At 68.2% G+C, this 55,395-nt stretch carries 57 protein-coding genes and 2 tRNA genes (2 of these 59 running past the window's edge); 26 read left to right on the forward strand and 33 right to left on the reverse strand.

Annotation, left to right across the window (positions count from 1 at the left end; translation table 11 throughout):
- The 4 genes from lepA to rpoE form a co-directional block, all read right to left on the reverse strand.
- Nucleotides 1–762, reverse strand: the 5' portion of a protein-coding gene (gene lepA / locus M9902_RS02050) for a translation elongation factor 4 (protein WP_297221015.1). Its footprint begins 1,032 nt before the window's first position; only the first 762 of its 1,794 coding nucleotides appear in the window; the start codon lies at nt 760–762; its stop codon lies beyond the left edge, outside the window.
- Between the two features lie 160 nt (nt 763–922).
- Nucleotides 923–2,515, reverse strand: a complete 1,593-nt coding sequence (locus M9902_RS02055) for a Do family serine endopeptidase (RefSeq protein WP_297220833.1) — start codon at nt 2,513–2,515, stop codon at nt 923–925.
- Between the two features lie 86 nt (nt 2,516–2,601).
- Nucleotides 2,602–3,519, reverse strand: coding sequence for a sigma-E factor negative regulatory protein (locus M9902_RS02060; protein WP_297220835.1), 918 nt, complete (start codon nt 3,517–3,519; stop codon nt 2,602–2,604).
- Complete coding sequence (rpoE, locus tag M9902_RS02065) at nt 3,516–4,133, reverse strand: RNA polymerase sigma factor RpoE (RefSeq protein ID WP_297171077.1); 618 nt, start codon at nt 4,131–4,133, stop codon at nt 3,516–3,518. Before rpoE ends, M9902_RS02060 begins: the two co-directional genes overlap by 4 nt.
- 172 nt (nt 4,134–4,305) lie before the next feature.
- Between rpoE and M9902_RS02070 the strand changes: the two genes are divergently transcribed.
- Together M9902_RS02070 and M9902_RS02075 are read left to right on the forward strand one after the other, a co-directional pair.
- Entirely contained in the window at nt 4,306–6,381 is a 2,076-nt protein-coding gene (locus tag M9902_RS02070; RefSeq protein ID WP_297171079.1) for a 3-hydroxyacyl-CoA dehydrogenase NAD-binding domain-containing protein, read from the forward strand.
- A 95-nt stretch (nt 6,382–6,476) separates the two neighbouring features.
- On the forward strand, nt 6,477–7,709 hold the full coding sequence (locus M9902_RS02075; protein ID WP_297171081.1) for a GGDEF domain-containing protein: 1,233 nt from the start codon (nt 6,477–6,479) through the stop codon (nt 7,707–7,709).
- A 16-nt stretch (nt 7,710–7,725) separates the two neighbouring features.
- On the opposite strand, the gene M9902_RS02080 is transcribed toward M9902_RS02075, so the two are convergent.
- The 14 genes from M9902_RS02080 to M9902_RS02145 form a co-directional block, all read right to left on the reverse strand.
- Nucleotides 7,726–8,085: a PilZ domain-containing protein gene (locus tag M9902_RS02080; RefSeq protein WP_297171083.1), complete on the reverse strand. Its 360-nt coding sequence runs from the start codon at nt 8,083–8,085 to the stop codon at nt 7,726–7,728.
- 10 nt (nt 8,086–8,095) lie between these two features.
- Nucleotides 8,096–9,115, reverse strand: coding sequence for a DNA polymerase III subunit delta' (locus M9902_RS02085; protein WP_297220839.1), 1,020 nt, complete (start codon nt 9,113–9,115; stop codon nt 8,096–8,098).
- Entirely contained in the window at nt 9,112–9,771 is a 660-nt protein-coding gene (gene tmk, locus M9902_RS02090) for a dTMP kinase (RefSeq protein WP_297220841.1), read from the reverse strand. The genes M9902_RS02085 and tmk overlap by 4 nt, the downstream gene beginning before the upstream one ends.
- A complete protein-coding gene (gene mltG, locus M9902_RS02095) occupies nt 9,768–10,820 on the reverse strand; it encodes an endolytic transglycosylase MltG (RefSeq protein ID WP_297220843.1) in 1,053 nt (350 codons plus the stop codon). Before mltG ends, tmk begins: the two co-directional genes overlap by 4 nt.
- The gene (gene pabC, locus M9902_RS02100; protein ID WP_297220845.1) at nt 10,817–11,635 is read right to left on the reverse strand and encodes an aminodeoxychorismate lyase; all 819 of its coding nucleotides are present in this window, start codon (nt 11,633–11,635) and stop codon (nt 10,817–10,819) included. Before pabC ends, mltG begins: the two co-directional genes overlap by 4 nt.
- Nucleotides 11,636–11,774: 139 nt before the next feature.
- Entirely contained in the window at nt 11,775–13,130 is a 1,356-nt protein-coding gene (locus tag M9902_RS02105; protein WP_297220847.1) for an aminodeoxychorismate synthase component I, read from the reverse strand.
- A gap of 367 nt (nt 13,131–13,497) precedes the next feature.
- Nucleotides 13,498–14,736, reverse strand: a complete 1,239-nt coding sequence (fabF, locus tag M9902_RS02110; RefSeq protein ID WP_297220849.1) for a beta-ketoacyl-ACP synthase II — start codon at nt 14,734–14,736, stop codon at nt 13,498–13,500.
- A gap of 166 nt (nt 14,737–14,902) precedes the next feature.
- Complete coding sequence (acpP, locus tag M9902_RS02115; RefSeq protein WP_297171098.1) at nt 14,903–15,142, reverse strand: acyl carrier protein; 240 nt, start codon at nt 15,140–15,142, stop codon at nt 14,903–14,905.
- A gap of 97 nt (nt 15,143–15,239) precedes the next feature.
- Nucleotides 15,240–15,983: a 3-oxoacyl-ACP reductase FabG gene (fabG, locus tag M9902_RS02120; protein WP_297171100.1), complete on the reverse strand. Its 744-nt coding sequence runs from the start codon at nt 15,981–15,983 to the stop codon at nt 15,240–15,242.
- A gap of 17 nt (nt 15,984–16,000) precedes the next feature.
- On the reverse strand, nt 16,001–16,942 hold the full coding sequence (gene fabD, locus M9902_RS02125; RefSeq protein WP_297221017.1) for an ACP S-malonyltransferase: 942 nt from the start codon (nt 16,940–16,942) through the stop codon (nt 16,001–16,003).
- 148 nt (nt 16,943–17,090) lie between these two features.
- The gene (locus M9902_RS02130) at nt 17,091–17,816 is read right to left on the reverse strand and encodes a serine/threonine protein phosphatase (RefSeq protein WP_297171102.1); all 726 of its coding nucleotides are present in this window, start codon (nt 17,814–17,816) and stop codon (nt 17,091–17,093) included.
- 48 nt (nt 17,817–17,864) lie between these two features.
- Complete coding sequence (locus M9902_RS02135) at nt 17,865–18,854, reverse strand: beta-ketoacyl-ACP synthase III (protein WP_297171104.1); 990 nt, start codon at nt 18,852–18,854, stop codon at nt 17,865–17,867.
- 182 nt (nt 18,855–19,036) lie between these two features.
- Entirely contained in the window at nt 19,037–19,231 is a 195-nt protein-coding gene (gene rpmF / locus M9902_RS02140) for a 50S ribosomal protein L32 (protein WP_297171107.1), read from the reverse strand.
- A 134-nt stretch (nt 19,232–19,365) separates the two neighbouring features.
- On the reverse strand, nt 19,366–19,884 hold the full coding sequence (locus M9902_RS02145) for a YceD family protein (RefSeq protein ID WP_297220853.1): 519 nt from the start codon (nt 19,882–19,884) through the stop codon (nt 19,366–19,368).
- Between the two features lie 109 nt (nt 19,885–19,993).
- Here M9902_RS02145 and M9902_RS02150 point away from each other — a divergent pair, with 109 nt between their 5' ends.
- Both M9902_RS02150 and M9902_RS02155 read left to right on the forward strand, forming a co-directional pair.
- Nucleotides 19,994–20,356 (forward strand): hypothetical protein, encoded by a 363-nt coding sequence (locus M9902_RS02150; RefSeq protein WP_297220855.1) that lies wholly within the window; start codon nt 19,994–19,996, stop codon nt 20,354–20,356.
- 18 nt (nt 20,357–20,374) lie between these two features.
- Nucleotides 20,375–20,959: a nucleoside triphosphate pyrophosphatase gene (locus M9902_RS02155; protein ID WP_297220857.1), complete on the forward strand. Its 585-nt coding sequence runs from the start codon at nt 20,375–20,377 to the stop codon at nt 20,957–20,959.
- Between the two features lie 23 nt (nt 20,960–20,982).
- On the opposite strand, the gene M9902_RS02160 is transcribed toward M9902_RS02155, so the two are convergent.
- Complete coding sequence (locus M9902_RS02160; RefSeq protein ID WP_297220859.1) at nt 20,983–22,512, reverse strand: glycosyltransferase family 39 protein; 1,530 nt, start codon at nt 22,510–22,512, stop codon at nt 20,983–20,985.
- 42 nt (nt 22,513–22,554) lie between these two features.
- Between M9902_RS02160 and M9902_RS02165 the strand changes: the two genes are divergently transcribed.
- The 3 genes from M9902_RS02165 to M9902_RS02175 all read left to right on the forward strand — a co-directional run bounded on the left by M9902_RS02165 (nt 22,555) and on the right by M9902_RS02175 (nt 26,551).
- The gene (locus tag M9902_RS02165) at nt 22,555–23,505 is read left to right on the forward strand and encodes a MoxR family ATPase (RefSeq protein WP_297220861.1); all 951 of its coding nucleotides are present in this window, start codon (nt 22,555–22,557) and stop codon (nt 23,503–23,505) included.
- A gap of 132 nt (nt 23,506–23,637) precedes the next feature.
- On the forward strand, nt 23,638–24,597 hold the full coding sequence (locus M9902_RS02170; protein WP_297220867.1) for a DUF58 domain-containing protein: 960 nt from the start codon (nt 23,638–23,640) through the stop codon (nt 24,595–24,597).
- Nucleotides 24,590–26,551, forward strand: a complete 1,962-nt coding sequence (locus M9902_RS02175) for a DUF3488 and transglutaminase-like domain-containing protein (RefSeq protein WP_297220870.1) — start codon at nt 24,590–24,592, stop codon at nt 26,549–26,551. Before M9902_RS02170 ends, M9902_RS02175 begins: the two co-directional genes overlap by 8 nt.
- 34 nt (nt 26,552–26,585) lie before the next feature.
- Here M9902_RS02175 and M9902_RS02180 read toward each other — a convergent pair whose 3' ends face one another.
- The 4 genes from M9902_RS02180 to dnaX form a co-directional block, all read right to left on the reverse strand.
- Nucleotides 26,586–26,951, reverse strand: coding sequence for a histidine triad nucleotide-binding protein (locus tag M9902_RS02180; protein ID WP_297221019.1), 366 nt, complete (start codon nt 26,949–26,951; stop codon nt 26,586–26,588).
- A gap of 92 nt (nt 26,952–27,043) precedes the next feature.
- The gene (gene recR / locus M9902_RS02185) at nt 27,044–27,646 is read right to left on the reverse strand and encodes a recombination mediator RecR (RefSeq protein WP_297174746.1); all 603 of its coding nucleotides are present in this window, start codon (nt 27,644–27,646) and stop codon (nt 27,044–27,046) included.
- A 139-nt stretch (nt 27,647–27,785) separates the two neighbouring features.
- Complete coding sequence (locus tag M9902_RS02190) at nt 27,786–28,106, reverse strand: YbaB/EbfC family nucleoid-associated protein (RefSeq protein WP_297174743.1); 321 nt, start codon at nt 28,104–28,106, stop codon at nt 27,786–27,788.
- Nucleotides 28,107–28,122: 16 nt separating this feature from the next.
- Complete coding sequence (gene dnaX, locus M9902_RS02195; protein WP_297220872.1) at nt 28,123–29,853, reverse strand: DNA polymerase III subunit gamma/tau; 1,731 nt, start codon at nt 29,851–29,853, stop codon at nt 28,123–28,125.
- Between the two features lie 105 nt (nt 29,854–29,958).
- Here dnaX and M9902_RS02200 point away from each other — a divergent pair.
- From M9902_RS02200 to M9902_RS02230, 7 genes are all read left to right on the forward strand, one after another.
- Nucleotides 29,959–30,043, forward strand: a tRNA-Leu gene (locus M9902_RS02200).
- 166 nt (nt 30,044–30,209) lie between these two features.
- On the forward strand, nt 30,210–31,445 hold the full coding sequence (locus M9902_RS02205; RefSeq protein WP_297220874.1) for an integrase arm-type DNA-binding domain-containing protein: 1,236 nt from the start codon (nt 30,210–30,212) through the stop codon (nt 31,443–31,445).
- Nucleotides 31,446–31,470: 25 nt separating this feature from the next.
- Nucleotides 31,471–32,127 carry a hypothetical protein gene (locus tag M9902_RS02210; RefSeq protein WP_297220876.1) on the forward strand — a complete coding sequence of 219 codons (657 nt, stop codon included), beginning with the start codon at nt 31,471–31,473 and terminating at the stop codon, nt 32,125–32,127.
- A gap of 122 nt (nt 32,128–32,249) precedes the next feature.
- The gene (locus M9902_RS02215; protein ID WP_297220879.1) at nt 32,250–32,489 is read left to right on the forward strand and encodes a helix-turn-helix domain-containing protein; all 240 of its coding nucleotides are present in this window, start codon (nt 32,250–32,252) and stop codon (nt 32,487–32,489) included.
- A 1-nt stretch (nt 32,490) separates the two neighbouring features.
- Entirely contained in the window at nt 32,491–32,640 is a 150-nt protein-coding gene (locus M9902_RS02220) for a hypothetical protein (RefSeq protein WP_297220881.1), read from the forward strand.
- Nucleotides 32,637–34,661: an AAA family ATPase gene (locus tag M9902_RS02225; protein WP_297220884.1), complete on the forward strand. Its 2,025-nt coding sequence runs from the start codon at nt 32,637–32,639 to the stop codon at nt 34,659–34,661. The genes M9902_RS02220 and M9902_RS02225 overlap by 4 nt, the downstream gene beginning before the upstream one ends.
- Before the next feature lie 401 nt (nt 34,662–35,062).
- On the forward strand, nt 35,063–35,641 hold the full coding sequence (locus M9902_RS02230; RefSeq protein WP_297220886.1) for an HGGxSTG domain-containing protein: 579 nt from the start codon (nt 35,063–35,065) through the stop codon (nt 35,639–35,641).
- Between the two features lie 304 nt (nt 35,642–35,945).
- On the opposite strand, the gene M9902_RS02235 is transcribed toward M9902_RS02230, so the two are convergent.
- From M9902_RS02235 to M9902_RS02260, 6 genes are all read right to left on the reverse strand, one after another.
- Nucleotides 35,946–36,428, reverse strand: coding sequence for a DnrO protein (locus M9902_RS02235; RefSeq protein ID WP_297175419.1), 483 nt, complete (start codon nt 36,426–36,428; stop codon nt 35,946–35,948).
- A 112-nt stretch (nt 36,429–36,540) separates the two neighbouring features.
- Nucleotides 36,541–37,986 carry an FAD-binding protein gene (locus M9902_RS02240; protein WP_297220889.1) on the reverse strand — a complete coding sequence of 482 codons (1,446 nt, stop codon included), beginning with the start codon at nt 37,984–37,986 and terminating at the stop codon, nt 36,541–36,543.
- Complete coding sequence (nadA, locus tag M9902_RS02245) at nt 37,983–39,011, reverse strand: quinolinate synthase NadA (protein WP_297175018.1); 1,029 nt, start codon at nt 39,009–39,011, stop codon at nt 37,983–37,985. Before nadA ends, M9902_RS02240 begins: the two co-directional genes overlap by 4 nt.
- A gap of 333 nt (nt 39,012–39,344) precedes the next feature.
- Entirely contained in the window at nt 39,345–40,592 is a 1,248-nt protein-coding gene (locus M9902_RS02250) for a hypothetical protein (RefSeq protein WP_297220892.1), read from the reverse strand.
- On the reverse strand, nt 40,589–40,837 hold the full coding sequence (locus tag M9902_RS02255; protein ID WP_297220894.1) for a DUF2249 domain-containing protein: 249 nt from the start codon (nt 40,835–40,837) through the stop codon (nt 40,589–40,591). The genes M9902_RS02250 and M9902_RS02255 overlap by 4 nt, the downstream gene beginning before the upstream one ends.
- Nucleotides 40,838–40,880: 43 nt before the next feature.
- Complete coding sequence (locus tag M9902_RS02260) at nt 40,881–41,651, reverse strand: cyclic nucleotide-binding domain-containing protein (RefSeq protein WP_297175026.1); 771 nt, start codon at nt 41,649–41,651, stop codon at nt 40,881–40,883.
- 175 nt (nt 41,652–41,826) lie between these two features.
- On the opposite strand from M9902_RS02260, the gene ccoN reads away from it, so the two are divergent.
- From ccoN to M9902_RS02320, 12 genes are all read left to right on the forward strand, one after another.
- Complete coding sequence (ccoN, locus tag M9902_RS02265) at nt 41,827–43,266, forward strand: cytochrome-c oxidase, cbb3-type subunit I (RefSeq protein WP_297220896.1); 1,440 nt, start codon at nt 41,827–41,829, stop codon at nt 43,264–43,266.
- Nucleotides 43,267–43,276: 10 nt separating this feature from the next.
- The gene (ccoO, locus tag M9902_RS02270; RefSeq protein ID WP_297175033.1) at nt 43,277–43,891 is read left to right on the forward strand and encodes a cytochrome-c oxidase, cbb3-type subunit II; all 615 of its coding nucleotides are present in this window, start codon (nt 43,277–43,279) and stop codon (nt 43,889–43,891) included.
- 3 nt (nt 43,892–43,894) lie between these two features.
- On the forward strand, nt 43,895–44,071 hold the full coding sequence (locus tag M9902_RS02275) for a cbb3-type cytochrome c oxidase subunit 3 (protein ID WP_297220898.1): 177 nt from the start codon (nt 43,895–43,897) through the stop codon (nt 44,069–44,071).
- On the forward strand, nt 44,068–45,006 hold the full coding sequence (gene ccoP, locus M9902_RS02280) for a cytochrome-c oxidase, cbb3-type subunit III (RefSeq protein WP_297220900.1): 939 nt from the start codon (nt 44,068–44,070) through the stop codon (nt 45,004–45,006). The genes M9902_RS02275 and ccoP overlap by 4 nt, the downstream gene beginning before the upstream one ends.
- Nucleotides 45,003–45,299, forward strand: coding sequence for a hypothetical protein (locus M9902_RS02285; protein WP_297175041.1), 297 nt, complete (start codon nt 45,003–45,005; stop codon nt 45,297–45,299). Before ccoP ends, M9902_RS02285 begins: the two co-directional genes overlap by 4 nt.
- A 7-nt stretch (nt 45,300–45,306) precedes the next feature.
- Nucleotides 45,307–46,860 (forward strand): 4Fe-4S dicluster domain-containing protein, encoded by a 1,554-nt coding sequence (locus M9902_RS02290; protein ID WP_297220902.1) that lies wholly within the window; start codon nt 45,307–45,309, stop codon nt 46,858–46,860.
- A gap of 11 nt (nt 46,861–46,871) precedes the next feature.
- Nucleotides 46,872–47,384, forward strand: coding sequence for a FixH family protein (locus M9902_RS02295; RefSeq protein WP_297220904.1), 513 nt, complete (start codon nt 46,872–46,874; stop codon nt 47,382–47,384).
- Nucleotides 47,385–47,388: 4 nt separating this feature from the next.
- Entirely contained in the window at nt 47,389–49,761 is a 2,373-nt protein-coding gene (locus M9902_RS02300; protein ID WP_297220906.1) for a heavy metal translocating P-type ATPase, read from the forward strand.
- A 10-nt stretch (nt 49,762–49,771) separates the two neighbouring features.
- The gene (gene ccoS / locus M9902_RS02305) at nt 49,772–49,978 is read left to right on the forward strand and encodes a cbb3-type cytochrome oxidase assembly protein CcoS (protein WP_297175053.1); all 207 of its coding nucleotides are present in this window, start codon (nt 49,772–49,774) and stop codon (nt 49,976–49,978) included.
- The gene (locus M9902_RS02310) at nt 49,968–50,690 is read left to right on the forward strand and encodes a sulfite exporter TauE/SafE family protein (protein ID WP_297175057.1); all 723 of its coding nucleotides are present in this window, start codon (nt 49,968–49,970) and stop codon (nt 50,688–50,690) included. The genes ccoS and M9902_RS02310 overlap by 11 nt, the downstream gene beginning before the upstream one ends.
- Before the next feature lie 132 nt (nt 50,691–50,822).
- Nucleotides 50,823–51,521 carry an ATP-binding protein gene (locus tag M9902_RS02315; RefSeq protein WP_297175060.1) on the forward strand — a complete coding sequence of 233 codons (699 nt, stop codon included), beginning with the start codon at nt 50,823–50,825 and terminating at the stop codon, nt 51,519–51,521.
- Nucleotides 51,522–51,553: 32 nt separating this feature from the next.
- Nucleotides 51,554–52,210, forward strand: a complete 657-nt coding sequence (locus tag M9902_RS02320; RefSeq protein WP_297220909.1) for a response regulator transcription factor — start codon at nt 51,554–51,556, stop codon at nt 52,208–52,210.
- Between the two features lie 110 nt (nt 52,211–52,320).
- Here M9902_RS02320 and M9902_RS02325 read toward each other — a convergent pair.
- From M9902_RS02325 to pheT, 4 genes are all read right to left on the reverse strand, one after another.
- Nucleotides 52,321–52,397: transfer RNA gene (locus M9902_RS02325), tRNA-Pro, on the reverse strand.
- Nucleotides 52,398–52,477: 80 nt separating this feature from the next.
- Complete coding sequence (locus M9902_RS02330) at nt 52,478–52,834, reverse strand: MerR family transcriptional regulator (protein ID WP_297175066.1); 357 nt, start codon at nt 52,832–52,834, stop codon at nt 52,478–52,480.
- Nucleotides 52,827–53,129, reverse strand: a complete 303-nt coding sequence (locus M9902_RS02335) for an integration host factor subunit alpha (RefSeq protein WP_297220911.1) — start codon at nt 53,127–53,129, stop codon at nt 52,827–52,829. The genes M9902_RS02330 and M9902_RS02335 overlap by 8 nt, the downstream gene beginning before the upstream one ends.
- 21 nt (nt 53,130–53,150) lie before the next feature.
- On the reverse strand, nt 53,151–55,395 hold the 3' portion of the coding sequence (pheT, locus tag M9902_RS02340; RefSeq protein WP_297220914.1) for a phenylalanine--tRNA ligase subunit beta. Its footprint extends 125 nt past the window's final position; only the last 2,245 of its 2,370 coding nucleotides appear in the window; the start codon falls outside the window, past its right edge; its stop codon occupies nt 53,151–53,153.

The raw sequence follows: 55,395 nt of genomic DNA on the forward strand, positions 1-55,395 counted from the left end.
TTCGCCGGCTTTGAGCGCCGGCATCACCTTGCGCTTGGGCGTGAACACGCCCACCGCATCCACCTGGTGGGTGCGGCCGGTGCTCATCACCAGCATCTTGGCACCGGGCTTGAGCTCGCCTTGCATCACCCGCACCAGCGACACCACGCCGAGGTAGTTGTCGAACCAGGAATCGATGATCAGCGCCTGCAGCTTGTCGGTGTCGCGCGGCGCAGGCGGCGGGATGCGCTGGACGATGGCTTCCAGCACTTCCTCCACGTTGAGACCGGTCTTGGCGGAAATGGCGACTGCATCACTGGCATCGATGCCGATCACGGCCTCGATTTCTTCCTTCACCTTGTCGATGTCGGCGGTGGGCAGGTCAATCTTGTTGAGCACCGGCACCACTTCCAGCCCCTGCTCCACCGCGGTGTAGCAATTGGCGACCGATTGCGCTTCCACGCCCTGGGCGGCATCCACCACCAGCAGCGCGCCTTCGCAGGCGGCCAGCGAACGGCTGACCTCGTAGCTGAAGTCGACGTGGCCGGGGGTGTCGATGAAGTTCAGGTAGTAGGTCACGCCGTCGCGCGCGGTGTACGGCAAGGAGACCGACTGCGCCTTGATGGTGATGCCGCGCTCGCGCTCGATCGGGTTGTTGTCGAGCACCTGCGATTCCATCTCGCGCGCGGTCAGGCCACCACAGATCTGGATGATGCGGTCGGCCAGGGTCGACTTGCCGTGGTCGACGTGGGCGATGATGGAGAAGTTGCGGATGAACCGCATCGGGTCGTGCTGCATGGCGGCGTTTCGATGCGGCCGTGGATGCGGCAGCCTGTGCGGAGTCAAGCCGGCGATTATCGCACAGCGGCGCAATCCGACTGCATGGCGGGGGCCGCCCCCCGACAGCCCGGCCCCACCGGTCGCGCCGCCGCGCACAATCGAATCAGCCCTGCTCCTGATCCACCGCCAGGTACTGGCTGGCACCGTTGCGCTGGACCAGCAGCATCACCGGCTTGGCGCTGGAGGCGTTGCGCAGCTGTTCGTCCAGCGCACGCGGGCTGCCGACATCGGTGCGCCCGACCGCCAGGATCACGTCGCCCGGCCGCAGGCCGGCGGCGCGCGCCGAACGGCCTTCGACGCCGGCCACCAGCACACCCTCGCCCGGCTGCAGGCCCAGCCGACTGCGCTGGGCGGTGTCCAACTCCCGGCTGAGGATGCCAAAGCGGTTGCCCGGCGCGGCCGCAGGCGCGGAACGGTTGGAGGGCGCATCGCGATCACCCGCGGCCGCCGTCTCGCCGCCCAGCGCCCCGAGGGTGGCCGTGAGCGTCATCGGTTTGCCTTCGCGCACGACTTCCAGCGAAACCCGCGCACCCGGCGCCATCGCGCCGATGATCGGCGGCAGGTCGCTGGCGTCATAGACCGGCTGGCCGTTGACGCTGCGCACCACGTCCTGGCGCTGGACGCCGGCGCGGGCGGCGGCGCTGTCCGGCTCGACGCCAGCCACCAGCGCGCCCGCCGGGTTGTCGCCCAGGCCCAGCGCCCGGGCGGCATCGCGGCTGATCGGCTGGATCTGGATCCCGAGCTGGCCGCGCACCACCCGCCCGGTGGCCTTGAGCTGGTTGACCGCGTTCATCGCCGTGTCGATCGGAATGGCAAAGCTCACGCCCATGTAGCCGCCGGAATTGCTGAAGATCTGCGAATTGATGCCGACCACCTGGCCACGGGTATCCAGCAGCGGGCCGCCGGAATTGCCGCGGTTGATCGCCACGTCGGTCTGGATGAAAGGCACGTAGCGCTGGTCGGAATACGGATTGGCACGCCCGACCGCGCTGACGATGCCGGCCGTCACCGAATGGTCGAAGCCGAACGGCGAGCCGATCGCCACCACCCACTGCCCGGGCTTGAGCCCGGATGACTGCCCGATCCGCACGGTCGGCAGATCCTTGGCGTCCACCTTGAGCAGGGCGATGTCGGACTGCTCGTCGCTGCCCACGATCCGCGCGGTGAGCTCGCGGCGATCGGCAAGGCGGATGCGCACGCTGTCGGCGCCATCGATGACGTGGCGATTGGTCAGCACGTACCCGTCGCTGGAAATGATGAAGCCGGTGCCCAGCGAGGTGCCGCGCGGGCGCTCGCTCGGCTGGCCGGGCTCCATGCCGGGGCCGAAGAAACGGCGGAAGATTTCCGGCACGCCTTCCATTCCCTCATCGCCACCGTCCTCCCCCTCGATGCGCTGGCCGTTGGGGGAACTGCGCTGGCCCGGCTGCTGCTGGCGGGTGCGTTCGGCGCGCGGCGCGCCGCCCACCTCGGCCTGCACGCTCACCACCGCCGGGCCGACCTGCGCGACCAGCGCGGTGAAGTCCGGCAATCCGGGAACCAGCTGCGGCGGCGGCGTTGCCGTTGGTGCGTTGGCCACGGCCGCCGGCGGGGTTTGCGCATTGGCGCTGGTCTGGCCGCTGCAGGCGCCGATGCCGGCGACGGCCAGCGCCACCGCAAGGGCCAGGGGACGCAGCGCGGATTGGGTGTGCTCACGCATGGGGGATGACTCCTCGGGATTGCGGGATCTGGGAATTGCGGAGATCGCGACGAGGGCAGGCGCCCAAGGCGACGAAGTGGGATGCTTCAAGGCTGGACGCCGGCCGGAACCACCGTCTTGGCCTTGTCCTCGGCGGCGGAGTCGGATTGATCCTGCGGTTGGACCGACGGCTCCGCGGCGGGCTCTGTCACCTTCAGCAACCTGGGCGGCTGGGCAAACGTGGACGAAGCGCGGAAGCTGTCGGCATCGGCGCTACGCGCCGGCAACTCGCCCAGACCCACGGTCAGGCCGGCAGTGCCGTACTGGGGAAGCACCGAGCGCGGCCAAGGTCGCGCGGAAATCTCGGCAGCCGGCGGTGCGGCAACGGCGAACTCCATTGCCACAGCCCGGTTCGCACGCGCAGGCGCGATTGCTTCCAATCCGGCGCCTTCACCCTGCGTCTTGCGTCGGTTGGCGCGGGTTGCGGAAGTGGCGGCGGCAAGACTGGCCGCGGCTTCAAAAGCCGCCGGCGGCAGGGTGTCGGATGAGGATGGCTGCTGCGGCGCGGGGGCGCCGGCCGGATGCGCGGGCACGGCAGGCTCCGCGTCGCGAACGGCGACGGCGGGCGCGGAATGCGGTGCACCGGATTCACCGGTGGGCAGGCCGAGGATCGCCAGCGTCGCCAGCGCCGCTGCCAATGCGGCACCGCCGCCCCAGCGCCGGCGCTGCGAGGCGCGCGCCGATGCCCGCGCCGCCGCATCCAATGGGGCATCTTCCTGGATCGCGATCGCCACCCGACTGGCGAAATCCGCCGGCAGGCAACGCCCCGGCGCGATTCCGCGCATGGCATCGGCTGCGGTGCGCCAGCGCCCCCAGCAGCCGGCCAGCGCCGCATCGTGTTGCAGGCGACGCAACAGGAAGCGGGTCTGGTCTTCCGGCAAGGCCCCATCCATCAGCGCGGACAGTTGTTCGCGGCTGCACAGTTGGGTGAGATCATTGCAATGGCGGTCGGTATCGTGATTCATGCGCGGGAACGCTTGGGCAGTTCGTCGTGGTCCAGCAGGGGCCGCATGCGGGCGTCGATCGCGTCGCGTGCGCGGAAGATGCGCGAGCGCACCGTTCCGATCGGGCAGTCCATGCGCTGCGCGATCTCTTCGTAGCTCAATCCCTCGACTTCACGAAGGGTGATCGCATCACGCAGGTCCTGCGGCAACTCTTCGACCGCGGCCAGCACGGTTTGTTCCAGCTGCTGACGCATCAGTTCGCGCTCGGGGGTGTCGTTGTCGCGCAGGCGCAGGCCGGATTCGAACTGTTCGGCATCCTCCAGCTCGATCGCATCGGTCGGCGGCCGCCGGCTGCTGGCCGCCAGATGGTTCTTGGCCGTATTCACTGCAATCCGGTGCAGCCAGGTCGAAAACAGCGCATCACCGCGGAAGCCACCGATCGCACGGTAGGCGCGGATGAAGGTGTCCTGGGTGACATCCTGCACTTCGGCCCAGTCGCGCACGTAGCGCGAGATCAGCGCCGCCACCCGATTCTGGTACTTGCGCACGAGCAGATCGAACGCGGCCGAGTCGCCGCGCTGCACGCGCGCCACCAGATCCTGATCCAGCGCTTGCGACACCCGATCCTCCGCCATTGCCCGCGGCCCCCGTTGGGCCCGGCTGCACACCGGACCTGTGACACATCCTTGCGGCCAAAGTTCCATCGACCGCGCCTGGCCTGAATGCCTGACCTGAATGAATCAGGGCAATTATTCAGTTTCCAAGCGGCTACGATAACTCCAACCCCATTGCCGTGGATGAAGTGGAATGGTTGATTCGTCGAAAGATCGCTTCGCTGGCCTGCGCCTGCGCCACTGGCGCGCCCAACTGCGCGACGACGGCGCACTGGTACTGAATTTCGACCGCGCCGATGCCGCCGTCAATGCGTTCTCGCAGGACGCCCTGATCGAACTGGACACCGCGTTGGAACGCATCGTCATCGACCCGCCCAAGGCACTGGTGATCGCCTCGGGCAAGGCCAGCGGCTTCATTGCCGGTGCCGACCTGAAAGAGTTCCAGGAATTCGACCGCAAGGGCACGGTCAACGACGCGATTGCGCGCGGCCAGACCACCTTCCAGAAACTGGCCAGCCTGCCCTGCCCCACGGTGGCGGCCATCCACGGCTTCTGCATGGGCGGTGGCACTGAAATCTCGCTGGCCTGTCGCTACCGCGTGGCCAGCAGCGATGCCTCTACCCGGATTGGCTTGCCGGAAGTGCAGCTGGGCATCTTCCCCGGCTGGGGCGGCAGTTCGCGCCTGCCGCATCTGGTCGGCGCGCCGGCGGCGATGGACATGATGCTGACCGGCCGCGCGCTGTCGGCCAAGGCTGCGCGCGGGATCGGGCTGGTGGACAAGGTGGCCGAACCGGCCGCGCTGATCGACACGGCGGCGGCGCTGGCATTGAAGGGAACCAGGCGCCCGTTCAAGCAGCGCATGCTGGCCTGGAGCACGAATACCTTCGCCGCCCGCAAACTGCTGGCCCCGCAGATGGTCAAGCAGGTCGCGCGCAAGGTGCCCAAGGCGTTCTATCCGGCGCCGTATGCGCTGATTGCGACATGGCAGCGCAGCGGCGGCAAGCCGATCCGCGCGCGGCTGGCGGCCGAACGCAAGGCGGTGGTGAAACTGGCCGGCAGCAGCACCGCCCGCAACCTGATCCGCATCTTCTTCCTGACCGAGCGCATGAAAGCGCTGGGCAAGGGCGATGCGGGCATCCGCCATGTGCACGTGATCGGTGCCGGGGTGATGGGCGGCGACATCGCCGCCTACGCCGCCTACAAAGGCTTCGACGTCACCCTGCAGGACCGCGAACAGCGCTTCATCGACCCCGCCATGACGCGCGCGCAGGCCTTGTTCGAGAAGAAGGTCAAAGACCCGGCCAAGCGCCCGGAGGTCGCGGCGCGGCTGAAGTCCGATTTGAACGGCGACGGCGTGCCGAACGCTGATCTGGTGATCGAGGCGATCATCGAAAACCCCGACGCCAAGCGCGCGCTGTATCAATCAGTCGAACCACGCATGAAAACCGATGCGCTGTTGACCACCAATACTTCCTCCATTCCGCTGGATGAACTGCGCGGCCATATCGCGCGGCCGGCGCAGTTCGCCGGCCTGCACTACTTCAACCCGGTGGCGCAGATGCCCTTGGTCGAGATCATCCACCACGACGGCATGGATGCCGAAACCGAACGCCGGCTGGCCGCGTTCTGCAAGACGCTGGGCAAGTTCCCGGTGCCAGTGGCGGGCACACCCGGGTTCCTGGTTAATCGCGTGCTGTTCCCGTACATGCTGGAAGCGGCCACCGCGTATGCGGAAGGCGTCCCCGGCGCGGCCATCGACAAGGCGGCGGTGAAATTCGGCATGCCGATGGGGCCGATCGAGCTGATCGACACCGTGGGCCTGGACGTGGCCGCTGGCGTCAGCAAGGAGCTGGCGCCCTTCCTTGGGCTTGAAGTGCCGGCGGCGCTGGCGACGGTGGAGGCCGGCAAGCGCGGCAAGAAAGACGGCCAAGGCATCTACGCCTGGGAAAACGGCAAGCCGAAGAAGCCCGAGCTCCCGGCCGGCTATGTTGCGCCGGATGACTTGGAAGACCGCCTGATCCTGCCCCTGCTCAATGAAGCCGTGGCCTGCCTGCACGACGGCGTGGTCAGCGATGCCGATCTGCTGGATGCCGGGGTGATTTTCGGGACCGGTTTTGCGCCGTTCCGCGGCGGCCCGATCCAGCACATTCGCGCGGTCGGTGCCGATGCGCTGCTGGCGCGGCTGGCGGCATTGCAGGCGAAGTACGGCGAACGGTTTGCACCACGCGCAGGATGGGACAACCCAGCCTTGCGCGAGCCGGTGGCCTGACGCGAGCCTTCCGCTCCAGCTTGGCCAACAGGCCGACCGGCTGCATCCATGCGCACCAGATGCAGCCGATACCGGAGTCACGGTAACCTCGCCGCATGTCGGCGCAACTCGTCATCCCGATCGAACTGATCGACGCCTTCGGCGCCGGCGTGTACGTGCTGACCTTGGCCAACCAGGCCGAGCTGTGGTGGCACAGGCGCCGGCGGCGTACGCATTTCTGGCTCGCGATGTCGGCCCTCGGTGCGCTGCTGGTCAACCTGACCGGCGCCCATATCCGCACGCTTGCGCACGCGCCATCGCCGCAATTGGTCGCATGCAACATGCTTGGCATCGCCATCGCGCTGGTCGGGCTCTACCGGCTTGCGGAGGCGGTTGGTGGCAGGCGCCCCGGTCGGATTGTGCAAGGCCTGCAATGGGCCTTGCTGCTGCCGATTGCCCTGCAACTGGTCACCGGGAATCCGCTGACCATTCCGGTGCTGTCGGTGGCCACCGCACTGTTCCTGCTCGCGGCCTTGTGGCGTTCCATCCTCAACGTACTCTCCGGCGACCGCGAATCGCGCAGCCTTGCCTTCGGGCTGACCCTGTTGTTCGTGACCTTGCTGTACGACGTAATCTCGGAACTGCACATCCTTCCGCATCAGGAAGGCTTCCCCGTGTTCGGCTTCACGATCCTGTACATCGCCGCAGCACGAGCGCTCAGCCTGCGCTACGAACGTGACTACCGCGAGTTGGTGAACCTGCGCGGCGAACTGGAATCCCGCGTGCAGCAGCGCACATTGGAACTGCAGGAAGCCAACCACCGCCTCGACCTGCTCTCGCGCACCGACGCCCTGACCGGGCTTGCCAATCGGCGCAGCTTCCAGGAAGCGGCCGCCGCACACCTGCAGCAGCAGGGCGCGTGCTTGCTGATGATCGACATCGATCATTTCAAGCGGATCAACGACAGCTACGGACACGATACTGGCGATACCGCCCTGCGCCTCGTCTCCACGACGCTCGCCGACTCGATGCAGGCCGGCGAACTGTTGGCGCGATGGGGCGGCGAGGAGTTCATCGCCTTGCTCGATGCCAGCCCCGATGTGGTGGCCCGCGTGGAACGGATGCGCCTTGCGGTGGCAGCAACCGCCATTGAGGCCGGCACGGCCCGCATCGGCTTGAGCGCCTCGTTCGGAGTCGCCATGACCTTGCAGAACGAAGCGCTGGAAGCCGCCATCGCCCGTGCGGACGATGCCCTGTACCGGTCCAAGCACGAAGGCCGCGACCGCATCTCGGTGGCCCCGGATCGCGATCGGGCTGGTCAGGGCAACGCTGACTTGAGGCAACGTTGATTAGCGCAGCCTTGCCTCACATCGTCTGGGTTGGCTGATCCGCATTGAGGGTGCCGGCCAGGGTGGTTTCGATCTTGCCGCGCACGGTCTCGCCGTCCGGGGTGTCTGCGAACTGCACGCCGATGCCGGCGGCGCGGTTGCCCTGGGAGCCGGTCGGGGTCACCCAGACCACCTTGCCGGCCACCGGCAGGCGCTCCGGGGATTCCGGCAGGGTCAGCAGCAGGAACACCTCGTCGCCAAGGAAATACCGGCGGTTGGTCGGCACGAAGATGCCGCCGTTCTTGATGAACGGCATGTAGGCGTTGTACAGCGCCGGCTTGTCCTTGATTACCAGCGACAGGATGCCCTGCCGCGCTCCACTTGTGGGTCCTGCCATCACTGCACCTTCATCGCCTGACGGTTGTTTCGCGCCATGCCAGCAACGCTTCGTGGATCGCAAGCTCGGCAAGCACCTGGGTGCGCAGCAGGTCGCGCGCACGGTTGGCGGCATCGAAACGCCCCATCAGCGTGCGGGCTGCGGCCGGTTCGGTCAAGTCCGCCGTGCGCGACCGGGCCAGTTCGGCCAGATGCCACAGGCGCTCCTCGGCCCGACCTTCGGCCAGCCAGCGCTTCGCCACCGCATCGGGCTCGGCGCGGGCGTGTTCCAGCGCCTGCGCATCGGCGAGGACCGCGCGCCGCAGCGCCATGCCGCCATCGCCCAGCCAGGCAGCGGCCAGGCCCGGATGGCCGCGCGCCGCGTCCAGCGCTGCCTCTGCATCACTGGCCGGATGGCCCTGCTGGCGCAACCAGTCCAGCGCTTCGTCGCGCGGCGGCAAGCGCAGATCGAGGCGCTGGCAACGGCTGCGGATGGTGGCCGGCAGGCGCGCCGGGTTGTCCGCCAGCAGCCACAGGAAACGGCCCGGCTGCGGCTCCTCCAGGGTCTTGAGCACGGCGTTCCAGGCCGACCAGTTGACCGCGGAAGCAGGGTCGATGATGGCCACCTGGGCGCCGCCAAGCTGTGCCGTCAGGGTCAGCGCATCCGACAGGGCCCGGATCTGGTCGATGACGATTTCGCTGCGCGGCTTGCCGGTCTTCGGGTGGAGTCCATGACCGATGCAATACAGGTCGGGATGGGCGCTGCGTCCCCACGGATGCGAAGGGCTGCCGTCCGGCCGCACTTCCGGCGTTTCCAGCTGTGCCCGTGAGGCCAACAGCTGGCAGCTCTTGCAACGCCCGCAGGCCGCACCGTCTGCACCCGGCATCCGGCACAGCACGCGCTTGGCCAGGGTTTCCGCCAACAGGCGCTTGCCGACCCGCGCCGGCCCGACGATCAAGGTGGCATGGCCGAAGTGGCCACCGGTGATCGCGGCGCACGCCTGCTCGAAGGCACGCTGCTGCCAGGGAGCGAGCGGCGGCAGCGGATTCATGCCTGCCTCCGGCGGTAGTCGGCCAGCGCGAGCAGCGCGTCCGCAGCGACCTGTTCCAGGCTTTGCCCGGCATCGAGCACCCGGATCCGCTGCGGCTCCCTCGCGGCGCGCTCGCGAAAGCCCGCACGCACGCGCTCGAAGAAAGCGTCACGTTCGGATTCGATTCGATCCGGCATCGCTTCGCCCAGCAGGTCGCGGCCGCGGGTGCGTTCGCGCGCGCGGGTGACATCCAGGTCCAGCAGCAGGGTCAGCCCCGGCGTGACGCCCACGGCGTGCCGCTCCAGTTCGGCGATGAGCCCCGTATCCAGCCCGCGCGCCGCGCCCTGGTAGGCATAGCTGGAATCGGTGAAACGATCGCAGACCACCCAGGCACCGCGCACCAGCGCCGGCCGGATCACCTGCACCACGTGCTGGGCGCGCGCCGCGAACATCAGCAACAGTTCGGCATGCGCGTCCATCGGCTCGTTGCCGACGCCCAGCAGCAGCTCGCGGATGCGCTCGGCCAGCGGCGTGCCGCCCGGCTCGCGGGTGCACACCACGTCCTGTCCGTCGGCCAGCAACGCTTCGCGCAGCGCCGCCAGCACCGTGCTCTTGCCGGCACCCTCGCCGCCTTCCAGGGTCAACAGGCGCGGCTGGACTTGCAGCTCGGGGTTCACTGCGGCGCCGCCCCCGTCCGCGCCGCATCGCGTTGGGCGCGCTGGCGCTGCACGTAATCACGCACAGCCGTGTTGTGTCCGCCCAGAGTCGCGCTGAACACGTGCCGCCCGCTGCCGTCTCCGACCGCAACAAAGTACAGGGCATCGCCCGGCGCCGGGTGGACCGCGGCCCGCAGCGCGGCCTTGCCGGGCATCGCGATGGGCGTTGGCGGCAGGCCAGCACGGGTATAGGTGTTGAACGGCGTATCGGCCTCCAGATCCGCCCGGCGCAGATTGCCGGCATAGCGCGAGCCCATGCCGTAGATCACGGTCGGGTCGGTTTGCAGCCGCATTCCCATGCGCAGGCGCCGCAGGAACACGCCGGCGATCTGCGGTCGCTCGTCAGCCACCCCGGTTTCCTTTTCGATGATCGAAGCCAGGATCAGTGCCTCGGTGCGGTTTTTCAGTGGCAGGTTGTCCTCACGATCCGCCCACGCGGCATCCAGCTCACGATCCATCGCGGCATAGGCGCGCCAGAGGATGTCGAGGTCGGATTCACCGCGCGTCCAGGCGTAGGTCTCGGGCAGGAAGCGGCCTTCGGCCGGCTGCCCTTTCTGGCCCAACGCCTCCATCAGCGCGGCATCGTCCACCTCGGCGATTTTCTGTTCAAGCAGCGGCACCTTGCGCAGGGCCGCGCGCAAATCGCGCATGGTCCAGCCCTCGACGATGGTGAACATGCGCCGCACCACCTTGCCATTGCGCATGGCCAACAGCAGCGAACGCGGGCTGGTTTGCGGGGTCAGCGCGTATTCGCCGGTCTGGATCTTCCCGGCGGCATCGGTGTCCTTCGCCAGCAGTTGCCACAGCAGGCGGTCGCCCGGCGCGATGCCCTGCGCCTGGAGCTTGTCCAGCACCTTGAACAGGTTGTCGCCGCGCGCCACGACCAGGCTTTCGCCCTCGTGGATCCCCGCCAGCGGCGCATCGGCAAAGCGGTGGTATCGCAGCCATGCCCAACCCAACACGGTCGCAGACAGCAGCACCGCCACCAGCAGCGAGTAGCGGATCTTCATGCCGTCTCTCCGGCCATGGCAAACATCGGACAAAACATCGCCAGCGCCACCTGCAGTTCATGGACGGCCGGATGCTGCGGGAACCGGCACGCGTCCAGCCGTTCAACCCGCAGGATACCGCGCACGGCGCTGCACAGGGCCAGTGCGTCGGCGGTTTCGACCGTCTCGACGCCCAGTTCCGTGATTTCGGCCCGTCCCGATTCCAGCAGCAAGCCGCGCAGCACGCCGGCCACGCCGCAGCGTTCCACCGGCGGCGTCCACCAGCGCCCATCGCGATGGACCAGCAGATTCGCCGCGGTGGCGCTGACCACCAGCCCATCACCATCGCGCATCAGGCCCTCGTCGGCGCCGGCGCGTTCGACCTCGGCGCGCGCCAGCACCTGCTCCAGGCGATTGCAATGCTTGATCCCGGCCAGCGCCGGCTGGATGGCCAGTCGGGTTTCACACCAGCCGAGTCTCAGCCCGTCCTTGCTGACAGGCAGCGGATGCAGCGACAGCATCCAGACGGGCTCGCTGCAATCCGTCGGCGCATAGCCGCGCCCGCCATCGCCGCGGGTCAGCAGCAGTTTGAGCACACCGCTATCGACGCTGGCGATGTGTTCGGATATCCGCGCTTCGATGAACGCCGGATCGGGCAAGCCGATCCCCAGCCGCTGCGCCCCCGTGCGCAGCCGCGCCAAATGTCGCGGCCACAGCGGCAGCGTGCCGTGGTGTACGCGCATGGTTTCGAAAATGCCATCGCCGTAATTCAGGCCGCGGTTGGCGGACGAAAGTGCATCCAATCGATCGCAGGCAATGTAGGCAGCGGGCGTCATGGTGTTCGGCTCACAACGCGAGTATCGGGGAGTACCCACGCGCCTTGGCCCACGAACAACGCGGAGGCCCCGGGGGCAAGCGCAGTCGCTCCCCGATACTCGCTTTGTGCGCTTGCCCCCGGGGCCTCCGCTTCCGGCATTACCTGTCCTCTCCCAACGCCCGCAGCATGCCACGCGCCTTGGCCCGGGTTTCTTCCAGCTCGCGCTGCGGATCCGAATCGATCACGATCCCGGCGCCGGTACGGAAACGCAGACGGGCACCCTCCACTTCGGCGCTGCGAATCAGGATGTTCAGGTCCATGTCGCCATCATGGCCCAACCAGCCCATCGCGCCGGTGTAGGCACCACGGCCCACCGCTTCGAGTTCGGCAATGATCTGCATGCAGCGCACCTTCGGGCAGCCGGTAATGGTGCCGCCCGGAAACGCCGCCGCAATCACCTGCCCGGGGGTGACGCCGGCGCGCAACACTCCGCGCACATTGCTGACGATGTGGTGGACGTGGGCATAGCTCTCCACCGTCATCAATTCATCCACCCGCACGCTGCCAGGCGCACAGACGCGGCCCAGGTCATTGCGTTCCAGATCGATCAGCATGACGTGCTCGGCGCGTTCCTTGGGATGCCCGATCAGTTCACGGATGCGTGCCGCCTCGTCATCCCCGGCGATGCGGGCGCGAGTACCGGCGATCGGGCGCGTTTCCGCTACGCCTGCGCGCGCCGCCAGCAACCGCTCCGGCGAAGCGCTGACGACGCTGCCCCATCGGCTGCGGAAAATGCCGGCGAACGGGGCGGGATTGTGCGCGCGCAAGCGCTGGAACAGGGCCGCGGGATCCAGCGGCGCGGCGAAACTCGCCTGCCATCCGCGCGACAGATTGGCCTGGAACACGTCGCCGGCGGCGAGATAGTCGAGTACGCGCGCCACGCCATCAAGGTAGCGCTGCGGATCGTCTTCGTCGACGTTCGTCGGCGCCCGCCAGTCCGGCAGCGAGGCCAAGGCCGCGGCGCGTGCGGCATCTTCGGCAATCCGCTCCAGCCACGCCTCCGCACGCGATTCGGCCACGGCGATGCAACGCCCATCGCTACGGTCGCGCAGGATCGCCGCCGGGCAGCGCAAAGCCAGCGCCACCGGCAGCGCGCCTTCGGCCGGCGGCAACTGCAGAACCGGCTCCACCTGCTGCGCAAGTTCGTAGCCCAGCAGCAGCGCCCAGCCGCCCTGGAACACCGCGGCGTGCCCGCCGTCCGGCGCGACACGTGCGGCCTGCCACTGCGCATCCAGCACATCGAGGAAGCGTCCGGGAACGACCTCGCCGGCCAGCGTGCGCACCAGGCCATCGCGATGCAGGGCAAAGCCATCTCCGGCGTGCGCCAGCAGCAAATCCTGGCGCCCGTGCGGGCCGGCGGCGCTGGATTCCAGCAGCACCGGATAACGCGCCGGATCGAGCCGGTGCAGGTCGAGCAGGTCGGTATCGCTGGAGAGGACGCGGGTTCGGGTCATGGCTGCCAGTCGTTCCCGCTTGCAGTCTTTCTCCCGCAGGGCAAGTGATGCAAGCCACGAGGTCGCCCGCCGCCGTGATCGGTCCGAGCGGGCCAGGGATGGCCCGCGGCCGCGAATCGGAGCGGGATGCGCAGCTTGAGCGGCGGGCCGATCACAGCGACGGGCGACCGGCGCTGATGCCAGCGCAAACTCGGCGGCAGGTGATGGTACGGGACATGCGACGTTATCGATTCCGCCGCACCCTCATCCGCCCCCCCGCCTTCGCGGTGGCAGGCTCTGCGGGCACCTTCTCCCAAAGGGAGAAGGAAAAAACAGCGCCTCCCGAGGGGAGAAGGAGAACAGGGCGTCGCTTCCAATGGAAGGAAAATCAAACCCGCTTGAACACCAGGGTACCGTTGGTGCCGCCGAAGCCGAAGCCATTCGACATCGCCACGTCGATCTTCGCCTCGCGCGCGGTGTTCGGCACGTAGTCGAGATCGCAGCCCTCGCCCGGGGTGTCGAGGTTGATGGTGGGAGGAATCACGCCTTCCGCCAGGGCCTGGATCGCATAGATCGCCTCCACCCCGCCAGCAGCGCCGAGCAGATGGCCGGTCATCGATTTGGTCGAGCTGACCATCAGCCGATCCGCATGCGCGCCGAAGGCGCGGCGGATGGCATGGGTCTCGGCGAGGTCGCCCAGCGGGGTGCTGGTGCCGTGGGCGTTGAGGTAGCCGATATCCTCGGGGCTCATCCCGGCGTCGCGCAGCGCCATCGCCATGCAACGCGCCGGGCCGTCGCCGTTCTCGCTGGGCGCGGTCATGTGGAAGGCATCCGAGGACGCGCCGAAGCCGACCAGCTCGCAGTGGATGCGCGCGCCGCGTGCCCTGGCGTGTTCGTATTCCTCCAGCACCAGCACGCCGGCGCCGTCGCCGAGCACGAAGCCATCGCGGTCGGCATCCCAGGGCCGCGAGGCGCGGGTCGGGTCGTCGTTGCGCGTGCTCATCGCCTTCATCGCGCAGAAGCCGCCCATCGCGGTCGGCGAGCTGCCGCGTTCGGCGCCGCCGGCAAACATCACGTCGGCATCACCGTACTGGATCATCCGCATCGCCATGCCGATCGAATGATTGGCGGTGGCGCAGGCGGACACCGCGGAGAAGGTCGGCCCCTTGATGCCGGTCAGCAGCGAGAGCTGGCCGGGGACCATGTTGATGATGGTCGAGGGAATGTAGAACGGGCTGATCTTGCGCACGCCGCCGTCGCGCAGCTTCAGGGTGGTTTCCTCGATGCCCCAGATCCCGCCGATGCCGGCGCCGATCAGCGCACCGATGCGTTCGGCATTGGCCTCGGTGACCTCCAGCCCGGCATCATCCTTCGCCATCAGCGACGCGGCGATGCCGTAATGCAGGAAGTGGTCCATCTTCTTCGCATCCTTCGGACTCACCCAGCGGGTGACGTCGAAGTCGCGGATCTCGCCGGCGATCCGGGTGGGATAGCTGGAGGCATCGAAGCCCTCGACCATGCCGATGCCGGAGCGGCCATTGCAGACGGCCTCCCAGTTGCTGGCCAGGTCATTGCCCAGTGGCGAGATGATGCCCATCCCGGTCACCACGACGCGCCGTCCGTTCATCCTCATTTTCCTGCTTCCGTTCTGCCCCGCCGGCCACCGCCCACGCTCCAGACGCCAAGGGCCGCACGCGCGGCCCCGGGGAACGTGCCGGAATCAGCCGGCCCTTGGCGCCGACCGCACGACACCATGGCCGCAGCCAGTGGCGTCCGCGACCGCCGCGCGCGACTCACGCCTTGACGTGGGCCTTGATGTAATCGATCGCCTGCTGCACCGAGGTGATCTTCTCGGCGTCCTCGTCCGGGATCTCGCACTCGAACTCTTCTTCCAGCGCCATCACCAGTTCCACGGTATCCAGCGAGTCCGCGCCGAGGTCGTCGACGAATGACGCGCTGTTGGTGACATCTTCTTCCTTCACGCCCAGCTGTTCGATGACGATCTTCTTGACGCGCTCTTCGATATTGCTCATGTGGCTTGCTCCTCCCGGGAATCGGGTCAATCGGCTGACAAGTGTAAGGGAAAAACGGACGGTTCTGGCCTTTCACGCCATCCCGTGCCGGCGGTGGCTACGGCATGTACATGCCGCCGTTGACGTGCAGGGTTTCGCCGGTGATGTAGCCGGCATCCGGCCCGGCCAGGAACGCCACCGCGCGGGCGATGTCGGCCGGTTCGCCAAGCCGGCCCAGCGCGATCTGGGCCAGCATCGCGGCCTTGGCGGCTTCCGGCAGGTCGGCGGTCATGTCGGTGGCGATGAAACCGGGCGCGACCACATTGACGGTGATGCCGCGCGAACCGATCTCCTTTGCCAGCGATTTGCTGAAGGCGATGATCCCGGCCTTGGCCGCCGCGTAGTTGGCCTGGCCGGCATTGCCGGTCACGCCGATGACCGAAGCGATGTTGACGATGCGGCCCTTGCGCGCCTTCATCATCCCGCGCAGCACCGCCTTGGAGGCGCGATAGACGCTGGTGAGGTTGGTATCGAGGATCGCCTGCCAGTCCTCGTCCTTCATCCGCATCAGCAGGTTGTCGCGGGTGATGCCGGCGTTGTTGACCAGGATGGAGATGCCACCGAACTCGGTGGCAACGGCATCGACCAGGGCTTCGATGGCGCCGGGCTCGTTGACGTTCAGGCGGCGACCATGGCCACCGACGGCAGCCAGGCGCTCGCCGATCGCCTGCGCGCCGGCGTCGGAGGTAGCGGTGCCGATCACGGTGGCGCCGCGCGCGGCCAGGGCATCGGCAATCGCCGCGCCGATCCCGCGGGAGGCGCCGGTCACCAGCGCGATCTCGCCTTTCAACTGTTCGCTCATGCCGCCTCCAAAAAGCCTCAGGCCCAGTCCGCCAGCGCGCCGACCAGCCCATCCGGCTCGCCCAGCGCACGCTGGTCCAGCGTCTTGTCGATGCGCTTGCCCAGCCCGGTCAGGGTTTTGCCCGGCCCGCATTCGCCGATCCGGGAGATACCGCGCGCGGCCAGCGCCTGCACGCAGCCGGTCCACTGCACCGGCAGGTAGAGCTGACGCACCAGCGCCTGCTGGATCGCCTCGACGTCGTCGTGGACGCCGGCATCGACGTTCTGGACAACCGGAATCGCGGGCGACGCCCAGCGCAGGCCGGCCATCGTCACGGCCAGCCGATTGGCGGCCTCGCGCATCAGCGGGGTGTGCGAAGGCACGCTGACGGCCAGCTTGACCGCCTTGCGCACACCTTTGTCCGCCAGCAGCGCCAGCGCGCGATCCACCGCCGCGGCATCGCCGCCGATCACGATCTGCCCGGGCGAGTTGTAGTTGGCCGGCACCACCACCTGCGCGCCCGAGGCTTCCACGCACACCGCTTCGACCAGCGCGTCCTCGGCACCCAGCACCGCCGCCATCGCGCCGGTCCCTTCCGGTGCGGCGTCCTGCATCAGCTGTCCGCGAATGCGCACCAGATGCGCGCCGTCGCCCAGCGACAGGGCGCCGGCGGCCACCAGCGCGGTGTATTCACCGAGGCTGTGCCCGGCCAGCAGGGCCGGCCGCGGTCCGCCCTGCTGCTGCCACAATCGCCACACCGCGACGCCAGCCGCAAGCAAGGCCGGCTGGGTGTATTCGGTGCGATTGAGCATTGCTTCCGGCCCGCCCTGCGCCAGCGCCCACAGATCGATGCCGGCCCCTTCCGAGGCTTCCGAAAAAGTCGCCTTCAACCCCGGATGCAGCTCCGACAGCGCGGCCAGCATGCCGACCGACTGTGAGCCCTGGCCGGGAAACACCAGCGCCAGCGCGGGGGACGCCAATGGGGAAAAGACGGCTTGTTCGTTCACGCGGTCAGGACTCGCTTGCACGGGATCAGGCAGACGCCAGCAGGACGGCCGCAGGCCGGGAATGATACGAACTATTGCCGCCGCACGTCTGTACCGGCGCGTATGGGGAAGCCGCCATCGGTCACGATTCCAGGGCGTTGCGCAGCCCGGCCAGGGCACCGGCGATCCGCTGCGCGCGCGCGCCCAGCCGCCCGGAAATACGCTCGACGAGGCGCAGCCGGCGCACCTGGCGCAACAGTTCCAGCCGGGTTGCCTGCGTCTCATCACGCAGCACCGGCCGGATGGCATCGGCGAACTGCCGGGATGGATCGGCGAAATAGCGCGAGACGCCGGCGGCGAAAATCAGCCAATCGCGCACCTGCGCCTGTGCCAGCGTCATGCTTTCCAGCGGGTCTTCCTCAAGATCGAGAAAACCGATCCGACCGTCCTCGGCCACAGTCAGGTTGCGCGCATAGGGCTGCCCGATATAGCCATCGTGCGCATGCACCTCGACCATGGCCCGGGCCGCCTGGGCAATCAGCTGCACCTGCCGTTCAGGGCCGACTTCATGCAGCACGCTTTTCAGGGTGTGGCCGATGTCACCAAGCAGCAAGGCGTTGGCCCCCTGACCCAGGATTTCGGGCACCAGCGCGCCGCAGGCGACCAGCGCTTCGATCCGGCGTTTTTCGATCGCACAGGCACGCTCGCCGCCCCAGTGCGCCGGTGGCCGCAGCGAAGGGGTGTCGAAAAACCGCGTCAACAGATCCAGCACCGCCAGCGTCCAGCCGCGGTTGCCCTCGGCATACACCTTGAGCCAGGCCCTGCGGCCCAGTGCATCCATGCGGATGACGGCGTGCTCGATTTTCATTCGCCTCGCACTGCCCTTGCGCCGGGTCGCTGCTGCCGCCGTCGCCGGTCAGTAGCGCAGCAGCACCGAGCCCCAGGTAAAGCCGCCGCCGAAGGCTTCCAGCAGCAGCAGCTGGCCGCGTTCAACGCGCCCGGAGCGCACCGCTTCGTCCAGCGCCAGCGGCACCGAACCCGAGGACGTGTTTCCGTGCCGATCCACGGTGACGATCACCCGATCCATCGGCATCGCCAGCCGCTTGGCGGTGGCCTCGATGATGCGCAGGTTGGCCTGATGCGGCACCAGCCAGTCGAGGTCGCTGCGGTCCAGGCCGTTGGACTCCAGCGCCTCGTCGACCACCGCGTCCAGCGCCTTGACCGCATGCTTGAATACCTCGTTGCCGGTCATCAGCACGCGCACGCCGGCATTGTTCTCGCCCGGCTTGAAGCCGACCGACACGCCTACCGGGTTCCACAGCAATTCCTTCTTGCTGCCGTCGGCGTGCATGTGGGTGCTGAGAATGCCGGTCTCGCTGTCGGCCTTCAGCACTACCGCACCGGCACCATCGCCGAACAGAACGCAGGTGCCACGGTCGTTCCAGTCCAGCATCCGGGTCAGGGTCTCACCGCCCATCACCAGCGCGGTTTTCGCCGCGCCGCTGCGGATGAACTTGTCGGCGATGGTCAGCGCGTAGATGAAGCCCGAGCAGGCAGCGTTGACGTCAAAGGCCATGCAGCCGTGGATGCCCAGCTTGTGCTGGACGATGGTGGCACTGGCGGGAAAGATCAGATCCGGCGTGGTGGTGCCGAGGATGATCAGGTCCAGCTCCGACGGATCGGTGCCGGCGGCTTCGAGCGCCCGCAGCGCGGCCCGGTACGCCAGTTCGCTGGTAGTCTCGCCCTCGCCGGCAACGTGGCGCTGGCGGATGCCGGTTCGGGTACGGATCCACTCATCACTGGTCTCGACCCGCTTGGCCAGATCATCATTGCTGACCACCTGCGCAGGCAGGCAACTGCCGGTGCCGGCAATGCGGGCGAAGATTCGGCTTTCGGTCTGGCTCATGCGCGCGGCATCTCGCTGAAGATCGGTACAGGGTAGCGGATCGGGCGTCCGCGAATCCGGCTTGCTCGCCGAAACAGCAAGCGTCACGCGCCGAACCGGCCCTGGAACGGGTTCGAAAACGCAAACGGCCGCGCCGTCAGGCGCGGCCGGGCGATGGGCAATGCGCGACCCCCGACCGGAGGTCAGTCTTCGTCGACGATCCGGGTCTTGGGCGCAACCACCTGCTTGCCGCGGTAGAAACCGTCGGCGGTGACGTGGTGGCGCAGATGGGTCTCACCGCTGGTCTTGTCGGTGGCGAGCTGCTTGCTCGGCAGCGCATCGTGCATGCGGCGCATGCCGCGACGGGACGGGGAAACGCGGGACTTCTGGACGGCCATGACGGCAACTCCAACAAAACGGAAAGGTGAGCCTTGGAATTATCGCACAGATTCGCGGCAAATCCGCAAGCCAAGCCACATCGACGTGCCTGCAACCAAACGGCCCCGGGCGGCGGCCTGACGGGCGGCAGGGCTCAGGGTTTCTTCCATTCGGCCAGCGCCGAAAACGCCCCATGCGCCGCATTTTCTTCGGGGCCAGGGGCAAAATCGCGCTCGATCGCCTCCGAATCCGGCGCCACCGGGACCACCGGCAGGGCAAGGATCAGCTCGTCTTCAACCAGATCCAGCAGCCGCAGCATCCCGTCGGCGGGCACCAGCAGCGGTTCGCAGTCGGCCGGCAGCGCCGCCTCGTCGCTCTCGCGCCGAATCAGGCCCAGCCGCTGCCTGATCTGTACCGGCAGCAGGAAGCGGCGCAGGCTGCGCTGGCACTGCAAGGGCAGGTCCGCCTCGATGTCGAGATCGACGAACGGGACCTGCAGCGCGTCGGTGCCGAAATCCAGCGCAAACCGCACCTCGCCCTCGGCCTCGTCCAGGCTGTCGCGCAGCCGCATCAGCGCAGCCAGCGGCGCATGGCCTTCGAATCCGCGCCGCGCCGCAACCATGCGCCACGCATCCACCAGCTCGGGCACGCCGTCAGCGCGCAGATCGGACATGAGAACGGGTTTCCCGGGTCCATGGAACCAGATGCGGATTCTAGCGCGCCGCAGCCTGCCCCGGCAGTCAGGATTTGCGATGCCCGCCGCTCTCGCGCAGACTCAACTCATGCGCTTCGCCCTGCTCCTCGCCAGCCTGATCGTGATCGTCCTCGCCCTGTGGCTGGCCGCGCGCACGCGTCGTGACAGCCGCAGGCGGCAGGCCATTCGCGGTCTGCTGGACGCCGCCGACGCACTCGAAGCACAGCTGCGCGCCGCCCGCAGCGAGATCGAGGCGATCGCCGGCGACCACGAGAACCCGGTCCGGCAAGCGATGCAGGAACTGCTGCGGCAGCGGCTGTGGCTGCAGGAGAATGCCGGCAGCGCCAGCCTCGCCCAGCTCGACGAGGTGCGCAGAACGCTGGATGCGGCGCGCTCCCGCATCGAAGCGCAGTTGCAGCAGATCGAACGCGCCCGCGGCGTCACGCCCTGAGCCTGTCGTGGCAGCGCCATGAAGACACCACGGCTGGTGCTGGCCTCCACCTCACGCTACCGGCGCGAACTGCTGGCCCGGCTGGGCCTGCCCTTCGACCTCGCGCGCCCCGAAGTCGATGAAACGCCCCGCGCCGATGAAACACCGCGCGCACTGGCGATCCGGCTGGCCTGCGCCAAGGCGCAGGCGGTCGCGGCACGGCTGGAGGGCGACGCCTGGGCGCTCGGCTCCGATCAGGTCGCGGACGTGGCGGGACGCCCGCTCGGCAAGCCCGGTGGACGCACGCAGGCGATCGCGCAACTGCGCGCGATGTCCGGCGACGTGGTGCGCTTCCATACCGCGCTGAGCCTGGCCCATCCGGACGGCCGCAGGTTTGCCGCCATCGACCTGACCAAGGTGCGGATGCGAACGCTGTCGGCCGTCGAAATCGCCCGCTATGTCGATACCGAACAGCCCTTCGACTGCGCCGGCAGCTTCAAGTCGGAAGGCCTTGGCATCTGCCTGTTCGAGGCGATCGAGAATCGCGACCCGACCGCGCTGATCGGGCTGCCGCTGATCGCCACTGCGCGGCTGCTGCGCAAGGCCGGATTCCAGCTGCCGTAGTCGTCGAGGCCTGGCCGCGAGGCTCAGCCGCCCGCGCAATCAGCCTGCGGCTGCACGCGGGTGATGACATACAGCACGAAGCGCTTGCCGCCGCCATCCACGTCGAGCGCCTGCGGCGGCGGCAACGGGCCAAGTTGCTGGCACAGGTCGACCAGGGCCGCTTGGGCATCCGGGAAACCGGCATGCGAGGGGCTGGCCACCAGCAGCAGCGGCGCGCCGCCTTCAGGCATCCGGCCGTCGAACTGCAATCCCCACAGCGCCAGCTGCGGGGCGCGCCCATGCTTGCGGTTGAGCGGATGGTCGAGCACGAGGATGTTGGCGTCGCCGCGTGCGAAGCCCAGTTCGGCGCCGATCTTGAAATCGCCGGCCAGGATCCGCGTGCCTGCGGGCAGCTGCGCCAAGCGTGCGCGCACGACGGTATCCAGCACATTCCAGCCGGCGAAGTTGGCCGGATACTGATCGTGGCTTGCGGCCCATTGCCTCCCTACAGGCGAGGCCGCCAGCAGGAAGTAGGCCAGCGCGGCGGCAAGCCCGAGCGTGGCCGTCGCCCACGCCGCCACCCGCCAGCCACGCGCCCACCCCGCCAACACCGCCGGCAGCAGCGGCAGCAGCGCGACGAAGCCGGGCAAGGTCCAGTGAAAGCTCACCCGGCGGCGGTCGGTGAAAAAGCCCAGCACGAAAAAGGCGACGATCAGCAATACCCCGCACAGCGCCAGCCAGCGCGCGGCTGGCCGGGCATCGCGCAGGCCACGGCTGCCTGCCTGCGCGAAGGCAAGCAGCAGCACCGGCGTTGCCGGCAGCAATTGCATCAGGCCGAGGCTGATGCCGTGCAGGCCAAATGCCCACGGATGCCGATCGACCAACTGGAACCGCAGCCCGGCGTCGGCATTGTCGAGATTCCACAGCAACAGCGGCAGCCAGGCCAGCGCGCCCAGCCCGATGGCGACCCACAGGCCGGGCCGACGCAACGCCGCTCGGCCCGCGCGCAGCAACAACAGCGCCAGCAGTCCCACCACGACCACCGCCGCGAAGCGATAGTGGGTCAGCCCGCCAATCACCAAGCCCAAGGCCAGTTCCGCAACCACGCCGACATCGACCCGCCGCAGCGCCCGCGCGCCGGCGTCGAGGCACAGCACACTGGCCAGCAGCAGCGGCACGTCCGGCACCGCCAGCACGCCCAGCGTGCCCGCCAGCGGCAGCACCAGCACCAGCAAGCCAGTCAGCCACCCCGTCCTGGCATCGAACTCGCGCGCCGTCATCCGCACCAGCAGCCACGGCAACAGCGCGCCGATCACGAGAATCGGCAGCCGCAGCGCCCACAGATGGTTGCCGCCCAGCGCCACGCCCAGCCGCGCCAGCCAGGCGGTCAGGCCGGGCAGGTCGGAATAGGCCAGCGCGAGGTGCTGGCCTTCCTGCCAGTAGAACGCCTCATCGACGAACAGCGGCAGGCGTGCGGCAATCGCCAGTTTGGCCACGCACAGCGCCACCCAGACGAGCACGAACGCGGTCCGCGCCTGCCGTGATTGTTCTTCGACCCGCATTTGCGTCGACATCGCTACACTCGAAGGCCACTTCGGGAATGGACGCACGAACCCATGGCAAGCAGCCCGGCGCCGCAGACGATGCTATCCGATGCCCTGATGGATGCCCTGCGCACCGCGCTGGCGCAGGTCGATGCGCTGGTGCTTGGCAAACCCATCCAGGTCCGGATGGCCTTCGTCGCCCTGCTCGCCGACGGCCACCTGTTGATTGAAGATTTGCCCGGGCTCGGCAAGACCACACTGGCACGGGCGATGGCGGCAACACTGGGGCTGGATTTCGCGCGCGTGCAGTTCACCTCCGACCTGCTGCCCTCGGACATCCTCGGCGTGTCGGTGTACGAGGCGCAGACCCGTCGCTTCGAGTTTCATCCTGGCCCGGTGTTTACCCACGTCCTGCTGGCCGACGAAATCAACCGCGCGCCGCCGCGCACGCAGAGCGCCCTGCTTGAGGCCATGGCCGAGCACCAGGTCAGCATCGACGGCCAGACCCGGGCGCTGCCCGATCCGTTCCTGGTCATCGCCACCCAGAACCCGACCGATCTCTCCGGCACCTATCCGCTGCCGGATTCGCAACTCGACCGCTTCCTGCTGCGGCTCACCCTCGGCTATCCGGACGCGCAGGCCGAGCGTGAACTGCTGGCCGGCGAGGATCGTCGCACCCTGATCGCACAGGCCAGTCCGGTACTGGACGCGCCGCGCATCCTCGCGCTGCGCCAGCACGCGCTGGCAGTGCATGCCAGCGAGGCGCTGCTGGACTACGTGCAGGCGCTGGTGGCGCGCAGCCGCAAGCAGCCGGGCGTGCGGGTTGGGCTGTCACCCCGTGCGGGCCTGGCCCTGCTGCGGGCGACGCGGGCGCGGGCGCTGCTGCTGGAGCGCGACCACGTCCTGCCGGAAGACGTGCAGGCCCTGTTCCCGGCCATCGCCGAACACCGTCTGGTCGCCGATGCCGATACGCCCGCCGCGCAGCTGGTGCAGGCCATCCTGCACGCGGTCCCGGTGGACTGATGCAGCCTGCGCCAGCGCGCCAACGGATTGCCGGCTGCCCGCCTGCGGGGGCCCGGCTTCCTGTGCGCAGGCCTCGGCAGCGCCCCTTTTCCCCGCACGCGGGGGAAGGTGCCGGCACGGCGAATGAAGGGCATGCTTGAACCTCTGCGCCAGCGCTTTCGCCGATGGGCACGGCCACGTGCGCCGGAACTGCTGCCGGCGCAAATCGACCGCCACCGCATCTACGTGCTTCCCACCGCCACCGGGCTGTTCTTCGGCCTGCTGCTGGGCACCATGCTGGTGGGTGCGCTCAACTTCAACAACAACCCGGCCCTGCTGCTGGGCCTGTTGATCGCCGGTACCGCGCAGGCCAGCCTGATCGCCGCGCACCTGCAGCTGTCCGGCATCCGGATTACCGCCGCCTCCGCCGAACCGGTTGCCGCGGGTGAAGACATTGCGCTGCGGCTGGCCATGGAAACGCGCGACGCCCGCAGCCGGCGCGGGCTGCGGATCGACTGCGACCAGCGCACCGCCTTCACCGCGCTGGATGCGCGCGGCGGGGCGGTCGAACTGCACCTGCCCACCAGTCGGCGCGGCCTGCTGCCGCTGCCGCGGATCGAACTGAGTACCGTGCAGCCGCTGGGTCTGGCCCGGGCCTGGGCTTACGTCTGGCCGGCACAGAGCGTGTTGGTGTATCCGGCACCGGAAGTGACGGCACCGCCCGCACCGGCCGCTACCGGCGGGCAAACCCGACCGCTGCCGGCGCGGGCCGGTGACGAGCTGCACCACCTGCGCGACTACCGCCCCGGGGACGCACCACGCGCGATTGCCTGGAAGCCGTCGGCGCGACGCGGCGCGCTGCTGGTGCGCGACCACGAGCAGCCGCGCGGCGGCGAACTGCATTTGGACTGGGACGCCACCGTCGGCCTGCCCTACGAGCAGCGGATCCGCCGACTGGCGCGCTGGGTGGATGACGCCGAGCGCAGCGGTCGTCGCTATGCGCTGCGTCTGCCGGGATCCGAAAGCGTGGCGCTCGGCCAGGGCGCGGCGCAGCGCCACCAATGCCTGCGCGCGCTGGCGCTGCTGCCGGGCGAAGGCAGCGTCGATGGCTGAGGCCGGCTCACCGCCGCTGTCGCAGGCCGGACGGCTGCAGGTCCGGCTGGCTGCCGCCGCCTGCCTGCTGCCGCTGCTGTTCCAGCTGCCGCGCTCGCTCGGGCTGGGCCTGGGCCTTGCCGCGGTCGCCGTGCTGGCCTTGTCGTGGCGACGGCCGCTGCCGAACCTCGTCCGCGCGCTGCTGTTGATCGTCGGGATGGCGCTGGTTTTCTACGTGCTGCCGGGCATCGGCCGCGACACCGCATCGGCCGCGCTGGCGCTGATGATCGCGATCAAACCGGCGGAAACGCAGACCCTGCGCGATGGCCGCAGCCTGGTCGGCTTTGCGCTGTTCGCGCCGTTCGCCACCTTCCTGCTCGACCAGGCCCCGCTGAGCCTGCTGCTGGCGCTGCTGGCGGTACTGGCCGCCCTGCTGGCCCTGCAACGGCTGGCGGCGGACGAAGGCCGGGTTGAGGACGCCTCCGTCTCCGGCCTGCCCAAACGCGCCGCAATCGTGGCCGTGCTGCGCCTGTGCGTGCTCGGCCTGCCACTGGCGCTGGCGGTGTTCTGGCTGTTCCCGCGCCTGCCAACGCCGCTGTGGGGCATGCCGCAGCGCAGCGTCGGCACCCCGGGGCTGTCCGATTCGATGTCGCCCGGCGGGTTGTTCGACACCCTGCTCGACGACAGCCCGGCCGCGCGCGTGCAGTTCTTCGGCCCGGTGCCCAAGCCCGAGCAGATGTACTGGCGCGGTCCGGTGCTGTGGGATTTCGACGGCCAGACCTGGCGTCCATCGCGGATGCTCACGGCACTGCCGCCGGCACCGGTGCGCCCGGCCTCGGCTGGCTGGGACTACCAGCTGGAACTGGAGCCAACCGAAGACCGCCTGCTGGTCGCCCTGGACGTGCCAACCGTCCTGCCCGAAGGTGCGCAGATGGGTCTCGATCGCGCGCCGACCAGCGACGCGCCGCTGTACAACCTCACCCGCTGGCGGCTGCATTCGGCGCCTGCCGCGGCCTTCGAGCCCGATTTGCCCGACTGGCTGCGGCAACGTGCGCTGCGGCTGCCCGAAGGCTTCAACCCGCGCACGCTGGCGCTCGGGCGGCAGTGGCGACGCGAGGCCGGCAGCGACCCCGACGGCCGCGCCGACCTGGCCATCGCCCTGCGCGCCATGGCCTGGATCCACAAGGACTTCGCCTACACCCTGAACGTGCCCATCGCCGGCCGCAACGAAATCGACGACTTCCTGTTCGATCGCCAGGAAGGCTATTGCGAGCACTTCAGCTCGTCCTTCGTGGTGCTGATGCGCGCGGCCGGCATTCCGGCACGGGTCGTCACCGGCTACGCCGGCGCCTACCGCAACCCGATCGGAGATTACTGGCTGATCCGCCGCTCCGACGCCCACGCCTGGGCGGAAATCTGGCTGCCGCAGCGGGGTTGGACGCGTTTCGATCCCACCGCCGCGGTCGCACCCGAGCGCATCTACGACACCATTGCCGACCGCATGCCCGGGCGCCTCGGCGGCTTCATCGACATCGCGCCGCTGTTCAACGCCAGCGACTGGCTGCGGCGCGGCTGGAACGACATGCTGCTGGGTTTCAACGCCAAGCGCCAGCAGGATCTGCTGGGCCTGTTCGGCTTGCGCGGCGGCAACCGGACCCTGGTGTTGCTGTTTGCCGGCGCGGCGCTGCTGGCGATCGGCTGGATGGCCTGGCTGACCGCGCGCGGCGAACGCGAACGCGACCCGCTGCTGCGCGCCTGGCACGCTCTGGAAGCGCGCTATCGCCGGCGCGGGCTGGGCCGTGCGCGACACGAACCGGCGCGTGATTGGGTCACTCGGCTCAACGCGCAATCCAGCCAACCCGACGCGGTGCTGGAAGCGCTCGCCGAGCGCTTCGAACGCGTGCGCTACGCGCCGGACGTGGGCAGCACGGAACGCCGCGAACTGATCCACGCCCTGCGCCGGCACCGACCCTGAGGCACGCGCGGAAGCGCGAAGCGCCGCGAAGGCGTCAGCTCGGCACCCCGAAATGCCCCAACGGCGCACCGGCCAGCAGGTGCAGGTGGATCTGGAACACCGTCTGCCCGCCGTCCTCGTTGCAATTCATCACGATCCGGTAGCCGCGATCGGCAAACCCCTGCGCCTTGGCATAGCGCGCCGCCGCAGTCGCCAGTCGGCCGATCACGAGCGCCGATGCCTCCGGCACGTCATTCAGGGTCGCGAAATCCTGCTTGGGCACGAACAGCACATGCACCGGCGCCTGCGGCGCGATGTCGCGGAACGCGATCATGTGCTCGTCCTCGTAGACGATGTCGGCGGGAATCTCGCGGTTGATGATCTTGTGGAAGATGGTCACTTGAAGGCCGTGATTGGTGATTTGTGATTCGTGATTGGAAAGAGCTTACAGCGCAACCCGGCTTTTTCGAATCACCAATCACAAATCACCAATCACGGCTCTCCAATCACCAATCACGAATCCCCAATCTCCACCCGACTGCCGAAGGCATGCGACAAGGTGCCACGGTCGACGTATTCCAGTTCGCCGCCCAGCGGCACGCCGTGGGCGAGGCGGCTGGGGTGGACGCCGCGGGCGCGGGCGATCTGCGCGAGGTAATGCGCGGTCGCTTCGCCTTCCACGGTGGGATTGGTGGCGACGATCAATTCACGCACGTCGCCTTCCTCGAGCCGCCGCGCAAGTTGGTCGAGCCCAAGCTCGCCCGGGCCGATCCCGTCGAGTGGGCTCAGCCGGCCTTGCAGCACGAAATACAGGCCGCGATAGCCGGTCGCCTGTTCGATCGCCAGCCGGTCCGCCGGAGATTCCACCGCACACAACAGCGCGCCATCGCGCGAGGAGCTTGCGCAGATCGCACACAGCTCGGTTTCGCTGAAATCACGGCAGAGCTGGCAATGCCGTACCTGCTCCATCGCCTGCTGCAGCGCCGCCGCCAGCCGCAGGCCGCCTTCGCGCTGGCGTTCCAGCAGGTGGTAGGCCATGCGCTGCGCGGATTTCTGGCCGACACCCGGCAGCACCCGCAGCGCCTCGATGAGTTGTTCTAGCAATGACGCTGTCATGCAAATCCGAAGCCTCGGCAACTCATGTTGCGCACAGGGATGTGCGCACGCGACGCGCCTTGCGCGGCGCGCAAGCGGGCGAAACCCACGTGTTTCGCCCGCGCAACGGATGCGGCGGCAGGATGCCCCGTCATCCGCATCAAAACGGCAACTTCATCCCCGGCGGCAGCTGCATTCCGGCGGTCGCCGCCGCCATCTTCTCCTGGGTCGCCGCCGTGATCTTGTTGACGGCATCGTTGAAGGCCGCGGCGATCAGGTCTTCGGCCATCTCCGGATCGGCCAGCGCGGCCGGATCGATGCGCACGCGCCGGCAATCCATGCGTCCGCCGAGGGTGACGCTGACCATGCCGCCGCCGGCGCTGCCGGTGGCTTCCAGCGTCGCCACTTCCTCCTGCGCGCGCTGCACGTCTTCCTGCATTTTCTGCGCCTGCTGCATCAGCTGGGCGATGTTTCCACGCATGTTCATCTTCCGTCGTTCAAGGGGTGTCGCCGGGCGCTTCGTGCGGCCGGATCGAGCCGGGGACAATACTCGCCCCATGGTTGCGGACCAGCCGCTGGATCGCCGGATCTTCGGCAAACCCGCGCTCGGCCTCGGTCTGGCGGGCATCCTGCGCGCGCGCGTTGCGCGCACTGGCCGTGTCGCCGCGTGCATCACCCAGCTCGAAGCGCACCTGCACGGCACCGCCGAGCCGGCGCGAGACCGCATCGGTCAGTTGCAGCACGAGGCTGGGCGATTTCAGGTGCATCTGCTCCTCGGTCAGGGCCAGCCGCAAGACACCCTCGCGGTGCGAGAGAAAGGCGGCATTTTCCGCCAGCAGCCGCGGTGCGCCACGCAAGCCGCATTCGGCCACGACCTGCAGCCAATGCTCGCCATCGGTGACGATGCTGGCACTGGGCGCCGGCGTGGCCGGCATCGAGCTCTCGGCAACCGGGGCCGCTGGCGGCGTTGCCGGGGCTGCCGTTGGCCTGGGCGAAGCATCCGTGCGCCCGAGCGCCGCTACCGCCGCGGCCGCGGCCGCGCGCGCGCTCGATTCCCGCCCACCGCCAGCCCCCCCGACAGCCGGCGCCGGCGAGACCGACGCCGCCGTGCGCGCAGGTGTCGCACGATCGGCCGCCTCGGGGCGGAACGCCAGCATCCGCAGCAACGCCATCTCGAAGCCACTGCGCGGACTGGGTGCATAGCCAAGGTCGCGGCGACCGTTAAGCGCCATCTGGTACCACAGCTGCACCATTTCCGGGCGCAGCGCGGACGCCAGCGCTTCGACATCGACTGCATCCACCTCGATCGCGGCATCCGGCACCAGCTGCTTGACCTGGATGCGGTGCAAGGCCAACGCGAACGCATCCAGGATGCCGGCCCAGTCCGGCGCGAACTCCGCCAGCCGGGCCACTTCGTCCAGCAGCCGCCGGCCATCGCCTTCCGCAAGCGCACCCAACAGCGCGTTGATCCGGGTGCGATCGACCGAGCCCAGCATTGTCGCCACGGTGTCGCCATCCAGCTTCCCGGCACCCGCGCTGGAACCGCTGTAGGCAATCGCCTGGTCCAGCAGTGACAGACCGTCGCGCAAACTGCCGTCGGCAGCGCGCGCCAGCTGCGCCACCGCGTCGGCGTCGGCGTCGATGCCCTCGGCGGCCAGGATCCTGGTGAGCTGGCCGCGAATCTGCTGTTCATCGAGGCGCTTGAGGTTGAACTGCAGGCAGCGGCTGAGCACCGTCACCAGCAGCTTCTCCGGATCGGTGGTGGCGAACAGGAACTTGACGTGTTCCGGCGGCTCTTCCAGCGTCTTCAGCAGCGCATTGAACGCCGGCTTCGAGAGCATGTGCACTTCGTCGATCAGGTAGACCTTGTAGCGGCCGCGCGATGGCATGTACTGCGCGTTTTCGATCAAGTCGCGGACGTTCTCGACGCCGGTGTTGGAGGCCGCGTCGATCTCCAGCAGATCGATGTAGCGCCCGGCGTCGATCGCCTTGCAGGTCTCGCACTCACCGCAGGGATCGGCACCGATGCCACGCTCGCAGTTGAGCGACTTGGCGAAGATGCGCGCAATGGTGGTCTTGCCAACGCCGCGCGTGCCGGTGAACAGCAACGCGTGGTGGATGCGCCCGGTCGCCAGCGCATTGGTCAGCGCGCGCACCACGTGCTCCTGGCCAACCAATTCGGAAAAACGCCGCGGGCGCCACTTGCGGGCGAGGACGAGGTAGGACATGCCCCATTGTGGCATGCGCCGGCGCGGACGGCGGCGCACGAAACGCCCGCCAGATTCCGATTGACATGCCCCCCGATGACCCGGACAATGCGCAGCTCACCACCTGCCCAGGTGGCGGAATTGGTAGACGCACTAGTTTCAGGTACTAGCGGGTAAAACCGTGGAGGTTCGAGTCCTCTCCTGGGCACCAATAGAGTTTCCCGCAATATCCCGCAAGGCCACTAAACCCCTGATTTTCAGGGGTTTTTTGTTGTCTGCGTGCCGGAATTACCCCCGCGACTTCCCGCCGTACCCCTTCCCTACCCCCAAGTTTGGGGGTACGGTTTGGGGGTACGGAAAAGTTTTGGGGGTACGACATGCCGAAGCGAGTCCCCGAGTTGTCACCGTCCGCCGTGAAGAACGCGCGGCCACGGGCGACCGCGTGGAAATTGGCCGACGGCAAGGGCTTGTTCCTGCTGGTGCTGCCCGATGGCGCGAAGCAATGGCGCTTCAAGTACCGCAGGCCGGACACCGGCAAAGAGAACCTGCTGGCGCTGGGGAACTATCCCGACGTAAGCCTGAGCAAAGCACGCGAACGCCGCGCCGAGGTGCGCGCGCTGCTGGCCGATGGCATCGACCCCGGCGCGCAACGCAAGGCCGAACGGCAAGCACGCAAGGAAGCCGCAGGCAGTACCTTTGCCGCCGTCGCATCGGAATGGCTGGCCGTGCAGGACTGCGCCGATGTCACGCTGAGGAAATCGCGCTGGATTCTGGAATCCTTCCTGTTCCCTGAAATCGGCCACCTGCCCCTGTCCGACATTTCCCCGCGCGTGCTGCTGGACGCACTGAGGAAGATCGAGGCCACCGGCAAGCAGGAAACCGCCAAGCGCGCCAAGATCAAGGCCGGGCAGGTGTTCCGCTGGGCGATCATGGAAGGTCGCACCGAGATCGACCCGACCGGCGCATTGCGCGGCGCGTTGAAGGCCACCAAGGCCAAGCACCATGCCAGCATCACCGACCCGGCCAAGATCGGCGAGCTGCTGCGCGCCATCGATGGCTACACGGGCGATCCCGTCACCTGTGCCGCGCTGCGACTGGCCCCGCTGGTGTTCGTCCGGCCCGGCGAACTGCGGGCGGCGCAATGGCAGGAAATCGACCTGGACGGCGCTGTGTGGCGCATCCCCGGCGAGCGCATGAAGATGGGCGCGGCGCATATCGTGCCGCTGTCATCGCAGGCTGTGGCGATCCTGCGCGGCCTGCAACCGCTGACCGGCACCGGGCGCTATGTATTCCCCGGTATGCGCAGCGCCAGCCGCCATATGTCCGAGAACACGATCAACGCCGCACTGCGCAGGCTGGGCTACGGCACCGACGAAATGACCGGCCACGGCTTCCGCAGCATGGCGGCATCGCGCCTGAATGAAATGGGCTGGAACGCCGACGCCATCGAGCGCCAGCTTGCGCACGCCGAGAGCAACAAGGTACGCGACGCCTACACCCATGCCGCGCAATATCTGGATGAACGCGCTCGGATGATGCAGGCGTGGGCCGACTACTTGGACGCGCTGCGCGCAGGTGGCGACGTGGTGGCGTTCCGGCGCAGGGCGGGTTGACCGTTTCAGAACCGCGAGGGTGTGCATGTTCCCGTCTGGATTCCCCGACTTCACCGACGATCAAAAGCGCAGACTGAAAGACCTTCACGTTTGCGACGAACAGATCACGGCGCTTAGGTACGCACTGGTTAGCGTTCGTTCGTTTGTCCGTCAACCTGCGGCAAACAATGAAATGGCCGCATATTTAGAGGAAGTCGAACGACTTGCAAACGTCCTGTCGCGCAAGTTGCGGACGGCTACGGCTATCGCCCCCGACGCGGCACTGATGATCGAAAAACTTTACTGGGCGCAGCGTCCGACCGATGAGGGGCCGGACATGGCTGCAAACCTATGCCCGCGTCTGGACGCGCTGATTGCCGCTTCGGCGGAAGCCCGTGAGTCGCTTCCAGTTGGGAAGCAGGCAAGGTCAAGGGTTGGGAATCCTGAACCCATCCGGCGGATAGACGAAGCCCTGTTCCATGGTTGGCACATGGCGAATCGGCCCGCCGAGGCATACCCGATAGCCTTTCGTCCAAGCGTTTCAGCGTCCAGTGCTTTTGTTGAAATTGTTGGAATCTGCTACACCGCCGCAGGCTATGAACAGCGCCCAAAACGCGCACTTCAAGCCTATGCAACCGCTTTCAACAAAGATCGACGGAAATTGCTGAGGGGCATGGATGAGGCGCTAAGCGGGATGGGGTAAACCGTTCCCCGGCATGTGTCTGAAAACCTGACATGCCGGGCGCGCAAAAGGCGCTTTTGTGGGGATATCCCGCGTTAGGGTGAAGTCACTTGGCGTGTGCCAAGGATGCCCGAAACACCGCAATGACCCCACAAGACTGCGCTGCACCCGTGCTGCCGAGCACGGCCAAAATCACTTCCGCCGACCTGCTGACCGAGCGCGAAGTTTCCGAAGACCTGAACGTAGCACTCAACACCCTGCGCAATTGGCGCTGGCGTGGCGAAGGCCCGCGTTTTGTGAAGCTGGGCAAGCGCGCCGTGCGCTACCGCCGTGCCGACGTTGAGGCGTTCATCGAGGCCGGACTGACCGGCAAGGCGGTCTGACATGACCGCCAGAAAAGAAAACCCACGCTTCACGGGCGTGGGCTTGCGCAAGCTGGCGAGCTGGGCGCGCTTCGAGTATATCAGCGACGTGTTGTTTGTTGTCGCGGTGCTCTATCTGGTGGCGGAAGCCGCATGGATGGTGCTGCGATGATCGACCTGCAAACCTACGCCGCGACGTATCAGGCGGCAGGCTTCATCCCGCTGCCGATCCTGCCGAACAGCAAGCACCCGGCCTGCAAGGGGTGGCAGAGTGGCACCGCACCGGAGGCGTTCGCATCGCATCACGGGAATATCGGGCTGACCTTTGGGCCGGGGTTGTTCGTGCTGGACGTGGACGTGAAGAACGGCACCAATGGGCTGGCCACGCTCGAGGGGCTCGAGGTCAAGCATGGCGAGCTACCGCCGACGCTGACCGCCGACACGCCTAGCGGGGGGCGGCATATCGTTTTCAGGAAGCCCGAGAGCATGACACTGCGCAACCGCGTTAGCGTCCTGCCGGGCTTGGACGTGCGCGCGGCTGGCGGCTTCATCGTGGCCGAACCGTCAACGCTGGACGGCAAGGGCTGGCACTGGAACGACTGGCAACCCGATACGGGCGAACAGCCGGAGATTGCCGACGCGCCGCAATGGTTGCTTGCCGCCATTTCCAAGCCCGCGCCAGAGGCCGCAGAACGCGCCACAAGCGGCACCGATGGCCCTGCCGACCCCTACGCAGCGCACGCGTTGGAACGGGCTACAGGTGCCGTCCTGAACGCTGCTGAGGGCACGCGCAATGCCGTACTCAATGCCACCGCCTACGGGCTTGCCCGGCTGGTCGCTGCCGGTCGGCGGGATTGGGGCCAGTGTGAGCTTGCACTGACCCGCGCCGCGCGCGCTGCCGGGCTCGAGGATGGCGAGATAGCGGCCACGCTCGCCAGCGCCTACGCGGCTGGGATGGCGTCACCGAATCATGAGGGCGAGCCGGACACGGGCGAGGAAGCGGAACCGCTGCTGCTGCCTGTATCGGTCGGCGACGTGCTGACCAATCCGAGCAAGCCGCCGCGTTTCGTTTGGGGCCGGTATCTGCCGCGTGGCGTGGTGGCGCTGCTGGGCGCGCATGGTGGCACCGGCAAGAGCACCATTGCGCTGATGCTGGCGGTTGCCGTGGCCACCGGGCAGGAACTATTCGGGATTGAAACCGAACGCTGCCGCGTGCTGTTTGCGAGCTTCGAGGATGACGGGGCAATCGTTCGCCACCGGCTCGAAACGATCTGCAAGGAATGGTTCATCGATCCGGCAGAACTCGAGGGGCAATTGGTAATCGTGGACGGCACCGAAGCGCCGGAGCTGTTCGCCACCACCACCGCGCGCGATGCAGGAAGCGTGACGCCGACCTATGTCCGGTTGGAGACCTTGGCCGAAGGTGCCGGGCTGGTGATCGTGGACAACGCCAGCGACACGTTCGGGGGCGATGAAATCAACCGGCGGCAGGTGCGCGCGTTCATGCGTTCGCTGGGGCGCATTGCCAAGCGCAACGCTTCCGCCGTCCTGCTGCTGGCCCATGTGGACAAGAACACCAGCCGGGCTGGCAAGGCGACCAATGGCGAGGGCTACTCGGGCAGTACCGCATGGCATAACAGCGCGCGTTCGCGGTTGTTCATGGTGCGCGATGACTCGGGCGGGCTGAAGCTGTCGCACCAGAAAACGAACTTCGGGAAGGTTCACCCGCCGCTGCTGCTGGATTGGCCCGAGGATGGCTTGCCGCAGTTGTCCCATGCACGGCCTGGCCCTGCGGCTGCCGATTCTGGCCTGCTGGCGAAGCTGGACACGCGCGCGCTGCTGGCGCTGATTGCCGAGTTTTCCGAGCGCGGCGAGCACGTCACCACCGCGACCACCAGCCGCACCCATGCGGCCAAGCTGCTGGCCAGTGAGCCAACCTTCCCAAAGAGCCGGAAGCCCGCCGACGTGTTCGCGCTGCTGCGCGATGCGGAAAGGAAGGGCCACCTTGCCCGCGTGAACGTCACCATGGAAAACCGCAAGCAAAAGGAAGTCTGGGAAGTGACCGCCGAAGGCCGGGAGTTTGCCGAGCTTGCGCCGACTGCGCCGACTGCGCCGACTTCACAAGTTGACGCACTGGACGCAGAAGGCGCAGAAGGTGCGCCGACTGCGCCGACTTCGGAGCGGGGGTTATAGGGGGAAAAGAGAGCGCACAAGTCGGCGCGGAAGTCGGCGCACCCGCCAAGAAGAAATCCGGCAAGGCGAAGGCCAAACGATCCGAATCGACCGCCTGAAAACGCAACACCAGCCCGATTCCAAAGAAGGAACTACACCATGCAACATGTTCGTACCTGCGGCCTGTTGGAACTACCACGCCCTACGCGCGCGCAGGAAGCCGCAGAGCTTGCGCGCGACGCTGCCCGCTACTTGGATAGCGGAAATTATGAAAGCGCCGCGTGGAGGCTCGCAGACGCCCTAGCGTTGATTGCCAAGAAATGCGAACCCGGCGCGGTAGGGATTGGCACCTACACCGGCAGGGGCGCAAAGCTAGACCTAGAACCGGCTGATAGCTTCAAGCGGTACGGCTGAGCGCCACCATGACCGACGCGAGCGACGGCTACCTGAGCCGCAACAAGCCCTATCTGGCACGGCTCCAACGGGAGCGCCGGGCGCGGCTGGTGCGCATCGACTACATGCCGGGCGATGACGCGCTGGCGATCATCGAAGCCAAGCGCGGCACGTACTACCCGCTGAACACCAATAGCGGGATCATTGACGCGATCCTGACCGAATGGGCGACGCTGACCGGAACAAAATGGGGCGAAGTACGAAACCCCATGAGTCCGGAATTTCCCGTGCGTTCCGCGCACGCGCGTATGACTTCCGTTCCTGAAAGCATCGCGCGCGCGCAAGAGTCCGGCGACCTGCCCGACGTTGACACGCATAGCACCGGCTGGCAATCCGCCTATCTGGCCCGCGTGGCCCGTGCGAAATCGACCGCGCGCGTCACCTGCGGGGCCAAGCGCCACCGCGACGGGCAACCCTGCCAAGCCAAGAGCGAACCCGGCAAGCGCCGCTGTCGGTTTCATGGTGGCCGCAGCACCGGCCCCAAGACACCCGAGGGCAAGGCGCGCGCGCTGGCGAATCTGCGGCAGAATAGACGCATAGACGAATAGACGCATAGACGAAAAAACGCCTGAGTGTCGTTTTCGTTTGGGGGTAGTTTTGGGGGTACTCGCCAAAACTGAAATCCTGAAACCCGCGCAAACAGGCGCTTTCAGCGGCAAATGCGATGCCTCTCCTGGCACCAAAACACGGTTTCAGGCCGTTCCATCTGGTTCTGAAAACCCCGCGATACCCGCCCGCATGGCGGGTTTTTCGTTTCAAGGCTGCGCCGGCCGCGACCGCGGCGCGCGAGCAAGCGGGGCATGTCGCCATCGGGGCGACCGTGAAAGGCGCGCGCAGCGGATCGCCGGCGACCTAACGACCGCTCCAGCCCGGATCGTTGAACAGCTGCGGGTAGCGCGCCAGCGCGGCCTGCATCGCGGTCAGCTCGGCCTGCGTGAAGCGCCCGGCGCGGACCGCGTCGGCGCCCGCCATGAACTTGGCCAGCAGCCCGTGCAGGGCCGCGTCGGCCTGCGGCGCCAGCTTGCAGTTGGCGATCATGTCCTTGATTGCCGCATCGATCCGCGCCACCGCCGCATTGCCGCGGCGCGCATCCAGATGTCCTGCCTGGTAATGGACGAGGATGCCGGTAGCCGCACGAATCTCGCGCATGCCGGCGCGCAGCGGGGCGTCGGTGGCCCAGCGCTGCGCGGGCGCGGCCTGGGTACTGGCCCCGGCGTGGGCCGCGTGCGCGGCGTGGTCGGCATGCTGGGCATGCGCGGACGTTTGGGCATTGGCGGCTGGCCAGGCCAGCGCCAGCCCCGGCACCAACAGTGCAGCGATGATTCCGTGGCGCATGCGCGTCTCCGTGGATTGTGGATGGCGCCAGCTTCGCATCCGCCGGATCAAGACCGCCTGACCCAGATCAAAATTTCGGCGTGGTCCAGCCACGGCCCGGATCGGCGGCGCCTCACGCCGACGGCGCGTCGCTGCGGTAGTGCGCGCCAAGGCTTCCCCGCCGCGCCAACGCCGCCGCCACCAGCACCTTGGCCACCCCGCCCTGCCAGCCGGCCGCGGCCAGCGTTTCGACATCCGCCAGCGCCGCCTGCAGCGTGACCCCATCGCGCAGTGGCCCCATCGCGCTGGCCATCAGCGCGCGCAGGCCGACCAGCGCCTGTGCGTCCAATGCCGGCGGGCGCAGCCGTTCGATGCCATCCGCACCGGCGGGAGCCTCGCCCGCGGCCTGATCGCGCAGCCGCAGCCCCAGCCGACGCCCGAACACCAGCCCCTCCAGCAGCGAATTGCTGGCCAGCCGGTTGGCGCCGTGGACGCCGTTGCAGGCCACCTCGCCGACCGCATGCAGCCCCGGCAGCGAGGTCCGGCAATCGGCGTCTGTCGCAATGCCGCCCATATGGAAATGCGCGGCGGGAACCACCGGGATCGGCTGCACGCGCGGGTCGATACCGTGGTCGAGGCAGGCGCGCAGCACGGTCGGGAATTTTTCCGCAAACGCGCTGCCCACCACGCGGGCGTCCAGCACCGCGCCGCCGCGCTGGCAGGCTTGCCACACCTGGCGCGCGACGATGTCGCGCGGGGCCAGGTCGCCCAGCGGATGCACGCCTTCCATCAGCCGCCGCCCCTTGCTGTCGTGCAGGTGCGCGCCGGCACCGCGCAGGGCTTCGGTCACCAGCGGCAGGCTGTGCAGCCCCGGCAACATCAGTGCGGTTGGGTGGAATTGCACGAATTCCAGGTCACGCAATTTCGCGCCAACGGCCAAAGCCAGCGCCAGCCCGCTGCCGTCGGCATCGGGCGGATTGCTGGTCTGGGCGAACAAGGCGCCGATGCCGCCGGTGGCCAGCACCACCGCACGGCCCCGCGCCTGCTCACGGCTGCCGTCGGCATTGCTGAAGGCGACGCCGCACGCGCGGTCGTCGCCCAGCAACAGACCATCGACCTCGACCCCGGCGCGGCGGGTGATGTGCCCGGACGCGCGCGCCGCGGCGACCAGCGCTTCCATCACCTTGGCGCCGGTGGCGTCGCCGCCGGCGTGGACGATGCGCGGGCGGTCGTGGCCGCCTTCACGCCCGAGCGCGAGGCTGCCGTCGGCAGCACAGTCGAACGCCACCCCGAGCTCCTGCAGCCAGTGCACGGCATCCACCGCGCTGCGGGTGAGCAGATCGACGATGGCCGGATCGTTGTGGTGGCTGCCGGCCTCACAGGTGTCGCGGGCATGGTCGGCCGGGGTGTCGCCGGGACCGATCGCTGCCGCGATGCCGCCCTGCGCGAGCAGGCTGGCGGCACCGCGCGCACCCGGCGCGCGCGTGAGCAACAGCACCGGCGCCGGCGCGGCGGCCAGCGCGGTGGCAATGCCGGCGATCCCGCCGCCGACGATGATGATCGGTTCGGCGGTACTCACACCCGGTCGCGACGCCCGACCGCCAGCATCCGGTCCAGCGACCGGCGCGCGCCGACGATGTCCTCCGGCGCCACCACCACTTCATTGCTCAGATCGCTGAGCACGGCATGGATCTTGGGCAGGGTAATCCTCTTCATGTACGGGCACAGGTTGCAGGGCTTGATGAACTCGACCTGCGGGAAATCGTTGCGCAGGTTGTCGGCCATCGAGCACTCGGTGATCATCGCCACCCGCTCGGGCTTTTCCTTCGCCAGCCACTTGCCCATCGCGCTGGTGGAGCCGACGAAATCGGCTTCCGCCAGCACCTCCGGCGGGCACTCCGGATGGGCCACGATCTTGGCCTTGAACTGCTCGCGGGTGTGGCGCGCCTCCATCGCGGTGAACTTCTCGTGCACCTCGCAGGCGCCCTGCCACAGCACCAGCTCGATGTCGGTCTGCTGCGCCACCCACGCGCCGAGGTAGCGGTCCGGCAGGAAGATCACCTTGTCCACGCCGAACTCGGCGGCCACCGATTCGACCACCTGCACCGCATTGGCCGAGGTGCAGCACGAATCCGACACCGCCTTCACCGCCGCCGAGGTGTTGACGTAGACCACCACCGGGATGCCCGGATGCCTGGCGCGCAGCGCCAGCACGTCGGCGGCAGTGATCGACGCCGCCAGCGAGCAGCCGGCCTCCATGTCGGGGATCAGCACGGTCTTGTCCGGCGCCAGCACCTTGACGCTTTCGGCCATGAAGTGCACGCCGCACATCACCACCACATCGCTGTCGCAGGTCGCGGCCTGCTGCGCCAGCGCCAGCGAATCGCCGGTGATGTCGGCCACGCCGTAGAAGATCTCCGGCGACTGGTAGTTGTGCGCCATGATCAGCGCGCCGCGCTCCTTCTTCAGCCGGTTGATCGCATCGATCCACGGCAGGTGCAGCGGCACCTCCATGCACGGGATCAGGCGTTCGAGCTGGGCGACCAGCGGCGCGTAGCGCACTTCCAGATCGGGGCTCCAGGCGGGGGTGGCGAGTGCGTTCATCTTGTCCTTCAAGGCAGGGCGGTGGCCGCCGGCACGCGGCGGCGGAAAACGATCGCGCAGCGATCAGGGGGATAGTTCCGTGGCCACGGGCGGCGCAGTGCGCGCAACGCGAGCAGGCGCACGCCGGACGCGGGGTTCGCGGCAGGTCCGGACGGTGGTCTTGGGCGCAATCGGATGCATGGGGGCGTTCATGACGAGAGGATCATGCCGGCAACGGCCGGCGCGAGGCATTGACGTGCGTCATTCTACGGGGCTTGCTTCCGCGCTGTCCGGCAACCAACGCAATCGCGCATGAATCGGCATCCATCCTCATCGGCATGGTGCGCCCGGACTTCAGCGCCTAGCCACGCGCTCGGCGACGAAGCGACGCCCCCGCCGCCGGGCGCCGCCCAACGCCACGAAGGCCGCCGCGTGTGCCAGCAGCAGCGCCGCACCGGCGACAACCGCGGTGCCTGTCTGCCAAACGGCCAGCGCCAGCAGCACGCCGGCCAGCAGTTGCAGCGCCAGCACCACGGCCTTGTCGCGCGCCGGCACCAGCAGCTGCACACCCGGCACGTGCACGCCCCGGCCGCATTCGCGCTGGAGTTCGATCCAGCCAAGGAAAGCGATGATTTCCAGCATCATGCCGGTGACCAGCAGCGGCAGGCCGATTCCGATACTCAGCGTGCCCACCAGCAGCGCGTTGCCGCCTGCCAGCAGCACGCTGCCGGCGATGGCGAGAGCGATGAATCCCGTACTCCAGAAATACGTCAGCGGCGCTCGCCGCAGGTGGCGCGCGCCCAGCTGCAGCCACAGGCCGCCAACTGCGAACGCCAGCACCGGCAGCGCCAACGCAACCCGCATTCCGATCGGAACGACACCGCGCGCCGCGCAGGTCAACAGCGCCGCAAGCAGCGCGTAAAGCACGACTTGCCAGCCCCCCTGCGCCCGCGCCGGCGCGGGCACGGAGCCTTGGAACATCGGACCCACCACGCGCGCCACCGCGGCCAGCAGGCCCAGCACCCAACCCAGCAATCCCCAGCCTGCGTGGGCATCGGTCATGGCCAACTGCGGCAACCGCAGCCAACCGCTCCAACCCAGCGCCAGCAGCAGGCCCAGCGCGGCCGTCACCAGCGCCGCCAGCACGGCCAGCCCCATGCCCAGGCGCAGGAACCCTTCGCCTTGCGCCTGCCGCAGGCCCGGCAAAACCAAGGTCGCCAGCAGCAGGAACGCGGCAAGCAACAGGCCTCCACCCCACGCTACACCCAGCCATTGCGGCCAGCAGAACCCGACCATCAGCAACACGACGCCCGCGTTCAACAGCAGATGCAAGAGCCGCGCGCCGGTCGCCCCCCCGCGCACCTGCACGCCCACCGCCACCGGCAGAAACTGCAGCAGGGCGCCGAACATTGCATTGCCAAGGAAGCCCAGGGTCAGCGCATGCACCAGCGCCAGCGTCGCGCCGCTCCAGCGCGAAGTCAGCGCCGCCTCGCCATCGACGGCCAGCAGCCCGCCCGCGACCACGCCCCAAAGTGCCGCCGATCGCAGGAACAGGCGCGGGACCGCCGGCGTCGGCGCTTGCGCCATCCGCAGTTTGGTCATCCCGACTCCGGCCGTTCAACGTGAATCCGGGTGCCGCCGTCGGCGCAGTCGCTCACCTGCCAGCGCAAGCCGCGGGCGTCGAGCTCCGCCAGCAGCGGCCGCGGCAGCAGCGGCGTCAGCAGCGTCAGTCCCTGCCCCGGCGACAACGTGTCCACCGCGTCCAACGCCCGCAGCAGCGGCTCAGGCGCGGGCAGGCCGCGCAGGTCAAGCTCCACCGGGGGCGGGGTTGCGTCGTCTGCGGTCATGCCGCCTCATCCGTCTGTCTTCCACGACACCGCGAAGCCACGTTCAGGCATTGCTGCGCTTGCGCGGCTCCGGGCTCTGGCCGCCGTTGCCGCCGTTGGCCGCCGCGAACAAGGCCTCTTCATCCAGGATCCGCACCCGACGCCCGTGCACTTCGATGATGCCGTCCTCGTGCAGGCGGCTGAAGCCGCGGCTCACGGTTTCCAGCACCAGCCCGAGATAGCGGGCAATCTCGTCGCGGCTCATCGGCAGGTGGAAGTCGTTGGCCGGCCTGCCTATCCGCCGATAACGTTCGGACAGGCCGTGCACGAACAAGGCGATGCGCTCGCTGGCCTGGCGGCGCGCCAGGACCTCGACATGGTCGTGGTCGTGGTTGGCACTCTGGCCAATGACGCGCAGCAGCTGGGTTTGCAGGCTGGGCAGCTTGGCGGCAATGGAGGCCAGCCGATCGAACGGCAATTCGCACACCCGTGAATCGACCAGCGCAATCGCCTCGCAGCGATGCTGGCCCGTTCCCACCGCATCCAGACCGAACAGCTCGCCCTGGAGGTGGAAGCCGAGGATGTGCTCTTCGCCGGACGCGTTGACCACCGTGGTCTTGAAGCTGCCTTCGCTGGCCACGTATACCGCGCGCAGCGGGTCGCCGGCACGAAACAGCGACTCGCCCTTGGCCAGCGGGCGCCGCCGCCGCGCCACCATGTCCAGCCGCCCGATGTCCTCGCCATCCATGCCTGCGGGCAGGCACAGCTGCTGGATCGAGCATTCCGAGCAACTGCGCCGCAGGCGGGCAAGGCTCAACGAAACCGGTTCATTCATCGTCTGCAAACTCAGGCGAATCTTTCGTACAATTATGCCTCAAACGCGCCTGCTTTCGCCTGATCCGGGCTTCGGCTCTGCATCGGGCCGCCTGATCCCGCGCCACACAACCATGCCCGCGCTTGCCGCATCCTGGCGGCACGGGCCGAATGTATTGCGATTTCCGGAGACCCGCATGCAAGCCAATGCCGGCATTTACAACGACAAGGTCGTGCACCAGTTCGCGGTTGCCACCGTGTTCTGGGGCATCGTCGGCATGCTGGTCGGGGTGTTCTGCGCCGCCCAGCTGTACTGGCCCGCGCTCAACTTCGACACCCCCTGGCTGACCTACAGCCGGCTGCGCCCGCTGCACACCAACGGCATGATCTTCGCCTTCGGCGGCTCGGTGCTGTTCGCCACCTCGCTGTATGTGGTGCAGCGCACCTGCCATGTGCGGCTGATTTCCGACAAGCTCGCCGGCTTCGTGTTCTGGGGCTGGCAGGCGGCGATGGTCGGCGCGGTCATCACCCTGCCGCTGGGCATCACCCAGAGCAAGGAATACGCCGAGCTCGAATGGCCGCTGGACATCCTGATCGCCATCGTCTGGGTGGTCTACGGCTGGCTGTTCTTCCGCACCATCGCGGCGCGCAAGGTCAAGCACATCTATGTGGCCAACTGGTTCTTCGGCGCCTACATCATCGGCGTCGGCCTGCTCCACATCGTCAACAACCTGGTGATGCCGGCCGGGTTGTGGAAGTCGTATCCGGTCTACAGCGGCGCGGTCGACGCGCTGGCACAGTGGTGGTACGGCCACAACGCGGTGGCCTTCCTGCTCACCGTCGGCTACCTGTCGATGATGTACTACTTCGTGCCCAAGCAGGCGCAGCGGCCGATCTATTCCTACCGGCTGTCGATCGTCCACTTCTGGGCGCTGATTTCGATCTACATGTGGGCCGGCCCGCACCACCTCCACTACACCGCGCTGCCGGACTGGGCGCAGTCGGTGGGCATGGTGTTCTCGGTGATCCTGCTGGCGCCGAGCTGGGGCGGCGCGATGAACGGCATCCTCACGCTCTCGGGCGTCTGGCACAAATTGCGCACCGACCCGATCCTGAAGTTCCTGATCGTGGCAATCAGTTTTTACATGATCGCGACCTTCGAAGGCCCGCTGCTGTCGATCAAGACGGTCAACTCGCTGTCGCACTACACCGACTGGACCGTGGGCCACGTCCACGCCGGCACCCTGGGCTGGGTGGCGATGATCTCGATCGGCTCGCTGTATTCGCTGTACCCGCGGCTGCTGAACCTGCAGGGCATGTATTCGACCAGGCTGATCGACACCCACTTCTGGCTGCACACGATCGGCGTGGTGTTCTACATCGTCTCGATGTGGATCGCCGGCATCACCCAGGGCCTGATGTGGCGCGCCACCAACCCCGACGGCACCTTGACCTACAGCTTCGTCGAATCGCTGGTGGCCACCTATCCCTACTACCTCGGCCGGCTGCTCGGCGGGCTGATGATCCTCGCCGGCATGTGCCTGATGGGCTGGCACATGTGGAAGACCTGGCAGCAGTCCAAGGGCCTGGTCCAACACCCGGTCCTGGCCCCCGATGCCGCCGACGCGATCGCCTGAGGACGCCACCATGGGACTTGCACACGAGAAGCTGGAAAAGAACATCGGCATCCTGGCCCTGGCGACCGCCATTGCGGTGTCGCTGGGCGGGTTGGCCGAGATCATCCCCATGATGTTCCAGGCCGAGGCCATCCAGCCGCTGCCCGGGGTCAAGCCCTACCCGGCGCTGGAGCTGGCCGGGCGCGACGTCTACGTGCGCGAGGGCTGCTACAACTGCCACTCGCAGATGATCCGCACCCTGCGCTTCGAAACCGAGCGCTATGGCCATTATTCGATGGCCGGTGAATCGGTCTACGACCGCCCGTTCCAGTGGGGCAGCAAGCGCACCGGTCCGGACCTGGCCCGCGTGGGCGGCCGCTACTCCGACGACTGGCACCGCGTGCACATGATCAACCCGCGCGACGTGGTGCCCGAATCCAACATGCCCGGCTTCCCCTGGCTGGAGAAGAACACCCTCGACGGTGCCACCGTGCAGGCCCACATGCGCGCCCTCAAGCGCCTCGGCGACCCGTACAGCGACGCCGAGATCGCCGCCGCGCCGGAAGCGGTCGCAGGCAAGACCGAACTCGACGCGCTGGTGGCCTACTTGCAGGGCCTCGGCAAGCACGCGCCGAAGGGGGGCTGAGCCATGCTTTCCGGAATCCTGACCTCGGTGCTTCTGGTCCTGTTCGTCGGCCTGTGGGTCTGGGCCTGGCAGCCGCGCCTGCGCAAGGGCTTTGAAGAAACCGCGCGCCTGGCCGTGGACGACGACGTCATTCCGCCGAGCGAAAAGATCACCGAGACCGAAGGGAGGACCGCCCCATGACCGCCCCCTGGAATTGGTACGTCATCGTTCTGATCCTGGTCAACCTGCTGGGCATCACCTGGCTGCTGTGGTGGACGGCCAAGCGCCGCCCCGGTGATCCCAAGCCGGAAGACACCAGCCATTACTGGGACGGCGACATCACCGAGTTCAACAAGCCGATGCCGCGCTGGTGGATCAACGGCTTCTACATCGCGATCGCGTTCTCGTTCGGCTATCTGTTCTGGTACGGCGGCTGGGGCACCTACCCCGGTCTGGGCCACTGGAGCTCGAAGGCCGAACACGACCAGGCCGCCGCGCTGGCCAACGCCCAGCTGGAGCGCACCTTTGCGCCCTACCAGGGCAAGGCGATCGACGTGCTGGCGCAGACACCGGCCGCGGTGGAACTGGGGCGCTCGCTGTTCGCCAACAACTGCGCCACCTGCCACGGCTCCTCGGCCAAGGGCGCGATCGGCTACCCGAACCTGACCGACGACATCTGGCACTGGGGTGGCAGCCCGGACCAGGTCCTCACCACCGTCCTGAAAGGCCGCGAAGGGGTGATGCCGGCCTGGGGCAAGGCACTTGCCGGCATGGGTGGTCCGGACGCGGTCGACTACGTGATCGCCTATGTGCGCCAGCTGGGCAACAAGGGCGTCGCGGCGCCGAACGACTTTGCCGCCGCGCGCGGCAAGGAACTGTTCGAAAGCGTTTGCGCCGCCTGCCACGGCAAGGATGGCAAGGGCAACCCGGCCCTGGGCGCGCCCGACCTGACCGACGGCTACTGGCTCTACGGCGACAGCACCGAATCCCTGCGCAAAACGATCGCCAACGGTCGCCACGGCAGCATGCCGGCCTGGGGCGAAACCCTGGGCGATACCCGCACCCGGCTGGTCGCAGCCTATGTCTGGTCGCTGTCGCATCGGGCCGGGGCCGGCACGCCACGGGCCGCACAATGACCGATTTCACGACGCCCGGGTTCGACCACCCGCCACGGCCAATGGCACAGCGGGTCGGTGCCGTCCTGTGGCCGAGTTTTTTCGCCGCCGGCGTGGCGACGATGGTGTTCTTCGCCTTCGTCGATCCGCTGGAACTGCGCGATCTGACCTTCCCGCACCTGGCGATCAGCCGCAGCTCCGGCTACACGATCGGTTTCTTCACCTTCTGGCTGGCGACGGCGTCGTCCAGCCTGTTCACCTGGATCCTGCTGCGACCCTCGAGCCGCTTCAACGGACCCAGAACCGGGCGGTAATCAGGTCGTGAACAAACGCATCGACATCGATCTGCTCGACAGCGGCGGCGATTCCGCGTACGTCAGCGAACGCAAGGTCTATCCACGCGACATTTCCGGCCGCTTCGACCGCATGCGTCGGCTGGCCGTGTTCTGGCTGCTGGGCATGTATTACCTGTTCCCGTGGTTGCGCTGGGACGGCCGCCAGGCGGTGCTGTTCGACCTGCCGGCGCGCAAGTTCCATGTCTTCGGCCTGACCTTCTGGCCGCAGGATTTCAGCCTGCTTGCCATCTTGCTGATCGTGCTGGCAATGACCCTGTTCTTCGCCACCGCGCTGGCCGGACGGCTGTGGTGCGGCTACGCCTGCCCGCAGACGGTGTGGACCGAAACGTTCATGTGGATCGAGCGCTGGACCGAGGGCGACCGCGGCAAGCGGATGAAGCTCGACGCCGGCCCGTGGAACCGCGAGAAGATCCTGCGCAAGGGCAGCAAGCACGTGCTGTGGCTGCTGTTCGCGCTGTGGACCGGCTTCACCTTCGTCGGTTTCTTCACCCCGATCACCAGCCTCGCCATGCGCCTGCCGGCGCTGGACTGGAACGGCTGGGAAACCTTCTGGGTGCTGTTCTATTCGCTGGCCACCTGGGGCAACGCCGGCATCCTGCGCGAGCAGGTGTGCAAATACATGTGCCCGTACGCGCGCTTCCAGAGCGCGATGTTCGACCGCGACACCCTGATCATCGCCTACGACCCGCTGCGCGGCGAACCGCGCGGCCCGCGCCGCAAGGGCCTGCCCAGCGTGCTGGAGCGCGCGCGCGGCCTGCTCGACATCCGCACCGCCTACGACTACGTGTTCCGCGCCAGCCAGCACCCCAGCGCCGCCGCGGCGCGGCTCAATGCCGGCGGCACCGTCACCCTTGCCGCCGCCGGCGAGGAAGCCTTGCCGCTGCCGAAGTTCGAGCCGGACCAACTCGGCGACTGCATCGACTGCACCATGTGCGTGCAGGTCTGCCCGGTCGGCATCGACATCCGCAACGGCCTGCAATACGAATGCATCGCCTGCGGCCTGTGCATCGACGCCTGCGACGAGGTGATGGACAAGGTCGGGATGCCGCGCGGACTGATCCGCTATACCACCCAGAACGCCCTCGACGGCCAGCCGGCGCGGATCCTGCGCCCGCGCATCGTCGTCTACGCCATCCTGCTGACCGTGCTGGTGTCGGCCTGGACCTGGGGCGTATTCCACCGCAGCCCGCTGATCGCCGACGTGCTGCGCGACCGCAACGCGCTGTACCGCGAGCACGGCGACCGCATCGACAACGGCTACACCTTGAAGCTGGTCAACAAGACCGATGTCGACCGCAGCTACAAGGTCCGGATCGAGCCGGCCGACCGAACACCGTTGGCACTGAGTGGCGCGCCACTTGCCGTCAAGGTGCCCGCCGGTGCGGTGATTGCGCACGAACTCGAAGTGGGTGCACCTGCCGACACGGTGCGCGGTCGCCACAACCTGGTCTTCATCATCGAAGCCGAAGACGGCAGCGCCAGCGTGCGGGTCGACAGCACCTTCTTCGGCCCGATGTAGGCGCGCCGGTCATGGAGCAGCAATCCTCGCCGTGGCGCGAACCCATCGTCTGGCTGATGCTGGCCCTTGTCGGCGCCGTGGTCATCGGCAGCGCCATCATGCTCAAGGTGGCCGCCGACGGTGGCCCGATGGACGTGGTGCCTGACAAGGTCGAGCGCACCGGCCAGATCCAGCACAGCGACCTCGGCCCGGACGCCGCCGCCGCGGCCGCCGGGCTCACCGCCGTTGTGCGGATCGACCGGGAACACGGCTTCATCGAGGCGTTCCCGGCGACCGGCAACTTCGACCACGCCCAGCGCCTGCATCTTTCCCTGCACCACCCCACCCGCGCCAGCGCCGACCTCGTGCTGGAATTGGCACCCTTCGACGCCGGCTGGCGCGCTTCCGCCAAACCCGCGCTCGACCACGACTGGCTGCTGCAACTCGAATCCACGGCCGGCCCACGCTGGCGCCTGCGCGGACGCATGCCGCGCGGCGATCTTGCCGTCCACCTGCAGCCGGCCATCGACAGCGGCCAGCCCTGAGCCGATGGACAGCCGCGACGGCGTGTGTTTCCACTGTGGCGAGTCGCTGCCACCTGCGCCGATGCTGGCCGAACTGGACGGCCAGTCGCGCCCGTTCTGCTGCGATGGCTGCGCCGCCGCCGCGCATTGGATCCTCGATGCGCAACTCGACGACTACTACCGCCTGCGCGACGTTCCCGCCGGACGCGTGGATGCCGATGCACCGGCACTGGCGGCCTGGGATCGCGAAGAACTGCTTGCCGGCCACGCCCGCGCCATCGAGGGCGGTCGCGAGATCACCGTGCTCACCGACGGCATGCGCTGCGCGGCCTGCGCCTGGCTGATCGATCGCGCGCTGGCCCGCGAGCCCGGCGTGCTGGATTCCAGCGCCAACGCCATCACCGGACGCATCCGCATCGCCTGGGATCCGGCCCGCACCGTGTTGTCGCAACCGCTGGCGCGACTGGCCGCACTCGGCTACCGGCCCTATCTCGCCACCGGCGAAGAGCGCGAGGCGACGCGCCGGCGCCAGCGCAACCGCGACCTGATCCGGATCGGCCTCGCCGGTATCGGCGCGATGCAGGCGATGATGTTCGCCGAGGCGCTCTATCTCGATACCCGCGGGCAGATGCCCATCCCCACCCGCGATTTCTTCCGCTGGATCACTTTTTTGGTGTCCACCCCGGTGGTGTTCTGGGCCGGCTGGCCATTCCTGCTCGGCGCCTGGAACGAACTGCGCGGCCGGCGCCTGGGCATGGATGTGCTGATCGCCGGCTCCACCTTGCTGGCCTGGGCCGCCAGCACCGTCGAAACCCTGCGCGGCGGCCCGCACGTCTGGTTCGATGCGGCGGTGATGTTCGTGTTCCTGCTGCTGGTGGCGCGCCAGCTCGAACAACGCGCGCGTGGAATTGCCAGCGCCCAGGTCGATGCATTGGCACGGGCGCGGCCGGCCTTCGCCACCCGCGAACTGGACGATGGCCGCCGCGAGTCGGTGCCGATCGAAGCGCTGGCTGTCGGTGATCGCGTGCGCGTCGCGGTCGGGGAACCGGTCCCGGCCGATGGCGTCCTGCTCGATGGCGACGCCGCGTTCGAAGAATCCCTGTTGACCGGCGAATCCACGCCGGTGGCCAAGCATGCCGGCGATCCGGTCTATGCCGGCACCGCCTGCCGTGAGCACGCCGCCAGCATCCGCATCACCCAGGTCGGCGCCGCCACCCGCCTGGCCGAGCTGGTGCGACTGGTTGAAACCGCGCAGGCGCATCGCCCGGCGCTGGCGCGCGGCAGTGAACGCATCGCCACCTGGTTCGTCGCCGGCCTCGCGCTCGCCGCACTCGTCGTCTATGCGTGGTGGCGCCTGCACGAACCTGCGCGCGCCTTCGAGGTGGTGCTCGCCCTGCTCGTCATCAGCTGTCCCTGCGCGCTGTCGCTGGCGGTACCGGCAGCGCTCGCCGCCGCCCACGGCGCGCTGGCGAAGATCGGCGTGCTGGCGGTGCGCCCGGACGCGCTGGAGCGACTGGCACGCGTCAGCGAGGTGGTCTTCGACAAGACCGGCACCTTGACCTGCGGCAAGCCGCAGCGGCAGGCCATCACCGACCTGCGCGGGTTGCAGGAAACCGAAGCGCTGCGCATCGCCGCGGCGCTGGAGCGCGACAGCAGCCACCCGCTGGCCGCCGCCTTCGCGGACTGCCCCGACCCGCCGCCCGCCAGCAACATTCGCGCCGTGCCCGGGCAGGGTGTCGAAGGTGTCATCGAAGGCCGACGCTGGCGCATTGGCAGCGCGCCGTTCGCCATCGGCAGCGCCGACGATGGCACGGTCTGGCTCGGCGGCGCGGACGGCCGGCGCGCCCGCTTCCTGATCACCGAACGCGTTCGCAACAACGCCGCGCCGGCGCTGCAACGCCTGCGCGAGCAAGGCCTGTGCTTGCGCCTGGCCAGCGGCGATGCCGAGCCGGCCGTCACCCGCCTCGCGCGGGAACTGTGCCTGGAGCACGCCCACGCGCGACAATCGCCCGAAGACAAGCTGGCGTTGGTACGACAATTGCAAAACGAAGGGAAATGCGTGGCGATGGTCGGCGACGGTCTCAACGACGCGCCGGTGCTGGCCGGCGCCGACGTCTCGCTGGCGATCGGCGACGGCGCCGCGCTGGCCCAGCGCAGCGCCGATTTCGTGCTCGCCGGCTCCAACCTCGGCGCGGTGCCTGCGGCGATCTCGATCGCCCGCCGCAGCCGTCGCGTCATCCGCGAAAACCTCGGCTGGGCGATCGGCTACAACCTGCTGGCCCTGCCGCTGGCGGCTGCCGGCATGGTGACGCCCTGGCTCGCCGCGCTCGGGATGGCGCTATCGTCGCTGCTGGTCACTGCCAACGCCTTGCGCCTGACCCGGGTGGCTCGCACATGAAAGGCCGGCCATGAACATCCTGCTGTTCCTGATACCCATCAGCCTGGTCCTGATCGGGGTAGCCGCCTGGGTGTTCGTCTGGGCGGTGCGGCACGGCCAGTTCGAGGATCTCGACACCCCGGCGCTGGACGTGCTGCGCGACGACGCGCGCCCCGTGCAGGACAAGGACAAGCCATCGGCTCCCGCCGCGGGGCCAGGGCAGCACCATGCCGATTGACAGCGTCGTCCTCGGTGCCGCGCTGCTGACCGGCATCCTCGGCGGCGCCCACTGCGTGGCCATGTGCGGCGGCATCGCCACCAGTTTTTCGGTTGGCGCGCGCGGCGGATGGGCCGCGCTGCAACCCAATCTGGGCCGCGTGCTTGGCTACGTTCTGGCCGGCGCGCTCGTGGGGGGCTTGGGTGGCGGCCTGCTCGGCCTTGCCCGGCTGCCCTGGTTGGGTGTGGCCATGCGGGCCGCGGTCGGTCTGGTGCTGGTCATCGCCGGACTGCGCATGCTGGACACGCACCATCGCCTGCCGCGCTTTTCCGGTGGCCCCGGCCACTGGCTGTGGCGCGCCCTGCGCCCACTCCAGCGTCGGCTGTTGCCGGCCAACACCCCCACCCGCCGCCTGCTGCTGGGCATGCTCTGGGGCTGGATGCCCTGCGGCCTGTCGTCCACCCTGCTCGCCGCCGCCTGGCTGACCGCCAGTCCCGTGCACGGGGCACTGACCATGGCCGCATTCGGCCTCGGCACCTTGCCGGTGATGGTGTCACTGACCTGGGCCGGCGCCCGCATCGGCCAGCGCCTGCAGCGCGGCGCATTTCGTCCCCTCGCTGGCGCCGCGGTGATCTTCGCGGGCGTGCTCACCCTCGCTGCGCCGTGGTTGATCCACCTGCCCGCCGCACACGGCTTGCTCGAGGCACTGGGCTGTCGCAGCCTGCCGACCTGAGCGAAGCCGTCACGGTCGCAAGCTGAATCATCGGCAATATCCTGACGCAATCGCGACGTGCAGCACAGGCAAACGTCACGACCTTGCATACAATCGAAGAGACGGGTTCGAGCACGCAACAGGGGAACGGCAGTGGCAGTACCCAAGCAGCAGACCGGCGCGCTGCAGCGCCTGCTCGGCATGGGCAGGCGCGAGGACAGCGCGATCCCGACCGAGCTTGGCATCCTGCGCCAGCAGCTGGCCGTCGCCGAAGCGGTCGAGCAGGAACGCAAACGCATCTACGATGACCTCCACGACGACGTCGGCAGCGCCCTGCTGACCCTGTTGCACCGGGTCCCCGACGGCGAGCGCCAACTGGTGCGTGAAATCCTGCAGGACCTGCGCGCCATCCTCGCCCACGACCGCGGCATCGAAGGCAGCCTGCTGGAAGTGCTGGCGCAGCTGCGCGACGAAATCGAGCAGCGCCTGCTCACCCGTTCCATCACGCTGGACTGGCACCAGTCCGATACCCTGCCCGACCCGACGCTAGACCGCGCCCAGTCCATGCACCTGTTCCGGATCGGTCGCGAAGCGGTCACCAATGCCATCCGCCACGCCAACCCTTCACGGGTCCGCATCATCGTGCGCCAGGTCGCCGCGGATCTGATCTTCGAAGTGACCGACGATGGCCATTTCGATCCGGCCCGGATCGGCGACGGCCGCGGCACCCGCAGCATGCGCGCGCGCGCCGACGAACTGCACGGCGACATCCAGTGGCAGCAAGGTACCTTGGGCGGCACCAAAGTCCACCTGCGCTTCCCGCTGCCCGCCGCTCCCGCAGCCGGGGGATAGCCAGCGCCGATGCGGCGTGGGAGCATCACCGGATGGACGCCGCTCCGCGCACCGCCTTGCTGCTGGAAGACCTGCCGGAAGTGGCCGCATGGCTGGCCGCGCTGCTGGCCCGGCATTACCCCGGCATTGACATCCAGCATGCCCCTACTCTGGGCGTTGCACGGCAATGGCTCGACTCCGGCCTGCAGCCACAGCTGGCCCTGATCGACCTCGGCCTGCCCGACGGCGATGGCACCCAGCTGATCCGCCCACTGGCACAGCGTTGCCCCGGTTGCACCATCGTCGTGACGACCCTGTTCGGCGACGATGCCCATGTCTTCCCTGCCCTGCGTGCCGGCGCCCACGGCTATCTGCTCAAGGATCAGCCCGAAGAACGCCTCGGTGCCGCGCTCGACGGCATCCTGCGCGGTGAACCGCCGCTGTCACCCGCCATTGCCAAACGCCTGCTGCGCGCCTTCCAGCCGGTGGCGGCAGACGACACCCCCGGCGTCGAATCCCTCACCCCCCGTGAACGCGAAGTGCTGGTGCTGGTCAGCAAGGGCTGCCGCCTGCCGGAACTGTCGGAAAAACTCGAAATCAGCCGCCATACCGTCTCCGATCACCTCAAGTCGATCTACCGCAAGCTCAACGTCAACAGTCGCGCCGAGGCCACGCTGGAAGCCGCACGGATGGGATTGGTGCAGCTGTAGCCGCGACGCCGCGCGCATCGGGGCACGACCGCGTTGGCGCAGTTCCACGCGAACCCGGGGCGCACGAAAAAACCGCCGGCGAACCAGCGGTTTTCGGGCAAACCGTGAAATGGTCGGGGTAGCCGGATTTGAACCGACGACCACTTGTCCCCCAGACAAGTGCGCTACCAGGCTGCGCCATACCCCGAATCGGAGGCAATTATAGCGAATGCGCGGGCGGTTTCCGCATGCGGTGCCGAAAGGTGCGCCGCCGTGCGCCGCTTGGGTTCAGTGCCGCAGGATCTGCAGCACTTCTTCCAGCTCACCGCGCACCTGACGCACGATCTGCGCGCTCAGGGCGGATTCCTGTTTGGCGTCGTCGCCGCCCAGCCGCAGCCGCGCGCCGCTGATGGTATAGCCCTGTTCGTACAGCAGGCTGCGGATCTGGCGGACCATCAGCACGTCGTGGCGCTGATAGTAGCGGCGGTTGCCGCGACGCTTGGAGGGTTCGAGACTGGGGAACTCGGTCTCCCAGTAGCGCAGCACATGCGGCTTGACGTCGCACAGCTCGCTGACTTCACCGATCGTGAAATAGCGTTTGGCCGGGATCGGCGGAAGCTCGCGATTGCTCCCCGGATCAAGCATGGTTGCTCCCGCTGTAAGCCTCGACCCGCGCCCGCAGCTTCTGACCCGGACGGAAGGTGACGACGGTGCGCGCGGTGATCGGAATCTCCTGGCCGGTCTTGGGGTTGCGGCCCGGGCGCGGATTCTTGCGGCGCAGGCCGAAGTTGCCGAAGCCCGACAGCTTGATCTGGCTGCCCTGCTCCAGCGCTTCGCGCAAGCCACCGAAAAACGCCTCGACGAATTCCTTCGCTTCGCGCTTGTTCAGGCCGACCTCTGCATAGAGTTGTTCGGCCATGTCCGCCTTGGTCAACGCCATCCCGCTCCCCTGTCCACCCAATCAACGTCGAATCGTTGCGCCATGTCGTTCATCCAGCGCAGCCACGACGCCAGCCACCGCAGAGTCCACGTCCTGCTCGGTCAGAGTGCGCGAATCATCCTGAAAAATCAAGCGCATGGCGAGACTTTTGCAGCCATCCCCAACGCCTTTTCCGACATAGCGGTCGAACAGATCGACTTCGCGCAGCAGGTCGCCACCGGCACGTGAGGCCGTCTCGCGCAACTGCGCCCAGGACACCGCGTCCGCAACCACGAAGGCGAGGTCACGCCGCACCGAGGGAAAGCGCGACAGCAGCCTGGCACGCGGCAGCGGGCGTTCCAGCAGCGCGTCAAGATCGAGCTCGAATGCATGGACCCCGGTTTCGATCCCAAGCGCCTCCTGCAGGCGCGGATGCAGCTGGCCGATCCAGCCGATCCGCACATCGCCGCGAAACACATCGGCGCTGCGGCCGGGATGCGCGAACGGAGGCGCTGCCGGACGGTACTCCAGCTGCGCATTCGACAATGCGGCCAGGCTGTCGAGATCGCCCTTGAGGTCGAAAAGGTCGAGCTTGCGCGATGCCACTCCCCATTGCTCGGACGCTGCATCACCACAGGCCACCGCGGCGATGCGGCGGGTTTCCTGCGGTCCGCCCGCGGACGCGGCGAAAGTGCGCCCCAGTTCGAACAGCCGCGCCCGCGCCTGCTGGCGACTGGTATTGCGTGCCAGTGCGGCAACCAGCCCCGGCAACAACGAAGTGCGCATCACGCCGAGCTCGGCGCTGAGCGGATTGGCCAAGGGGATGCTGCCGTCCGCAAGCGACCAGGCTTCCAGCAGCCCGGCGTCGACGAAGGAAAAATTGATCGCTTCCAGATAGTCGCGCGCAACCAGCTGGCGGCGCAGGTCGAACTCGCTGGCGCGGGTTTCGCCGGGGTTGACCAGGCGCGTTGCACCTCCCGGCAGCGTGACCGGAATCGCGTCATAGCCGTGGATGCGCGCCACTTCCTCGATCAGGTCTTCCTCGATCACAAGGTCGAAGCGCCGCGTCGGCGGCGTGATGGACCAGCCGCCGTCGACAGCTTCCACCGCCAAGCCAAGTGAGGACAGGATCCGCTCGACCTCCGCATCGCACACGGTCGTACCCAGCACCCGCACCAGGCGCGCGCGCCGCAGAGTGATGGCCTTCGGCGCGGGCAGGTAATGTGGCAGCACCGCCTCGACCACCGGGCCGGGCGAACCGCCGGCGATCTCGCGGATCAGCCGGGTGGCGTACTCGATGGCAATACGCGGCAGCTCGGGGTCAACCCCGCGCTCGAAACGATGCGCGGCGTCGGTGTGCAGGCCCAGCCGGCGGCTGCGGCCGATGATGGCCGCCGGCGCGAAGTGGGCAGCTTCAAGGAACACGTTGCGCGTCTGCGCGCCTACCTTGGTGTCGTTGCCGCCCATCAGCCCGGCCAGGCCGATCACGCGATCGGAGTCGGTGATGGCAAGGAACTGCGAATCGAGCACCACCGAATCGCCGTTGAGCAAGACCAGTTGCTCGCCGGCACGCGCGCGGCGCACCCCGATCGGGCCCTTGAGCAGATCGCGGTCATACGCGTGCATCGGCTGGCCCAGTTCCAGCATCAGGTACTGCGTCACGTCGACCAGAAAACTGACCGGGCGCACGCCACTGCGCAACAGCCGCTGCGCCATCCACAGCGGCGTCTTCGCCTGCGGGTCGATGCCTTCGATCACCCGCCCGACGAAGCGCGGGGCATCGCCCTCGGCATGCAGTTCGACCGCCACCGTGGCCTCGATCACCGGCGCCACGGCCTCGGCGTCAAGCGGCTCGACCGTGCTGCCGGTGGCAGCAGCGACATCAAAGGCGATCCCGCGCACGCCGAAGCAATCGGCACGGTTGGGCGTGAGCTTGAGCTCGATGCTGGCATCCGGCAGGCCAAGGTACTCGGCCAGCGGTGTGCCCACCGGCGCGTCGTCGGGCAGCTCCAGCAGACCCGAGGCATCGGCATCGATGCCCAGCTCCTTCGCCGAGCACAGCATGCCGTTGGATTCGACGCCGCGCAGCTTCGCGGCCTTGATGGTGAGCTCACCAATCCTGGCGCCAACGGTCGCCAGCGGCGCCACCAGACCGGCGCGCGCATTGGGCGCCCCGCACACGATCTGCAAGGGCGCCCCCAGACCGGCATCGACCGCACAAACCTGCAGTTTGTCGGCCTGCGGGTGCTTTTCGGCGGACACGATCCTGGCCACCACCACGCCGTCG

This window comes from Thermomonas sp., from assembly GCF_023953935.1.
Classification (GTDB): Bacteria; Pseudomonadota; Gammaproteobacteria; order Xanthomonadales; family Xanthomonadaceae; genus Thermomonas.

Bases quoted from the DNA above. Each gene is read 5' to 3' on its own strand.
- M9902_RS02335 (WP_297220911.1), bottom strand. From the start codon at position 53,129: ATGGCGTTGACCAAGGCGGACATGGCCGAACAACTCTATGCAGAGGTC.
- recR (WP_297174746.1), bottom strand. From the start codon at position 27,646: ATGACAGCGTCATTGCTAGAACAACTCATCGAGGCGCTGCGGGTGCTG.
- M9902_RS02075 (WP_297171081.1), top strand. From the start codon at position 6,477: ATGTCGGCGCAACTCGTCATCCCGATCGAACTGATCGACGCCTTCGGC.
- M9902_RS02150 (WP_297220855.1), top strand. From the start codon at position 19,994: ATGCGCTTCGCCCTGCTCCTCGCCAGCCTGATCGTGATCGTCCTCGCC.
- M9902_RS02285 (WP_297175041.1), top strand. From the start codon at position 45,003: ATGACCGATTTCACGACGCCCGGGTTCGACCACCCGCCACGGCCAATG.
- M9902_RS02295 (WP_297220904.1), top strand. From the start codon at position 46,872: ATGGAGCAGCAATCCTCGCCGTGGCGCGAACCCATCGTCTGGCTGATG.
- M9902_RS02235 (WP_297175419.1), bottom strand. From the start codon at position 36,428: ATGCGCCACGGAATCATCGCTGCACTGTTGGTGCCGGGGCTGGCGCTG.
- M9902_RS02300 (WP_297220906.1), top strand. From the start codon at position 47,389: ATGGACAGCCGCGACGGCGTGTGTTTCCACTGTGGCGAGTCGCTGCCA.
- ccoN (WP_297220896.1), top strand. From the start codon at position 41,827: ATGCAAGCCAATGCCGGCATTTACAACGACAAGGTCGTGCACCAGTTC.
- M9902_RS02165 (WP_297220861.1), top strand. From the start codon at position 22,555: ATGGCAAGCAGCCCGGCGCCGCAGACGATGCTATCCGATGCCCTGATG.
- M9902_RS02060 (WP_297220835.1), bottom strand. From the start codon at position 3,519: ATGAATCACGATACCGACCGCCATTGCAATGATCTCACCCAACTGTGC.
- rpmF (WP_297171107.1), bottom strand. From the start codon at position 19,231: ATGGCCGTCCAGAAGTCCCGCGTTTCCCCGTCCCGTCGCGGCATGCGC.
- M9902_RS02215 (WP_297220879.1), top strand. From the start codon at position 32,250: ATGACCCCACAAGACTGCGCTGCACCCGTGCTGCCGAGCACGGCCAAA.
- M9902_RS02155 (WP_297220857.1), top strand. From the start codon at position 20,375: ATGAAGACACCACGGCTGGTGCTGGCCTCCACCTCACGCTACCGGCGC.
- M9902_RS02105 (WP_297220847.1), bottom strand. From the start codon at position 13,130: ATGACCCGAACCCGCGTCCTCTCCAGCGATACCGACCTGCTCGACCTG.
- M9902_RS02310 (WP_297175057.1), top strand. From the start codon at position 49,968: ATGCCGATTGACAGCGTCGTCCTCGGTGCCGCGCTGCTGACCGGCATC.
- M9902_RS02070 (WP_297171079.1), top strand. From the start codon at position 4,306: ATGGTTGATTCGTCGAAAGATCGCTTCGCTGGCCTGCGCCTGCGCCAC.
- M9902_RS02250 (WP_297220892.1), bottom strand. From the start codon at position 40,592: ATGACCAAACTGCGGATGGCGCAAGCGCCGACGCCGGCGGTCCCGCGC.
- M9902_RS02255 (WP_297220894.1), bottom strand. From the start codon at position 40,837: ATGACCGCAGACGACGCAACCCCGCCCCCGGTGGAGCTTGACCTGCGC.
- mltG (WP_297220843.1), bottom strand. From the start codon at position 10,820: ATGAAGATCCGCTACTCGCTGCTGGTGGCGGTGCTGCTGTCTGCGACC.
- M9902_RS02205 (WP_297220874.1), top strand. From the start codon at position 30,210: ATGCCGAAGCGAGTCCCCGAGTTGTCACCGTCCGCCGTGAAGAACGCG.
- M9902_RS02080 (WP_297171083.1), bottom strand. From the start codon at position 8,085: ATGGCAGGACCCACAAGTGGAGCGCGGCAGGGCATCCTGTCGCTGGTA.
- ccoP (WP_297220900.1), top strand. From the start codon at position 44,068: ATGACCGCCCCCTGGAATTGGTACGTCATCGTTCTGATCCTGGTCAAC.
- nadA (WP_297175018.1), bottom strand. From the start codon at position 39,011: ATGAACGCACTCGCCACCCCCGCCTGGAGCCCCGATCTGGAAGTGCGC.
- ccoS (WP_297175053.1), top strand. From the start codon at position 49,772: ATGAACATCCTGCTGTTCCTGATACCCATCAGCCTGGTCCTGATCGGG.
- M9902_RS02320 (WP_297220909.1), top strand. From the start codon at position 51,554: ATGGACGCCGCTCCGCGCACCGCCTTGCTGCTGGAAGACCTGCCGGAA.
- fabF (WP_297220849.1), bottom strand. From the start codon at position 14,736: ATGAACGGACGGCGCGTCGTGGTGACCGGGATGGGCATCATCTCGCCA.
- M9902_RS02220 (WP_297220881.1), top strand. From the start codon at position 32,491: ATGACCGCCAGAAAAGAAAACCCACGCTTCACGGGCGTGGGCTTGCGC.
- acpP (WP_297171098.1), bottom strand. From the start codon at position 15,142: ATGAGCAATATCGAAGAGCGCGTCAAGAAGATCGTCATCGAACAGCTG.
- M9902_RS02135 (WP_297171104.1), bottom strand. From the start codon at position 18,854: ATGAGCCAGACCGAAAGCCGAATCTTCGCCCGCATTGCCGGCACCGGC.
- ccoO (WP_297175033.1), top strand. From the start codon at position 43,277: ATGGGACTTGCACACGAGAAGCTGGAAAAGAACATCGGCATCCTGGCC.
- M9902_RS02175 (WP_297220870.1), top strand. From the start codon at position 24,590: ATGGCTGAGGCCGGCTCACCGCCGCTGTCGCAGGCCGGACGGCTGCAG.
- M9902_RS02160 (WP_297220859.1), bottom strand. From the start codon at position 22,512: ATGTCGACGCAAATGCGGGTCGAAGAACAATCACGGCAGGCGCGGACC.
- M9902_RS02085 (WP_297220839.1), bottom strand. From the start codon at position 9,115: ATGAATCCGCTGCCGCCGCTCGCTCCCTGGCAGCAGCGTGCCTTCGAG.
- M9902_RS02130 (WP_297171102.1), bottom strand. From the start codon at position 17,816: ATGAAAATCGAGCACGCCGTCATCCGCATGGATGCACTGGGCCGCAGG.
- M9902_RS02055 (WP_297220833.1), bottom strand. From the start codon at position 2,515: ATGCGTGAGCACACCCAATCCGCGCTGCGTCCCCTGGCCCTTGCGGTG.
- dnaX (WP_297220872.1), bottom strand. From the start codon at position 29,853: ATGTCCTACCTCGTCCTCGCCCGCAAGTGGCGCCCGCGGCGTTTTTCC.
- rpoE (WP_297171077.1), bottom strand. From the start codon at position 4,133: ATGGCGGAGGATCGGGTGTCGCAAGCGCTGGATCAGGATCTGGTGGCG.
- M9902_RS02190 (WP_297174743.1), bottom strand. From the start codon at position 28,106: ATGCGTGGAAACATCGCCCAGCTGATGCAGCAGGCGCAGAAAATGCAG.
- M9902_RS02260 (WP_297175026.1), bottom strand. From the start codon at position 41,651: ATGAATGAACCGGTTTCGTTGAGCCTTGCCCGCCTGCGGCGCAGTTGC.
- M9902_RS02275 (WP_297220898.1), top strand. From the start codon at position 43,895: ATGCTTTCCGGAATCCTGACCTCGGTGCTTCTGGTCCTGTTCGTCGGC.
- fabG (WP_297171100.1), bottom strand. From the start codon at position 15,983: ATGAGCGAACAGTTGAAAGGCGAGATCGCGCTGGTGACCGGCGCCTCC.
- pabC (WP_297220845.1), bottom strand. From the start codon at position 11,635: ATGACGCCCGCTGCCTACATTGCCTGCGATCGATTGGATGCACTTTCG.
- M9902_RS02145 (WP_297220853.1), bottom strand. From the start codon at position 19,884: ATGTCCGATCTGCGCGCTGACGGCGTGCCCGAGCTGGTGGATGCGTGG.
- M9902_RS02230 (WP_297220886.1), top strand. From the start codon at position 35,063: ATGACCGACGCGAGCGACGGCTACCTGAGCCGCAACAAGCCCTATCTG.
- M9902_RS02330 (WP_297175066.1), bottom strand. From the start codon at position 52,834: ATGCTTGATCCGGGGAGCAATCGCGAGCTTCCGCCGATCCCGGCCAAA.
- M9902_RS02225 (WP_297220884.1), top strand. From the start codon at position 32,637: ATGATCGACCTGCAAACCTACGCCGCGACGTATCAGGCGGCAGGCTTC.
- M9902_RS02210 (WP_297220876.1), top strand. From the start codon at position 31,471: ATGTTCCCGTCTGGATTCCCCGACTTCACCGACGATCAAAAGCGCAGA.
- M9902_RS02170 (WP_297220867.1), top strand. From the start codon at position 23,638: ATGCTTGAACCTCTGCGCCAGCGCTTTCGCCGATGGGCACGGCCACGT.